This is a genomic window from Terriglobales bacterium (genome assembly GCA_035567895.1).
GTDB lineage: Bacteria > Acidobacteriota > Terriglobia > Terriglobales > Acidobacteriaceae > Gp1-AA112.
The window spans coordinates 115,031-155,409 of the sequence record DATMPC010000049.1 but is presented as its reverse complement, the minus strand read 5'-3'; the positions used below and the strand labels follow the sequence as shown (position 1 = coordinate 155,409).

Annotated in this window: 42 protein-coding genes (1 of these 42 cut by a window edge); 17 read left to right on the top strand and 25 right to left on the bottom strand. The window is 56.5% G+C overall.

What is annotated here, in order from left to right; translation table 11 throughout:
- The coding region (locus VNX88_10745) for a hypothetical protein (protein HWY69137.1) at positions 1–184 on the bottom strand (184 nt) is incomplete at its 3' end.
- Positions 185–253: 69 nt separating this feature from the next.
- Between VNX88_10745 and VNX88_10740 the strand changes: the two genes are divergently transcribed.
- Positions 254–739 carry an ATP-binding protein gene (locus VNX88_10740; protein HWY69136.1) on the top strand — a complete coding sequence of 162 codons (486 nt, stop codon included), beginning with the start codon at positions 254–256 and terminating at the stop codon, positions 737–739.
- A 189-nt stretch (positions 740–928) separates the two neighbouring features.
- Here VNX88_10740 and VNX88_10735 read toward each other — a convergent pair whose 3' ends face one another.
- Complete coding sequence (locus VNX88_10735; protein HWY69135.1) at positions 929–1,357, bottom strand: ester cyclase; 429 nt, start codon at positions 1,355–1,357, stop codon at positions 929–931.
- A 283-nt stretch (positions 1,358–1,640) separates the two neighbouring features.
- Here VNX88_10735 and VNX88_10730 point away from each other — a divergent pair, with 283 nt between their 5' ends.
- Entirely contained in the window at positions 1,641–2,630 is a 990-nt protein-coding gene (locus VNX88_10730) for a VWA domain-containing protein (GenBank protein ID HWY69134.1), read from the top strand.
- Between the two features lie 495 nt (positions 2,631–3,125).
- On the opposite strand, the gene VNX88_10725 is transcribed toward VNX88_10730, so the two are convergent.
- The 4 genes from VNX88_10725 to VNX88_10710 form a co-directional block, all read right to left on the bottom strand.
- Positions 3,126–4,181: a beta-propeller fold lactonase family protein gene (locus VNX88_10725; protein HWY69133.1), complete on the bottom strand. Its 1,056-nt coding sequence runs from the start codon at positions 4,179–4,181 to the stop codon at positions 3,126–3,128.
- Positions 4,182–4,441: 260 nt separating this feature from the next.
- Complete coding sequence (locus VNX88_10720; protein HWY69132.1) at positions 4,442–4,831, bottom strand: hypothetical protein; 390 nt, start codon at positions 4,829–4,831, stop codon at positions 4,442–4,444.
- 83 nt (positions 4,832–4,914) lie between these two features.
- Positions 4,915–5,169 (bottom strand): helix-turn-helix transcriptional regulator, encoded by a 255-nt coding sequence (locus tag VNX88_10715; GenBank protein HWY69131.1) that lies wholly within the window; start codon positions 5,167–5,169, stop codon positions 4,915–4,917.
- Between the two features lies 1 nt (position 5,170).
- Positions 5,171–5,698: a DUF2975 domain-containing protein gene (locus VNX88_10710; GenBank protein HWY69130.1), complete on the bottom strand. Its 528-nt coding sequence runs from the start codon at positions 5,696–5,698 to the stop codon at positions 5,171–5,173.
- Positions 5,699–6,295: 597 nt separating this feature from the next.
- Between VNX88_10710 and VNX88_10705 the strand changes: the two genes are divergently transcribed.
- Together VNX88_10705 and VNX88_10700 are read left to right on the top strand one after the other, a co-directional pair.
- Positions 6,296–7,162 (top strand): dihydrofolate reductase family protein, encoded by an 867-nt coding sequence (locus VNX88_10705; GenBank protein ID HWY69129.1) that lies wholly within the window; start codon positions 6,296–6,298, stop codon positions 7,160–7,162.
- Entirely contained in the window at positions 7,143–8,141 is a 999-nt protein-coding gene (locus VNX88_10700) for a transaldolase family protein (GenBank protein ID HWY69128.1), read from the top strand. The genes VNX88_10705 and VNX88_10700 overlap by 20 nt, the downstream gene beginning before the upstream one ends.
- Before the next feature lie 140 nt (positions 8,142–8,281).
- Here VNX88_10700 and VNX88_10695 read toward each other — a convergent pair whose 3' ends face one another.
- From VNX88_10695 to VNX88_10670, 6 genes are all read right to left on the bottom strand, one after another.
- Positions 8,282–8,674: a DUF427 domain-containing protein gene (locus tag VNX88_10695; GenBank protein ID HWY69127.1), complete on the bottom strand. Its 393-nt coding sequence runs from the start codon at positions 8,672–8,674 to the stop codon at positions 8,282–8,284.
- A gap of 20 nt (positions 8,675–8,694) precedes the next feature.
- The gene (locus VNX88_10690) at positions 8,695–9,462 is read right to left on the bottom strand and encodes an SDR family oxidoreductase (protein HWY69126.1); all 768 of its coding nucleotides are present in this window, start codon (positions 9,460–9,462) and stop codon (positions 8,695–8,697) included.
- 80 nt (positions 9,463–9,542) lie between these two features.
- Positions 9,543–9,983, bottom strand: a complete 441-nt coding sequence (locus VNX88_10685) for a heme-binding protein (GenBank protein HWY69125.1) — start codon at positions 9,981–9,983, stop codon at positions 9,543–9,545.
- A gap of 210 nt (positions 9,984–10,193) precedes the next feature.
- On the bottom strand, positions 10,194–11,111 hold the full coding sequence (locus tag VNX88_10680; GenBank protein HWY69124.1) for an NmrA family NAD(P)-binding protein: 918 nt from the start codon (positions 11,109–11,111) through the stop codon (positions 10,194–10,196).
- A gap of 236 nt (positions 11,112–11,347) precedes the next feature.
- Positions 11,348–12,076: an SDR family oxidoreductase gene (locus VNX88_10675; GenBank protein HWY69123.1), complete on the bottom strand. Its 729-nt coding sequence runs from the start codon at positions 12,074–12,076 to the stop codon at positions 11,348–11,350.
- A 42-nt stretch (positions 12,077–12,118) separates the two neighbouring features.
- Positions 12,119–12,859: a 3-oxoacyl-ACP reductase family protein gene (locus tag VNX88_10670; protein HWY69122.1), complete on the bottom strand. Its 741-nt coding sequence runs from the start codon at positions 12,857–12,859 to the stop codon at positions 12,119–12,121.
- Between the two features lie 268 nt (positions 12,860–13,127).
- On the opposite strand from VNX88_10670, the gene VNX88_10665 reads away from it, so the two are divergent.
- From VNX88_10665 to VNX88_10655, 3 genes are all read left to right on the top strand, one after another.
- Positions 13,128–14,042 carry a LysR family transcriptional regulator gene (locus VNX88_10665; protein HWY69121.1) on the top strand — a complete coding sequence of 305 codons (915 nt, stop codon included), beginning with the start codon at positions 13,128–13,130 and terminating at the stop codon, positions 14,040–14,042.
- A 603-nt stretch (positions 14,043–14,645) separates the two neighbouring features.
- Positions 14,646–15,272, top strand: coding sequence for a hypothetical protein (locus VNX88_10660; protein HWY69120.1), 627 nt, complete (start codon positions 14,646–14,648; stop codon positions 15,270–15,272).
- A gap of 186 nt (positions 15,273–15,458) precedes the next feature.
- Positions 15,459–16,649, top strand: a complete 1,191-nt coding sequence (locus VNX88_10655; protein ID HWY69119.1) for a hypothetical protein — start codon at positions 15,459–15,461, stop codon at positions 16,647–16,649.
- A 176-nt stretch (positions 16,650–16,825) separates the two neighbouring features.
- On the opposite strand, the gene VNX88_10650 is transcribed toward VNX88_10655, so the two are convergent.
- The 3 genes from VNX88_10650 to VNX88_10640 form a co-directional block, all read right to left on the bottom strand.
- Complete coding sequence (locus VNX88_10650) at positions 16,826–17,311, bottom strand: hypothetical protein (protein HWY69118.1); 486 nt, start codon at positions 17,309–17,311, stop codon at positions 16,826–16,828.
- A gap of 68 nt (positions 17,312–17,379) precedes the next feature.
- Positions 17,380–18,762, bottom strand: coding sequence for a Gfo/Idh/MocA family oxidoreductase (locus VNX88_10645; GenBank protein ID HWY69117.1), 1,383 nt, complete (start codon positions 18,760–18,762; stop codon positions 17,380–17,382).
- Positions 18,763–18,783: 21 nt separating this feature from the next.
- Positions 18,784–19,983, bottom strand: a complete 1,200-nt coding sequence (locus VNX88_10640) for a Gfo/Idh/MocA family oxidoreductase (protein ID HWY69116.1) — start codon at positions 19,981–19,983, stop codon at positions 18,784–18,786.
- A gap of 741 nt (positions 19,984–20,724) precedes the next feature.
- On the opposite strand from VNX88_10640, the gene VNX88_10635 reads away from it, so the two are divergent.
- The 7 genes from VNX88_10635 (at position 20,725) to VNX88_10605 (ending at position 27,462) form a co-directional block, all read left to right on the top strand.
- On the top strand, positions 20,725–21,648 hold the full coding sequence (locus VNX88_10635; GenBank protein ID HWY69115.1) for a hypothetical protein: 924 nt from the start codon (positions 20,725–20,727) through the stop codon (positions 21,646–21,648).
- 623 nt (positions 21,649–22,271) lie between these two features.
- Positions 22,272–22,781 carry a DoxX family membrane protein gene (locus VNX88_10630; GenBank protein ID HWY69114.1) on the top strand — a complete coding sequence of 170 codons (510 nt, stop codon included), beginning with the start codon at positions 22,272–22,274 and terminating at the stop codon, positions 22,779–22,781.
- Positions 22,782–22,796: 15 nt separating this feature from the next.
- Positions 22,797–23,504: a glycosyltransferase family 2 protein gene (locus VNX88_10625; protein HWY69113.1), complete on the top strand. Its 708-nt coding sequence runs from the start codon at positions 22,797–22,799 to the stop codon at positions 23,502–23,504.
- Between the two features lie 17 nt (positions 23,505–23,521).
- Positions 23,522–24,253: a TIGR04282 family arsenosugar biosynthesis glycosyltransferase gene (locus VNX88_10620; protein ID HWY69112.1), complete on the top strand. Its 732-nt coding sequence runs from the start codon at positions 23,522–23,524 to the stop codon at positions 24,251–24,253.
- Positions 24,250–25,542 (top strand): hypothetical protein, encoded by a 1,293-nt coding sequence (locus VNX88_10615; protein ID HWY69111.1) that lies wholly within the window; start codon positions 24,250–24,252, stop codon positions 25,540–25,542. Before VNX88_10620 ends, VNX88_10615 begins: the two co-directional genes overlap by 4 nt.
- 94 nt (positions 25,543–25,636) lie before the next feature.
- Positions 25,637–26,374 carry a hypothetical protein gene (locus VNX88_10610; protein ID HWY69110.1) on the top strand — a complete coding sequence of 246 codons (738 nt, stop codon included), beginning with the start codon at positions 25,637–25,639 and terminating at the stop codon, positions 26,372–26,374.
- 59 nt (positions 26,375–26,433) lie between these two features.
- Positions 26,434–27,462 carry a radical SAM protein gene (locus VNX88_10605; GenBank protein HWY69109.1) on the top strand — a complete coding sequence of 343 codons (1,029 nt, stop codon included), beginning with the start codon at positions 26,434–26,436 and terminating at the stop codon, positions 27,460–27,462.
- 59 nt (positions 27,463–27,521) lie between these two features.
- On the opposite strand, the gene VNX88_10600 is transcribed toward VNX88_10605, so the two are convergent.
- The 4 genes from VNX88_10600 to VNX88_10585 all read right to left on the bottom strand — a co-directional run bounded on the left by VNX88_10600 (position 27,522) and on the right by VNX88_10585 (position 31,036).
- Positions 27,522–27,884: a VOC family protein gene (locus VNX88_10600; protein ID HWY69108.1), complete on the bottom strand. Its 363-nt coding sequence runs from the start codon at positions 27,882–27,884 to the stop codon at positions 27,522–27,524.
- A gap of 182 nt (positions 27,885–28,066) precedes the next feature.
- The gene (locus VNX88_10595) at positions 28,067–28,921 is read right to left on the bottom strand and encodes a PhnD/SsuA/transferrin family substrate-binding protein (protein HWY69107.1); all 855 of its coding nucleotides are present in this window, start codon (positions 28,919–28,921) and stop codon (positions 28,067–28,069) included.
- A 65-nt stretch (positions 28,922–28,986) separates the two neighbouring features.
- The gene (locus tag VNX88_10590; GenBank protein HWY69106.1) at positions 28,987–30,138 is read right to left on the bottom strand and encodes an acyl-CoA dehydrogenase family protein; all 1,152 of its coding nucleotides are present in this window, start codon (positions 30,136–30,138) and stop codon (positions 28,987–28,989) included.
- A 433-nt stretch (positions 30,139–30,571) separates the two neighbouring features.
- Positions 30,572–31,036: a molybdopterin-dependent oxidoreductase gene (locus tag VNX88_10585; protein HWY69105.1), complete on the bottom strand. Its 465-nt coding sequence runs from the start codon at positions 31,034–31,036 to the stop codon at positions 30,572–30,574.
- Between the two features lie 47 nt (positions 31,037–31,083).
- Here VNX88_10585 and VNX88_10580 point away from each other — a divergent pair, with 47 nt between their 5' ends.
- Complete coding sequence (locus VNX88_10580) at positions 31,084–31,290, top strand: TOBE domain-containing protein (GenBank protein ID HWY69104.1); 207 nt, start codon at positions 31,084–31,086, stop codon at positions 31,288–31,290.
- Positions 31,291–31,552: 262 nt separating this feature from the next.
- Here the strand turns inward: VNX88_10580 and VNX88_10575 are convergent, their stop codons facing one another.
- From VNX88_10575 to VNX88_10550, 6 genes are all read right to left on the bottom strand, one after another.
- On the bottom strand, positions 31,553–31,966 hold the full coding sequence (locus VNX88_10575; GenBank protein HWY69103.1) for a hypothetical protein: 414 nt from the start codon (positions 31,964–31,966) through the stop codon (positions 31,553–31,555).
- 184 nt (positions 31,967–32,150) lie between these two features.
- On the bottom strand, positions 32,151–33,398 hold the full coding sequence (locus VNX88_10570) for a DUF4349 domain-containing protein (protein HWY69102.1): 1,248 nt from the start codon (positions 33,396–33,398) through the stop codon (positions 32,151–32,153).
- Entirely contained in the window at positions 33,395–33,997 is a 603-nt protein-coding gene (locus tag VNX88_10565) for a sigma-70 family RNA polymerase sigma factor (protein ID HWY69101.1), read from the bottom strand. The genes VNX88_10570 and VNX88_10565 overlap by 4 nt, the downstream gene beginning before the upstream one ends.
- A gap of 749 nt (positions 33,998–34,746) precedes the next feature.
- Positions 34,747–36,066 (bottom strand): sialidase family protein, encoded by a 1,320-nt coding sequence (locus VNX88_10560; protein HWY69100.1) that lies wholly within the window; start codon positions 36,064–36,066, stop codon positions 34,747–34,749.
- A gap of 25 nt (positions 36,067–36,091) precedes the next feature.
- Complete coding sequence (locus tag VNX88_10555) at positions 36,092–36,298, bottom strand: hypothetical protein (GenBank protein HWY69099.1); 207 nt, start codon at positions 36,296–36,298, stop codon at positions 36,092–36,094.
- Positions 36,299–36,356: 58 nt separating this feature from the next.
- On the bottom strand, positions 36,357–37,592 hold the full coding sequence (locus VNX88_10550) for a SpoIIE family protein phosphatase (GenBank protein ID HWY69098.1): 1,236 nt from the start codon (positions 37,590–37,592) through the stop codon (positions 36,357–36,359).
- Positions 37,593–37,755: 163 nt separating this feature from the next.
- Here VNX88_10550 and VNX88_10545 point away from each other — a divergent pair, with 163 nt between their 5' ends.
- Both VNX88_10545 and VNX88_10540 read left to right on the top strand, forming a co-directional pair.
- Positions 37,756–38,496: a type II CAAX endopeptidase family protein gene (locus VNX88_10545; GenBank protein ID HWY69097.1), complete on the top strand. Its 741-nt coding sequence runs from the start codon at positions 37,756–37,758 to the stop codon at positions 38,494–38,496.
- Positions 38,497–38,686: 190 nt separating this feature from the next.
- A protein-coding gene (locus tag VNX88_10540; GenBank protein ID HWY69096.1) for a TonB-dependent receptor crosses the window boundary here: on the top strand, positions 38,687–40,379 show its beginning. It continues 2,246 nt past the right edge of the window; only the first 1,693 of its 3,939 coding nucleotides appear in the window; it begins with the start codon at positions 38,687–38,689; the stop codon falls past the right edge of the window.

Below are 40,379 nucleotides of genomic sequence, written 5' to 3'. Positions count from 1 at the left end.
GATCTGCAGAGGGCAGCCCGCGCTCCGGAGTCGGCGAAGCCTCAACGGCGTGAATGTAATAGTGGTTCGCCCCGATATGCCTGGGATTTCGACGCAGAACGGATTCCAAAATGGCAATCACGTGTTCCGTATTGGGACCCGTTTTGCCCTCCTTCGACCAAAGCTTCCATGGATTCTGATTCATCAGGCTCTCGGCATACAGTGTCGCGGCATCCAGGTCGTCGGGAAAGCGTTAGATCGAACTCTTCAGATCATGAGGCAAGGGATCGAGGAGGGCCGGAACGCGATTCAGGGCCTCCGCTCGTCTGGCTCTCAAACCTCAGACCTGGTTGTTGCTTTGTCTCGCATTCAGGAAGAACTAGAGGAACGGCCCAATATCAACTTTCGCGTCATAGTGACCGGCTGCCAGAGGCAGTTGGCACGAGAGTTCCAGGATGAGATTTACCGAATTGGCAGAGAGTCCCTGGGCAATGCGTTTTGTCATTCCGGGGCGAAACGCGTCGAGTTAGAACTTGAATATTCCGACACTGAGCTGCGCATTCGGATTCGCGACAACGGAGGTGGAATCGATCCTCAGGTGCTCGAGAAAGGGCGCGACGGACACTGGGGTTTAGCAGGCATGCGGGAATGTGCAACGAGAATTGGCGGGCTGGTCAAAATCTTGAGTAGTGCAACGGCCGGTACGGAGGTCCAACTGTCCATCCCAAGTAATGTTGCGTTCCACGCTCCTGACTTCTGATTAAGGCCACCCACCGTGCCTGAGAGATTCTATCGAGGGCAACAATCACCTTGAGGGCGGAACACGGGAACAGGCGGGGCGTCCCGAAATGGAACCTAGGAGTTCTTAAGAAAGCGTCTCGTCCGTCCCTGGCTTCCAATCAAAAAAGACCGGCGTTGGTTTGCCGGTCCTTTCGAAAACGCTGCGAGCTTATGCCGCTTTGGCGGCTGCTTGGGCGACGCCGAGTTGCCGCATCATCCCGTGGACATCGTAGGATTCAAAGTCCTGAATCAACTTGCCATCCTTGATACGACTGATTACGACGCCTTGTACCGTTACCTGCTTTCCGGTGGGCGGAACTCCCATGAGTTCTCCGTTATGGGTACCGCGCGCGGTCCAGTGGGTCACGACCTTATGTCCTTCGGCGATCTGCTCATTGATGGTGAGTGTCATATCGGGAAAGGCGCTACGATACATACTGACCAGGCTCTTATAGCCGTCGCGTCCTTGAATTCCTCCAACCGTCGGTTCGTAATACGCGTAGTCGCTCGCGACCAGTTCGTCGAGCAGCGAAAAGTCTCCTTTGTTGACCAGCTCCTGGATCACCCGTTGTACCAGAGCCTTATTTTGCTCGGACATATGCTCCTCCTTGCTGAAGAGGCGCTCATTATGTTCCCGCCAGAATGGCAGGTCAAGCGACCGAAATTACTGATCAAGTCGGAGCTGCAAAAGTCGGCGCCGGATGGCTTGACCAGCCGAGATTGAAGTTCGTCACTGGCAGCTTTAGCAGTATTCGAGCCACGCCAGCCAATCCACAATGAAGCGGATTTCTGTGTAGTTTCGCCTTCCTCTGCAAGGTCCGAGTATGCCGTCGACTCAAGCGAGACAACAACACCGTTAGTTGATCGACGAGACGTATGAGGTGATCGCAAGAAAGGACGTGACGATCATGCGAACCCGGCGCATCGAATTGTTGCTCATCATTGTTGTAATGCTGTCGGCGCAGGCCTTCGCGCAGGCAGTTCCTCCCGCCGAATCCCTGTTCTCAGGGTCGCGAGTTCCCTCCAGCCATGATGTGCCGGAAGTCAGTAAGGAGACTTTCTCCGCCAGGGTGCGTGAGGTGAATCTTCTATTCTCGGCAACGGACTGGCGCGGGCGCTTTGTCTCCAATCTCACGCCTGCTGACGTCAAGGTGCTCGACAATGGACAGCAGCCGCAATCGCTGACCTACTTCCTGCGGCAATCGGACCTGCCTTTAAAAGTCGGATTGCTGATCGACGTAAGCGGATCAGTCGGAAATTTCTTCAGCGATCAACAACAAGCGGCTTCAATCTTCCTGCAGGAGACACTGCGACCGTCGGATTCTGCAGCCATCATTACTTTTGGTCTTGAATCCCACGTAGCCCAGGACTTCACGTCAAATCTGAAGTTCCTGACGAACGCAGTGCAACGTCTCTCAGTCGGCGAATCCTCGACAGCGATCTACGATGCTGTAGGCATCTCCTGCGGCAAACTCTCTGCCGGTACCGAATCGGGCTTTGCTCGCCGGGTCTTGATCCTGATCACAGATGGTGAAGAGAACTCCAGTCATTCCCATCTTGAAAACGCGATTGATGCAGCGCTACAGTCCGACGTTATTGTCTTTGCGCTGAACACGAATCGTTCCCAGCTACTGACCGACCCAATGCTGCAAAAGCTAAGTAAGAGCACCGGCGGTACAGTTCTGCACGCACATGGAGCGCGTGAACTGAAAGCAGCGTTCCGCAAAGTCAACGAGCAGCTGCGCAATCAGTATTTGTTGGGATACAAACCCCCGCATTGGAAGGCAGATGACCGGTTTCACAAGGTGCGCGTCACGGCTCGCTTCGGCATTCATATAGACTGCCGAAAAGGCTATTATGCAGTCGAATAAAGCTGGCCGAATCAGAACGCGCAACGGCGGGTGGCCCAGCCTGTTTCTTTTGTTTCACTCTGGAACTTCAATGAGTTGGGTTCCGGGTACCCCGCCTTTGTGCCTCTCCCCTAATGAACCCATGAAGCGGGGCCTTACTCTCCGTCCGCCGCGGCGGAGAGGGTGGGCAGTTGAGGATGCGCGCAACTCTGGGGTTGAATTTTCGATTTGTATAAACGCTGATCGAGCCCTCATCGGGCATTTGCTTTCTATGACGAGAAGCTGAACTGCCAACAGCTTTCCGCAAATGGGAAGGACGAGTAACGTCAGCAGCATCGCAGCCCACCCTCTCCGCCGCGGCGGACGGAGGAGTAGGGCACCCACTTTATGGGTTCGTCAGCAACAATCAAACTGAAGGGTGGCGCACCCGGCCAGGCGAATGAGCAGGAAGCAAATTTGGTTATTCGCTTCCAAGGAAAATAGCACTCAGCATTCGAAGGCGGACGAGAAGTCGCCTCAGTCGGTCACGGCAATCCAGACTGGAGACATGCCGAGCGTGATCGGCGAGCCGGAAGCTGCGGCTAACGATCCACTTCCCGATATGGAAAAATCTGCAAGATCGCCCGAATCGCGATCGGCTACATAGAGACGATCTCCGCTGTGGTTGACGATCAGGAATGTGGGTGCAGTGCCGGCACTGAAGGGTGAATCCGATATCGCCGTAAGGGCGCCTCCCGATCCGATGGAAAACGCGGAAATGTTATTTGAACCCTGATTGGCCACGAACAGGAACTTTCCCTGTGGATCCGCTGCAAGTGCAACGGGCGTGGCTCCAGTGGCGAATGTGCCGCTTATGGGCGTGAGGGCTGTTCCAGAAACACTGAACCCAACTACCGCGTTGCCAGCGGAATCGGCAACGTAAACGAACTTATCATTGCCGGCGACAGTCACAAATCCCGGCGAGGCGCCGGCGGGAATTGCGGCTTGTGTGGCACTCAGGCTGCCGTCCGACTTGATCGAGAATGACGCGATCCCTTGCGTGGGGCTTACAACGTACAGAACGTCGCCTTTATCCGACATCGCCATGGAAACAGGTCCGCTGATGGTTGCAAACGGCGAGCCCGAAATGGGAGTAAGAGTGCCGTTGAAAGCGTCGATGGAAAAGACTGAAATGTTGCTCGACCCCTGATTCAGCACGTACACGTGCTGGCTCGACGGATCGATGGCGATCGACACGGGACCAGACCCCGTCGCAACCGCGCCCGCTGCCGCAACCAACCCTCCCTTACTTTTGTCGAAGGTATAAGCGAGGATTCCGTTCCCTCCCGAGCTCAGCACGTAAGCGAACGCCCTGGAAGGAGTGACTGCGATGGCTGTGGGAACGCTTCCGGTAGAGAACGGCGAGCCAGAGATTTTGCTGAGCGTACCCCCCGAGGCTTCCTCGAAGCCAAAAATGCCTTCGGAATTTGTTCCTACCGTATAAACAAAATGATGATTGGCACTTCCGCATCCTGCCACACAGAACGGCAGCACCAGCGGCAGGAGGATGGCATGAAGCTTTACTCTAAGCACTCGTCTTAGACTCCCAAAACGTCGACTCCGAAAACGTCAATTCGCATTACGAGCATATCGACGCGGTATCTAAAGTCGCGTAAAGGAATGTAAGCGAGTGCGAAAGACAGGAACCACTTTGGTGAGTGTCATCACGCTGAGACACTCGGTTGGGGACCAAAAGGGGCCAGCCTGAACTGGGCGATTTTAAGAAAATTACGCAGTTCTGAACTGAGCGATTTTAAAGTTCAGGCCGTCCTTTTTCTTCACGCGTTGTTGGACTACCGCGACTGACCCCGTTGCAGCCTCCATAGTCCGCGCGCCGACAGGATGACGGAGAAGCTCCCGGTCGCGCCGAGCGCGATGAGCGTCCAGACCCAGAAAAAGATTCCGCTGGAATGGGCGACCCTGCCGCCGACAAGTCCCGCTCCGCTCATGTGCAGGGCGAGGACGCCCAACCCACCGATCGATCCGAGAAGCATGATGACGTACCCCGATCGCCGGTCGGCGAGCATCAGCGTTCCGCACAGCCAGACGACGAGGATGAGTATCCCGCCGAGGCCTGAGAGCCCTCCCGGCGCGAATCCGCGGAGGATGTCGTCCGTCCAGTGAAATGTAAAGAGGAGGATCGTGAGCAGAGACGTGATGGTTAACATAAGGTTGTGTTTCATTGGGAGGTCTCCTTGTAAGCAAATCACCCAGCGGCTACCGCCGCCGGTACTGCCTTGCTACTTGTCGCGTTCAGCCGGGACATTCAACGGCGTGCGCTTCGTTTGCTTGCCGCTGCCCGCTCGCGTTCTGCTTGCTCCGGCTCAAAGCGGAGAATGTCGCCAGGCTGGCACGAGAGTGCGGCGCAGATCGCATCGAGCGTCGAGAAGCGGATCGCGCGCGCCTTGCCGGTCTTGAGGATCGAGAGGTTGGCCAGCGTCATTCCGACCCGGTCCGCAAGCTCGGTCAGCGTCATCCGCCGATCGTGGAGTAGGTCGTCGAGCTTGACGGCGATCGCCACGTCACACCGTTCCTTGGAGGTCGTCGCGCATGAGCGTGCCTTCCGCGAACACTCGGGCCAGCACGAACGTTAGGACGACGGCGAGCCAGCCGCTGATCGAAAAGCCGGCATCGAGATGGAGAGGATGCGCCGGAGTCGAAACGGCCTTGGCGATCGCACCGATGGTGAGGCTGAGAAGCTGGAGCGCGAGCAGCGCCCCGGCGATCTCCTGCAAACGAGACGCGTTGGCGGCGACGAATGGGTCGCCCGCGCGAACCGTCTCGACGATCGCGACCAGCCGCTTCAGCACGACATAGTTCAGCGGGATCCCGACGAGGCCGAGCACGGCGACCGCGCGCATGCCCATGATCAGCCGGTCTGCGTCGAGCGAAGGAGAAAGTTTGAAAGTGGCCATGATCCAGTGGGCGTTGAGCATGACCACAAGCAGAGCGAGGATCGCGGCGCCGAACATCCAGTTCATGACGACGAGGATCCGCAGCACCGCGTACGCGATGGGCAATGCGGCGGATGACGAGGCTGGCCTTGACATGATTCACTCCTTCTTATATATCGACTATCAATAACCTATTTATCGAATATAGTAAAGTAGTATATTGAAATTCGATAAGAAACCAGATGTCCCGCGCCGGGTCCGAACGGCCGAGTGGAGCGCGGTGTTCGCAGGGTGAGCAACGGATTGCGAAAATATTTTGTTTTCAATCTGTAACCCGTTGAGCAGACTAAGGCGAAGAATCCGTAGAGCAACGGATGAAACTTGCTTTCTCCTGATCTCTTGCGCCATCATGCAGAGGTGCGTATCAATCCCACTTTGGGAAGTGAGCTGCCGGCTACTTGCTGCTGGCTAGTGGCGGCGCGTCGTGGAGTAATGGGAATCCCGTCGCCATGCCAGGGCGATCCCATCCAGATCCCATCTAATTTTGTGGGATATCCCACCGTGATCCCAGCGAGCGCATGGGATTATCCCATGGTGATCCCTTGCCGCAGGTGGGATCTCGATGGGATCTCGCCGGCTAAGTTCTTTAGATCATGGGATGGGGAAAAAAAACGCTTTCGGCGGACTAAGCTAGGAATTCTGGCACATGATTAAGCGGCGCGGCAATTCGACTCGCATCGGAGCCTGACAGCGATGCAGCATGTACGAACTCTCTTTGACTCCGCCACTCCAGGCGAACCACTGCTGCCTGCGGGCCTTCGAGAACTTTACGACGGTAATCTAAATTTTCCGGATACTCCTACCAATCGGCCGTACGTCATAGGCAACTTCGTCTCGACCATCGATGGCATCGTCAGCTATCGAATCCCCCGCCAGTCCGGCGGTGGAACGATTAGCGGTTCGGATGATGCTGACCGTTTCATTATGGGATTACTCCGATCCTCTGTAGATGCGGTCGTCGTTGGTTCGCGGACGGTCCATGAAGTCAGCGCCAAACATCTTTGGATCGCGGAATTCATTTATCCAGACGCGAAAGAGATGTACATCGATTGGCGAGTAAATGTGCTGCGCAAGTCGAGGCATCCACTTGCTGTTGTCGTTACTGGAACGGGAAAGCTCGAGTTGCACAGGGCGGTTTTCCGAACGCCGGACGTACCCGTATTGATCGTTACAACTGAGGAGGGTCAGCGCAAACTCGAAAGATCTGGTGCAACGAACTTGCAATCGGTTCAAGTGATGACGCTCGCAGCGGAACATGGCAGCGTCAGTCCCGCCGCCATTTTGCAGCTGCTGCATTCGAAGTTTGGAATACGAACTGTGCTTCACGAAGGAGGACCGAATCTCTTTGGCAAGTTCGTGAGCGCCGCGCTTGTCGACGAGCTCTTTCTAACGATCTCTCCGCAGATAGCCGGTCGTGTGCAACAAACGATTCGTCCCGGACTCGTAGAGGGTATTGAGTTTTTGCCTGAGGCTGCGCCATGGCTTAGTCTTCTCAGCGCAAAGCAGAAAGCTGATCACCTCTATCTCCGTTATCGTGCGCGTGAGAGCGCGCGAAGATGACATTGGTTCCGAAGAATTCTCTGGATACTGGGAAACCGGGAAGATCATCAAGAACATCAACACGAAGGAGGTATGCGTCATGGGTAATCCAAGCGGCACGAGTGAGCAAGCGACTCTGGCGAAGCGTCCACATTCCAAGATCCTGGTTGACGGCGGCGACCCACAGGATACGACACGAATCCGGCAGCTACTCGGTTTCGTGGACGGGCAAACCACAAATCCGTCGTTGATCGCAAAGAACCCGGAAGTCATGCAACTGGTTGAGTCCGGACACAAGCTCACCGAATCGGAAGAATTGGCGGAATACAGGAAAATCGTCCGGGCGATCTCTCCTCTGGTTGGCGATGCGGGCGTCTCTATCGAAGTGTTTGCTGACCTGAACACGACCGCGGATGAAATGCTAAAGCAAGGCCGGGAAATGAACTCGTGGATTCCGAATGCTTACATAAAGTACCCCTGCATCACTGAAGGATTGAAGGCGGCTCATCGTTCGGTAGCCGAAGGCATAAGAGTCAACATTACGCTTTGCTTTTCCCAACAGCAGGCGGCTGCGGTTTACGCGGCGACCAGAGGTTCGCGGTCACCAGTTTACGTGTCACCATTTGTCGGACGGCTAGACGATATCGGTCAAAATGGAGTTGACGTGGTCAGAAATATCAAACTCATGTTCGCTCAGAGCGACCGGCACGTGCTCGTATTAGCCGCCAGCATCCGCAGCCTTCAACATCTGCTTTATTCGTTTCACGTCGGCGCGGAGCTTGTAACGGTGCCTGCCAAGATTCTGGAAGAGTGGGCTAAAGAAGGAATGCCACTGCCGCCAGAGAACTTTGCGTACAAGCCCATCGGCGCGGAAATCCCCTACGAGGAGCTGGACCTGGAGCAGCCGTGGGAGCACTTTAAGATCGAGCATGAGCTAACCAGAAAAGGCATTCAGAAGTTTGTGTCGGATTACCGATCAACACTCCGCAAGGTGTCTTGAGCAAGGTATTCCGATACGAGTGAAATCGAAAAATCGGGAAAAATCGGGGACAGAGAACTAAGGGAGAACCAAGGGACAGACAGACACACCTTTTGGAGATTCGGACGCGCCTGGTTCGGGAAGGCCGTTTGTAACCCGTCTTAGGAGATCACTTCGATTGCATCGACCCGTGAGGGATAAAAAGCCAGGTGCTCTTTAATGCTGGCGACTGCATCATACGGTTTTTCGTACGTCCAAACAGCGTATTCCGATTTCGTTCCGCCAATGGGAATGCTGTAGTAAGTGCAATCGCCCTTGTACGGACAATAGCTGTAATGCTTGGTCCGAACGAGCAACGACATGTCCGCATCGTTGCGCGGCAAGTAGTAAACAGGTGGATATCCCTTCTCTTCCAGCCGAAGTGCTCGCGTCGATTCAGCAACTGTTCTTCCAGCGACCGTTACACGCACCTTGCCTTCAGCCGGAGAAATCGTGATGGGATGGTCAGGCCCCGGAATTCTGATCTCCTTACCTTTGCTCGCTTTGGTATGCATTGCGCTCCTCGCGTTATCTGTCACAGCTTAGAACCGCCATCGACTGGAATACTCGCGCCTGTAATCCAGCGCGCACCGTCAGACGCCAAAAAAGCGACAACGTCGGCGATATCTTCGGGTTTGCCGATTCGCTTCAATGCTTGCATTCCCAGCGTGGTCTCGCGACCCGCCTCTGTCTTTGTGAAATTCGACATGTCCGTGTCGATCACTCCGGGTGCCACAGCATTTACGCGTATGCCGCGCGGCCCGAGAATCGCGGCCCAGTTTTTGACTAGAGTCTCTAGGGCTCCTTTGGTGGACGTGTAAGCAAGGATCGAAGGATTCTCCAAACCAGGCTTCCCAACTACGGAATGGGCGCCAATAGAAGAGATCACAATGATGTTTGAGCCTTCCCCAAGAACTGGCAGGAGTTGCTGCACCAGGAAGAACGGGCTTCGGACGTTTGTGGCAAAGAGATTGTCGAAATCCTCCACCGTGTAATCCGCGATGCGCGCCGCCTTGCTGATTCCGGCGTTGAGCACAAGCACATCCAAGCGATCGCCAATGACTGAGCGCACTTGTTTGGCTAGCAGCGCAGCGCCGGTCGCAGTTCCCAGATCCGCTGACATTGCATTTGCGCGTCCGCCTTTCGTTTGGATCTCGGAGACGAGAGATTCCGCTTCCTGCGCGGAGCGGCCAAAGTGAACCAGGACGTGTGCCCCGGCCTTGGCGAGCGCCGCCGCCGTCGCGCGGCCAATTCCTCTTGATGCGCCCGTCACAAGCGCCGTTTTGTTTTGGAGTGTAGTCATTTATCCCTCTCTCGTGCCGGTCAATTAACGGATAAGACGAGTGCGGCACCTGGAGTTGTACCTCCGGTACAGAGAAGACATCAAGCGCGCGCCATCCGTCCATCGGATACGAGCGCCAAGGCTGCTTTCGCACAATCGACGTCATTCTGCACCGTGGGCGCCCCGCTCAGCCCGATGGCCCCGACAATTTCTCCGTCCACCTTTATGGGAAACCCTCCTCCCCACGCCGCCACACGCGCAAGCGTGGGGATGCCGGCCAAAAGCGAGGGGTCGCCTTGGATAAAGTTGAAAAAGTCCTGCGTGGACACGCCGAACAGACCTGTATACGCCTTATTCAGCGCCATCTCGATGCAAAGGATCGGGGCCCCATCCATCCGGCTGAATGCCTTGAGATTTCCCCCGTCGTCGAGAATTGCTACGTTCTCGCTAACGCCAATTTCTCTGGCTTTCGCCACCGCTGCATCCACCATTTTCTGTGCCAGTTCAGAAGAGATGGTGTGTTTCTTGATCACTTTAGTCATTGGATCGCTCCTCCAATTGATATGTATGCGTGTTGCACTTCGCGCAATCGAGGCGGCCTTGTCGGCCCGCTCGATTTGCGCCTTCCACACTTTCAACCCGAGGGCTGCAAGAGCTCCTTCGTTTTCCGTCGCTTCATCCTCCTGCCAACCACTGTCTCTCATTTTGTTTTTTTGGGAAATCTTTCAGAAGCCGGGCCACCTGGGCCGAGCCTAAGCGGTGGCAGCCACCCCGTGATAGGCAGGCGCAAAGACATCCTGCACAAATTTTTCAAACGAAGTCGGTGTGCTGTTCTCCGGCGAACGCGGCTCCTGCGCAGCGAGGACTCCTGTGTTGATGGCCTTGAACAGCTCGATGTATAAGGCGACGCTCTTCGGAGAAATACCCATTTGCGTCAGCGCTTGTTCCATCTGGCCATACGGTAACTGCACGTAACGGAGATCCGGTTTGCCAATGCCGCGCGCAATCACCGCGGTAATTTCCGTCATCGATAGGTCGCGCTCGCCAAGCAATTCGCGGGTTTGTTTGCCGGCAAAATCCAGGTTCAGGAGGCGTTGCGCAGCGTAGTCGCCAACGTCTTGCGTCGCGATCAGGGGCAACTCCAGGTCGGGCAGCAGCGCATGCCCGAACATTCCCATCCGATGAATCATCTCGATCGCCGCCAGATTATTCTCCATGAAGTATGCGGCGCGCAGGTGCAGAACGTTCAAGCCGTCGATAGCGTTCAGTTTTTGCTCCGCAGAATGCAGCCCCGCGACTGGCCCGGTGCCTTCCGGAACATGCGCGCCGTAACTGCTCAAGTTCACCGCGTAGCGCACGCCGGACTCCTTCACGGCTTTCGCGATCGCATCGCTCTCTCGCTCCTGGTCCTCCCGGGATTCCACCGGCGGCAACATCAAGTATGCCGCGCGCGCACCGCTGAGAGCTTTGGTGAGAGCAGCCGCATCGCTCATGTTGGCCGTGAACGCTTCCGCGCCTTGGCGCACAAAGCGCTGCAGTCGCCCCGCGTCGCGCCCCATGACGCGCACCTTCTCGCCCTTCAACAGCAGGGAATTGGCGATGATCGAGCCGGTGTTCCCGCTCGCCCCCAAAATCACATACCTGACATTCGAAACAACAGGTGAATTCATAGCGACCACCTCCCGAATACGAATGATGTTAACAATCACACTTAGTTGCAGGTTTTCGTGGCAAGGAAGTGAAACGCATGCCGGGCGAGGAACGGTGGCACCGGTCGCCATCGAAGCGGCCGGTTGGCATAAGGCCACAGTTGTCGGTCATCGAGACTCCTCCTCTGCTCCACAGCACTTTCTCGCAACAAGACCTTCGACCCTGTAACGGCAGGGTTCGTTAATGAAAAGAGCTCTCAGATCTGCGCTCTGCCACCGTCAACGAATAGTTCGATACCTGTTACGAAACTGGAGTCATCGGAAGCCAGGAACAGCGCAGCTTTAGCGATTTCATCTGCCTCGCCCATGCGCCCCATTGGGATGCTGGAAACGATCCTTGCGATAGCGTCCGCAGGTTGCCCAACAATAATTGGAGTATCAGTGGGACCAGGGCTGAGGACGTTTGAACGAATACGGCGATCCTTCAGCTCCACGGCCCATGCTCGGACGAAGTTGCGGATAGCGGCCTTGCTCGCGCCATAAACCCAAAATCCGGGAGTGCCCTTCACACTCGCGACGGAGCCGTTGAGGATGATTGAGCCGCCATCATTCAGTAGCGGCAATGCCTTTTGCACGGTGAAAAGCGTTCCTTTGACGTTAGTGTTGAATATTTTGTTGTAGAAGTCTTCCGTAACCGTGCCCAGGGGAAAAAACGCGCCAGTGCCGGCATTGGCGAAAACGATATCGATTCGTCCCTTTGCCTTGACCTTTTCGTAGAGACGATCAAGGTCTTTCAGTTTGGAAACGTCTCCCTCAATACCTGTAACGTTGGCGCCGATCGTCGCGACAGCCTCGTTCAATTCCTTCCGGCGACGGCCAGTGATGAAGACATAAGCACCCTCTTCGACGAACAGTTTTGCCGTAGCAAGCCCTATTCCCGTAGTGCCGCCGGTAATGACTGCCACCTTTCCCTGCAACTTTCCCATACTCGCTGCTATTCCTTGATCGTTATCACTTCAAATTTCTAATTAGGCGTTCATTCCACCATCCACCGTAAGATTCGCACCGGTAATGTACGAGGACTCCGGACCAGCGACAAACGCCACCATCGCAGCGATCTCATCCACGCTCCCATAACGGTTGAGTGATGTGGCAGCCTTCTGCGGTACCGCCCATTCGCCCGCTGCAGGATTCAAATCGGTATCGATCGGCCCCGGCTGCACGTTGTTCACCGTGATGCCCCGGCTCCCGACCTCCCTTGACAAACTCTGAGTAAATATCTTCACGGCTCCTTTGGTGGCCGAATAAGGCACAAGCCCGGGCACCAGGACACGCTCACCCACTGCCGATCCGATCATGATGATGCGGCCACCATCATTCATGTGCTTCAGCGCCGCCTGCGTTGCCACGAATACGCCGCGGACGTTGATGTCGATCACGCGATCCATCTCTTCCAGCGTGGTCTCCTCGAACGTTTTCGGAATGGCTGTGCCGGCATTGTTCACTAAGACATCAAGCCGGCCGAAAGTCGCGACGGCCTTTTCGACTGCGCCTTTCACTGCTTTGGCGTCGGCAGCATCCGCCTGGATCGCGATAGCCTTTCCGCCATCGCGTTCAATCGCTTTCACCACGGCGGAAGCTGCGTTCGCGTCCTTCGCGTAGGTGATGGCCACGCTTGCTCCATCCGCGGCCAGACGTTTCGCGATCGCTGCGCCAATACCGCGCGAACCGCCGGTAACGAGTGCTACTTTTTTGCTTAATGCAGACATATGATCTCCTTTAGTTTTTCTCCGCAGGATTTATTACTCCGACTCCGCTGACTGCTATCTCGCTCGGAGCTCCTGAGACGTCGTATCTGATGTGCGACTATTGCATGCAGATTTGGCACTCTCGGGAATACCAGCTATTCCTAATAGGAATGCAGTGTGCAAAAGAGGAAATCCTGCTGGAGGTCTGTATCTTTACAGCTGACAGTGAGGCGGAAGAATCGTTATTCCTTGTGCGGAATCTATTCCATAGGGGAACAGGGAGGCTGGTGTGGACAGATTCGATGCAATGCAGATGTTCGTCCGAGTCATTGACAAGGGAAGCTTCTCCGCAGTCGCGAAGGAACGTGGCATTGGTCAACCGGCTGTCAGCAAACAGGTCTCCGCGCTGGAGGACGAGCTCGGCACCGAACTTATTCACCGCACCTCTCGTTCGATTGCACTCACTGAGGCGGGTCGCGACTTTTACGAGTCTGCGTTGCATATTCTCGACGACTTTGAAAACGCAACTTCCCGAATCGGGCGAGGCCAGACAGCACCGAAAGGCCTGATTCGTGTCACCGTTCCTCCCACGTTTGCCCGACTCCACATGGTGTCCAAGCTGCCTGCTTTTTTTGCTGCCTATCCCGATATGGCAGTTGAGATGGCGGCATCGGAGAGCCCGACCACGATCATCGAAGACGGCTTCGATTTGGCGATCCACTCAGGTGACCTTCCAGACTCCACTCTGGTTGCGCGAAGATTCGCGCAGACGACGACCATTCTCGTCGCTACTCCTCAATACCTCGCACGCTACGGCGCACCGGAGTCGCCGGAAGATCTCCACCGCTTTCGATCGGTCGTCTTTGTCGAGCGTGGCTCGGTACAGCCGTGGAGCTTCGGCTCCGGACAAGACGCGAAGCGCGTCGTCCCCACAGGAGTCTTTCGCACCAGCGATATTGAACAGATGCGAATGGGTGTCCTTGAACATCTGGGGATTGCCCAGGCGCCGGCATGGCTCTTCTACGCAGAACTCAGAGAAGGTACCGTCATCCGCCTTTTGCCTGCGTTTGAGCGAACCGTGCCAATCCTCGCCGTACGGCCTGCCAGCCGCCGGCTGTCCACCAAAGTTCGCATTTTTATCGAGCACCTGGAGAAGACTTTCGCGCTTTGTTCCCAGTTCAACCCGCGACCCAGAGATCAGTAACCTTAAGTCGGCATCGCTGAAGTGATCTGCCAGAACTTGCTCAATCGCAACTTCCGGATTGCCGACAATTCAGAAGTGGTCCCGGAAACCCGATCACGGCATTATTTTTGTTCCCGAAAATCCGCCAATCGATAGTAGGCTTTGCACCAGGCGTCGGAGCGCGTTTCACTCTTGTGGATCAACCTGGTTTTTTTTGCGTCTCATGCGAGATCTTGCACATCGTACAGCTGGGTGAAGTTCACAGGTCAGCTCCTGCCGCGATGTGAACACCGCATTTACGTACGGGACTACGCGGGGGAGGAAACAGCGCAAAGAGGGTGCGTGCTACAAATCTGTCGTGATCGGGTCAGTTTCAAAGGCGTTCGCAGAGGGATCGCTTCAGCTTCGCCAGTAAGATCGCAAGTTGGAATCATTGGGTGTCTGCTCGCTCTCCTGTGTATTTGCGTGCTTGATCTGCCAGTCCATGCGGCGAGTGACAGCTCCAGGGCTTCTTCAACGTCAACCGCTGGTTTGCCTTCGAGTCAAACTGAACCCCAAGTCATAGTAGTCGGATTTCTCGGAGGCTTTGTCCGTCACGATGAGCCGCACCACCCCGAAGTTAAGTTGATCCAGGAACTACGTCAGGAGTACCCCAAGGAGGCTTATTTCGGCCTGTTTGAAAACCGCAAGGTCGACGTAGCCTACAACACCATCCTGAAGCTACTGGGCACAAAGGAGGGCGATGCACTATCGGATGACAAAAGGCGGCGAGTACCCATCGTATTGTTCGGGCACAGTTGGGGTGCTTCGGCGGTGGTAAGCCTGTCCCGGAAATTAGAACGGGCAGGCATCCCGGTGGCGCTAACGATACAGATAGATAGCGTTGCAAAGCCTTTTCAGAATGATTGGCTAATTCCGGCCAACGTCCTCGAGGGGGTGAATTTCTACCAGACACACGGCTTGGTTCACGGTCGCCGAAAAATCGCCGCCGCAGATCCGACGCACACGACGATCCTTGGTAATTTCCTTTGGGAGTACAAAGGGGAGCCCGCAGAATGTAACGGGTTCTCTTGGCGTGGGCGCCTTTTGAGTAAAGGCCACACTCAGATCGAGTGTGATCACAAGGTCTGGTTGCAAGTAAAGGCCTTGATGGGTCGACATTTGCCGAACCCAGTGCATATTCAGACTGACGCCAGCGAGCCAGCCCTTCTGCCCTCGCGCAACGACGGCGATGACTCCCGGCAAAGGTAGTGCCATCAGACAGGCGCGAGCTCTCTTACCGGGTCGGTTAGCGCTTCGATAGGCTCATTCCTGTACTTCCTGCCAGTTATGCGTCTTGCGCGGTTGGCCTAGCCTCACTCTGAGGCTGTCTTGAGACTAGGGAAACTGAGTGCAGTTCTCCTTTTGTGCCTGTGTTCGATTCCTCGCGCGCAGGCTGTGGCGACCCTGTTCTTGGGAGAGCCCTACGGTCGCAGTGGCGCTCTCGTGGGAGCCGGTCATACCGCCGTCTATCTCAGTGGCGTCTGCGCCACATCCCCGGTTATCCTGCATCGCTGTGGCCCAGGCGAAACCGGAATCGTTCTCAGCCGTTACCGCGGCATCGCCGGATACGACTGGATTGCAATTCCTCTTGTCCCTTACTTGTACGCCGTAGAGAAACAGGAAGAGATTCCGCTTTTTGCCGACAAGAAGCTAGTTGCGTTTCTACGCGACCGCTACCGGCGCAATCACCTGAAGTCGCTAGTTCCCGATCTTCCCGATGGCGAGACACCGGGTGGAGACTGGTACGAATTGATCGGGGCTTCGTATATCCGCACCATCTACACTTTTGAAATCGAGACTAGCCCGGAGCAGGATGCGAAGCTGATTCGCACCCTCAACGAACGCCCCAAGCGCCATCGCTGGAACCTGGTTACCGCGAACTGTGCCGACTTCGCGCGGCAGATCATTAATTCTTACTACCCACACTCCGTGCATCGCAGCATTATCGGCGACCTGGGCATCACCACGCCGAAACAGGTGGCAAGTTCGCTTTTCAAGTACAGCCGTCGTCATCCAGAGTTGCAGACATCGACCTTCGTGATTCCACAAGTCCCGGGGACAATTCCACTATCCAAGCGGATCCGCGGTGTCTTGGAGTGTGTTTACAGGGGATACTGGCATTTCCACCCGGGGAAGAACGCACTGATCCTCGATTCAAACCATCAGTTGGTCGCGCCGCTAACGATTGCAGACCGGCGCCTTGTTCAGGACCAACTAGAGGACCTGATCCAGGCTGCGCCTTCGGCGGCTGCCGACGCAGATAAGCGTCAATGGACGTTTTTACACGCTGCGGCCGAGCCTGTCTTCGATGCCTTTGGAGGACCCGCCCTGCAGGTGCGCGTGGGTGGGGAAGTTATCTCCGTCGGGATTGCGCGATCCAATATTCTGAACGTTTCCGCCGGTTACGAATTTGCCGCAGGTCTCGTGAAAGCACGTCTGCGCGAGGAATTGAAATCCGCCGCACGAAAAACGGCCCGCGCTGATGTCGAGAGCGATCTCCTGCTGCTGCACCAACTACAGGCGCCGCCGACGGGATTGGCAAGCACAACCGGTCTCGCTCCTCCGTCCTCGTACGCCACCCACTAATCCTGTGTTCCAAGACGGGACATCTGTCGGCTACCGCGAAAAAGAGACTTTGGCAAGATGTCTTTGCGACGGAAGTGTCCGGGGCCGAGAGGAAAGAAAATGACACCCAAGCAACCTACGGTCACAGAACGCTATTACGTCCACGTGACAGAGGTTTTCGTCTGCCCCAGGTTTTCCTAGTGGTCGAACTGCTCCTCCCAACGGTTGGCCCACTCGGGAGCATCGCCTTTCCCATTCCAGGACTCCACAATCTTCCCGCCATGAATGTTGTACAGGTTCGCTCCTGATGCCCATCCGTGCACTGGGCCAAAGAGCACTGCCAGTCGATGGTTGTCAACGAAGTGCCACTCATAGATCATCTGGCCTGGCGAAATAATGGTTTTCTTACCTCTTGTGTACACGGCGACGCTTATTGGGATCGGGTACGAGGTACAGCAGTTCTTCACGAGGACGGACCAGCCAACGGTCAGCTTATCTTCGCTGATGGAAATGTTTTCACATCCAACTTGTTGCGGTTCGGAAGGCAGTACTTTCACCGCACCGTCAGCAAAGACCAGATGTACTTTTCCGTCGTCGCCGATATAAGCCCGAGATATGGTCTGAGCGATGACCCCGTGGACTGTCACGATGAGGGCTAGACACGAGATTCGCGCGACGAGCATAAACTTAGGAGATTCTAGCCAGTCTCGAGAGCAAAAGGGGACAGCGCTTGGACCGCCCCCGTCCTGCGCTAGACGTGCATCTGATACGGCGCACGCTGCGCCCGAGTCAAGCGGCTGTTGGCATCGGGATCGCTGATGAAGTGCTCTTTCTCCGGGTCCCAATGCAGATGCCGGCCAGTCTTCATCGCAATGTGATGAATCAGGCAGGTGGAGCAGGCGCGGTGGCCCGCCTCTGCCGGAGCGATTGGCTGCTTGCGTGAGCGAATGCAGTCGAGCCAATTCCCGTGTTGGTCTTCGCTATAGTACAGGTGAACTTCATTTGGTCCGATCACGCTGTCGAGCACCTTGGGATTGCTGGCAACGAGCGGCTGCACCTGTGCGCGTTCGCCCGCTGCTGCTGTAGGAGAGGCTTGCTCATCGCGGCAGACAAAGATCCAGCCCTCAGAGCCATAGAACTTTATGCCGTTAGGAAACTCGCCGCTGATGTCCATGGTGACGCCGTTCTTATAGATCGCATGTGTCTTGAATGCGCCGTGAACATCCCAAAGTCCGTGGGTTGGAAACTCGGCGGTTCCCCACACTTCAATCGGACCTGTGTACTCCGTGCCCATTCCCCAATGCGCGGTGTCCACGTGATGCGCGCCCCAGCCGGTGATCATGCCTGCGCCGAACTGTTCGCATCGCAGCCAGCCAGGACGCCCGTATCCCTTCTGCGGCATCGCGCGATCGACGGTGTACGGCACAACCGGTGTGGACCCAAGCCACGGATCATATTGGAACCCCGCGGGAACAGGCATCGGAGTGGGGTCGCCACCAGCCGGATCCCCGGGCAGTCCAATTTCAACATGCTTCAGTGTGCCGATGCGCCCGTTACGGACGAGCTCGCATGCGCGGCGGAACTGTTTCCACGAGCGCTGCTGCGAACCGATCTGCAGAATACGACCAGACTTCTTCACCTCATCAGCCATCGCGCGGCCTTCCGCTATGGTGAGCGACGCAGGCTTCTGCAGATACACGTCCTTGCCGGCACGAACGGCATCGACGGCAAGAATCGCATGCTGATGATCCGGCGTTGAGATCACTACGGCATCGATGTCTTTGTCTGCGAGCACCTGCTTGTAGTCGCTGAAGGTGCGTGTCCCGTTATAGGACTTGCCTGCCTTCTTCGCGTAAACATCGTCGACAAGCTTCTTGCCATCCTGCAGGCGGCCCGCGTCGAGATCGCACACGGCAACGATGCGGGCATGGTCGTACTTCCAGATACCCGGCAGATCATGGCCGCGCGAAATTCTGCCAACGCCAATGGCTCCCACATTAATGCGGTTGGAGGGGGCGTTCTCTCCGAAGACTGAGGCCGGCACGATGGCTGGAAAACCTGCCGCAGCCGCGACAGCAATACTGCTTTTGAGAAAGCTACGTCGATCCAATTTGGTCTTTGCAACCTTGTCCATACTCTCCGCCTTTTGTGTGAACTAATCCTGGATTGTTACGTGCTTCGCCGACATCTGCGCGCGAATGGAAAGTTCTGCCGCAAGCAGGCATTGTTCCTGATCCTGCGCTGTATGCGTACGGTTCACAACGTCTGAGACAAACTGCGGTCCAAACGGCAGCTCCACCTGGCTGCAATCCATATAGCGAGCCTGCTTCTGGTCCACGATATAGAGGTTGTTCCCGTGGCCGCCCTCGACTGCCACATTGGTGTACTTGCGCAGTTCAATGTAGCCGTCAGTGCCAAGAATGAAGAGCCTTCCATCACCCCACGTCCCCAATCCAGCTGGCGTGAACCAGTCTAGACGCACGTAGCCGAAACCGCGATTACCGCGGAGCACCATGTCGCCGAAGTCCTGGAACTCGGGATGATCATGGTGACGCACGTTCGCAACTTGCGCCTCGGCCACATCGGCGGATGTTGAACCTGTGTAGTACAGGAACTGGTCCAACTGATGCGATCCGATGTCGCACAAAATGCCGCCGTACTGCTTCGGATGCCAGAACCACTCAGGCCGGCCGCCGCCGCCACCTGCATCGCCGCCTTTTTGCGTCACCTGGTGCGGCGCGATGTTGATCGTCTGGATCACCTTGCCGATGGCGCCCTCCTTCACCAGCTCGCCGGCCTTCACAGCCGCGCGCACCTCCAGACGTTCGCTGTACAAAATGGCATAGATACGCTTCGTCTCGGCGATGCTCTTGCGCACGAGTGCGAGGTCTTCCATCGTAGTTACGCCTGGCTTATCGCTGAGGAAGTCCTTGCCACGCTTCATCGCACGGACGCCCAGCGCCGCTCGCTCATTGGCGATCTTGGAGCTCAGCACAAGCTGGATCGAGCGGTCGTTGATGATCTCGTCTTCCGACGATGCCCACTTCACATCGGGATAGCGTTTGCGGAACACCGCCACCTTGTCGGGCTCAGTGCCATAAGCGAGCACCAGTTCTCCGCCGCCGCGTCGAATCGCTTCAGTCATGCCGTGGATGTGGTCGTGGCTCATCCCGCATACAGCAAAACGAATGCTGTGCTTCGGCGTAGGAGGAGGGCTAGACTGCGCCACTTGCATCACGGGCTCTCCCGCGGCTGCTTCATAACCAGCGAGGGTGTCAGGAAACATGGCAGAAAAACCTGCCGCTCCGAGTGCGTGCATGAAAGAGCGGCGGCCGATGCGTTCGTCAATAGACATTTACTCTCTCCGGAACCAAAGGTTTAGGATCGCCATGAGGCGCACAACTACAGTAATCAATACGCGGTGATGGATCATCTGATGCGCCGTTTCGTCGGTTAATTGTAAGGAATTTGGTCAGCCAGCTCCTCAACGTCTGAAAATGATGTGACTTACTTCGGGCAGCGAAGATCGATTCGGGACAGTTGTCATGTTGTACGTCTAAAGCAGCGCGTTCGAGCGTGGGATTTAAACCAGCACTGCCTTTCAGCGTGGAATCACCACTGACGAGCGTGGCTGACTCGACGCTCCCATCCGATCGGATTGAGAGTTGTACCTTAACGTCGCCGGTGATTAGTGCGGTACGGGCGATCGCTGGATAGACAGGCGTAGACAACTTAACTAATTCGACACGCGGGGTGGACGACTGCGGAGCAGCACTTGCCGTTTGCGGTTGAACGCTCTGAAGAGGACTCGTCAGCGGAGAGAATGCCAGCAGCACCAAGATCAGTTGCATGGGTCGAAATAAACAAGGCGCGATTATAGGAAAACATAGCTAAGGGCGATGAGCAGAAAAAAGAGGAAAAAAAGAGGGACAACCTAAAAACGGATCACCTGATCTGCCCCGTTCTGTGGACTAATCCGCTACTCCTTGCAGTCCTGTTGCGCGAAGAGGGGACGAATTTCTGGAAGATGGGCGGCGATGGACGTACACTTTGTTCCGCAGCTTTGCATAAGATTCATGCGCATCTTTGAGGACATGTGATCTCCCCAGCCAGCTTCTGGCCATCCGCACTAGGACTTGGGTTCCTGGTGGCCGGCATTTTGACCTATCGACGCGATCTGCTCGCCGAGTCTTCAGGCGCGCGGTTGAGAGTCGTCGCCCTGGGCCCGGTGTTTGTCGCTGCATCGCTGGCGGCATTTGCCGGCGAACATTTCACGGCGGCGAGAAGCCTCGCACAATTCGTTCCAAAATGGATGCCGGTGCGCCTGTTTATCGCCTACTTTGTGGGGGTGGCTCACCTGGCGGCCGCATTGAGCTTTGTTGCCAGACGATGTATCCGCTGGTCGGCGATTTTTCTCGCCATCATGTTTGCGCTCTTTGTTCTGCTGCTGTGGCTGCCGAGTGCGGTTGCGCATCCGGCAATCCGCATCACCTGGATTGTGACCGTCCGCGAGACCACCTTTTCGATGGGCGCCCTGGCTCTATTTGCTACTGCGGTGAGAGACCGCTTGCCACGGCTCTCGAGCGGGCTGGCCACCGTTGCCAGAGTCTGGACCGGAATGGTCCTCATCTTCTTTGGGATCGAGAACATCCTCTATCCTCAGTACTCACCCGGCGTGCCCGATACCCAACCCACTGCGTCGTGGGTCCCCATGCCGCACGTGATTGCATATCTCACCGGAATACTGCTGATCGCGTTCGGGATTGCGATGTTGGTCAGGAAATATGCCGGCTCGGGCGGCACGTTCGCCGGATTGCTGATGGTGCTGCTCACCCTCGTTCTATATGTGCCCCAGTTTTTTCTCGCGCGCAACGTTGCAGAGGAAGTTACAGCAATTAACTTTGTCTTCGACACACTCCTCTTTGCCGGGACGCTGTTCGTGGTAACAAGGGCGATCCTGGAAGTGCCGGAGGCACGATATGTGAAAGCCCAGCATGAGCTCGAAGAGGCGAAATGCTGAAGCTTTAGGGAGCGAAATTTAGGGGACAATAGGTTCCTTGTCAGAAAACCCGGGCGTGGGCGCCCGACGGTCCTGAACAAATCCGGGCGAGGCGCCCGGCGGTCCTCTCCTTTATTACTAATTCGCAGAAGTTCTGGCCGCCGGGGAGGTAGCCTCCAAAGGCGAACGCCGGAATCTTCGATTCATGCTCTTGGATTTCTTTCCAGGCGAGGCTAGGTCCGCTCTGACCCCAGTTCCATTATGGAACGAAAAATCCCTGCAAGATCCCTGATCTTTTTTGCGATATCGCAGGGAAAGAGCACTAAGCCAAGAAGAATGTAGAGGTTTCGCGGAAATCGAGCGAGATCCCTGTTAAATCCCTGCCTCGGAACGAAATTTGCGCATTTTGGGCAAAATTCCACGCTTCTCAACGTCATCGCGCAAGAATCGCTGTAATTGTCGCTGTTCTTTCGGAGCCTCCAGCCGTTTCGAAACGTGTACGCGCCGCGCGTGATTCGTATTTCGAGCCGGAATATGAAAACTTGCGCTTTCGCGTTCCTTGCGTCCATCTGGCACGGACAGGAACAAGGGTTTAAGATTGCCATCCCACTCAGTCGCGGGTCGAATTCCTTGAGAAGAGGTCTATGATGGCGGCAAACCTCAGTCCAGCGCAAAACCAGACAACCGGAGCGACCAGCTTGCGCGATGCCACAAGCGGGCTGGCAATAGTTCGTCTCACGCTAGGCGCAATGTTTATCTGGGTCTTCTTCGAAAATCTGGCCAAGGGTCTTTACACTTCGGGAGGCTACGCAGGTTTGATCAGTTATTACCTCAAGGCAAGTCACGCGCCGGCCGCATGGAAGGCAGTGATGGGCCTGGCGGCAAAGCACGCGGCGATTGCAGCTCCCATGCAGGGATTGACCGAGATCTCTCTCGGTATCCTGCTCGTCATCGGTCTGCTCACCCGACCGGCTGCGTTTGTCGCTTTTCTGTTTCTCGGCAGCCTTTGGATTTCCGAGTTGGGCACTGCCTGGATCTGGGAACTGCTGGTCCCGGTGCTCGCATCGCTCGGGCTCGCTGTCGGACGCGCTGGCCGGAGATGGGGCGTTGACGCCCTGCTGTCGCGACGGTGGCCATCTTCTCCGTGGTGGTAATTGGGCCGAGTTCACGTGCGAGTTTCCGTCATCATCCCCACCCATAATGAAGCGGAGGCGATTGAGCGCGTTTTAGCGGATCTCCCGTCCGATCTCACGACGGAGGTCATCGTTGTCGACAGCAACTCGAATGACGGGACGCCCGAGATCGCTGCAAGAATGGGAGCCCGCGTGGTTCAGGAACCCCGCCGCGGCTATGGGCGAGCGTGCCTCACGGGTCTGGCAACGGCAAATTCTCCTGACGTGGTTGTGTTCCTTGATGGCGACTACAGCGATCGGCCCTCTGAACTGCCGATTCTCTTAGCGCCAATCACTGAGGGGCGTGCGGACATCACGCTCGGTTCCCGCCTCCAGGAGCGGGGTTCTGTGGGGGCGTTGCCTTGGCATCAGGTGTTTGGTAATCGTCTCGCCGCCTGTCTGATCAGGCTTCTCTATGGACTAGACATCAGTGATCTTGGCCCATTTCGGGCTGGCCGCGCAGATGTTCTACGCGCGCTCGCCCTGGAGGAGACCACTTATGGCTGGGCGGTTGAGATGATCCTGAAGGGTGCCGTCGCGGGATTTCGCGTGGTTGAAGTCCCGGTGAGCTATCACCCGCGTATCGGAAAATCGAAGATCGGCGGTACGCTGAAAGGCACGGTCGGCGCCGCCTGGTTCATTCTCAGTTTGATAGCGCGATACTATTTGCGGCATCGAAGAGCCGGCACGCCACGGCCAGCTTAGTTCCGCGTCAGAATTTTATGAAACCCGAAAGCGAGACGGTGGTGGGTTCTTCATGTAGTGATCGTGTGCTGGTAATTATGGCGAAAGCACCAAGGCCAGGCGCGGTCAAGACTCGCCTGGCGTCCGCCCTTTCTCCCGCGGCTGTCACTGATTTCTATTGCTGTCTTATGGACGACACTCTCGCGTTGGCACGGTCATTGGGCGATCTGGAAGTTGCCATCATGTGCCCGGACACCGACGTAAATGAGCTGGCTCAATTGGCAGGCAGCGCAGCGAGCGTAGTTGCCCAAAAAGGTGAAGGTCTTGCCGCGGGCCTCATTTCGGTATTTGCGCACTTCGCGGAAGACCGTCGACGACGCACCATTGCCTTCAACAGTGACAGCCCCCACCTGCCGCGTTCTGTTCTCGAAGACGCGTTCGAAACGCTGGCCGCGTATGACGTAATCGTGGGACCAACGCATGACGGAGGCTACTATCTAGTAGGTGCAAAAGCTTCGCATCCTGCGCTTTTTGCAGGCGATGGAATGGGCACCAGCAGTGCGCTGGAAAGACTCCTCTCGCGCGCACGAGCTCTTGAGCTCTCCGTAGGTTTCGCAGATCCATTTTGGGACATTGATGTAGCTGATGATCTCACTCGCCTGGCAGCGGAGTTGCGTCTGGCTCCGGCGAGGGCGCCACGCACGGCGGGGTGGCTTAAAGAGTGGGAGCTTGCGGTCGCGCATTTGCGGACGGGCACGGGAGAACTGTGAAGGTCGCCTCCGAGTGGAGGGTGTACGTCCTCGGCGTCATGTTGTGCGTCGCGTTAACGATCTGCTCACGCAACTTCGGCGACAGGGGCGGGCCGTACTTCATGGCGTCTTTGACGCTTGCGGGCATTGCGTACCTGTTAGCGATTCGTGAGTTTTTCGCGTCGCCAAGATTTTCCCGACGCGTTGTCGTCATTGGGCTCGTGCTGGCTGCTGTTTGGCACATTGAGTTTCTTCGGGTGCCCCCGGGCGCTGATGATGATGTCCATCGATATGTTTGGGATGGCCGCCTGCAGAGGCTCGGCTACAACCCCTATATTGTCGTTCCCAGCGATCCTGCCGTTAAGGGACTGCATACCCCGGAAACCCGCAACTTGAACAACCCGGATCTCCCAAGCCCATATCCGGCGGGAGCGCAGCTTTTTTTTCGCGCAGTTACCTCCATTCAGGAGTCCACCTTTGCACTGAAAGTGGCATTTGTGCTTTGCGAGCTCGCGATTGTTTTGGTGTTGCTCGATCTACTGCGTGGTAAGCAGGGAGCGCACCTGGTCCTGGCGTTCGCCTGGAACCCGTTGTTGGCCATTGAAGTGGCGGGAAGCGGGCACATCGACATTGTTGGCGCGCTATTGCTGCTTGTTTCCGGCGCTGCGCTGGTGCGTCGATGGCGCGCGACTGCGGCCGTCGCATTTGGGCTAGCTGTTGCAGTGAAATTTCTTCCGGTCGTACTCTTGCCCCTTTACTGGAAGCGGGTTCGCATTCGCGACGCTGCGCTGGCGGCAGCCGTGGTCGCTCTCCTGTACGTTCCATTTCTTGATCACGGGCGGATTCCGATCGGCTCGCTTGGCGCATATGTGCAGGGTTTCCGCTTTAATGGTCCGGTGTTTGCGGCACTCGATCGCGTGGCGCCTCCGCAGTTGTTAGCTGCGCTGGCTGTTCTCGTGGGACTAGTGACTGCAATCTGGCTGAGAAGTGCAGCGACCGAGTGGTCTCCGGAGACATTTGCCTGGCCAATGGCAGCTTCCCTTTTGTGCGCACCCGTCGTATTCCCCTGGTATCTTCTGTGGCTGTTACCATTTGTGACGTCGGCCTCAACGTTGCTGATCATCCTCTGGACTGTGAGCATTTTCCCGACATATATAATGTGGCACTTCCGCACACTTGGGCGTCCATGGGGAGCGCTTCCTGGTTGGGTAATGCTGCTGGAATACGGATGCCTGGCAGCGGCCGGCGCAATTCTCGCTTTGCGCCGGATGACACGATCAGCCACATTACAATGCGGGCGAGCCAAGTAGAGTGAAGCCGACTGCACGAACTGTAATTGTTGTATCCAGGAACCCTTGTGCGTCATCCAAGCGACATTTGTTTCATTGATTGAGGAGGATCTCCATGAAAAAGCTGGGCCGTTCAACGATGATCCGTTTCCTATTTGTTGGCGTGGTATTCCTTGCTTCAAACTCCTGGGCGCAACAGCGCGCGCCAATTCTCGAGCAGATCGCCAAAACTTATGGCATCGATTCGTGGAATCAAGTCGATGCGATCCGCTACACCTGGAACGGGGAGATCCCCGGAGTGTTCAAACTTGCTCACACATGGGAGTGGGAGCCCAAGACCAACAAGGTTTCTTACGAGGGGAAGGATAAGGACGGTAAGCCGGTCAAGGCTACCTACGTGCGCACCGACCTTAGCAGCCAACCCGACTCCGTGAAAAACGAAGTTGATCCGGCTTTCATTAACGATAACTACTGGCTTATCTTCCCGTTCCATGCTTTCTGGGACACCAGCGCCACCGTGACCGATGAAGGTATGAAAAAACTGCCTGTCGGCGCGGGCTCAGCCAGGCTCGTGGTGGTGAAGTATCCCTCGGAAGCTGGTGGTTACACGCCCGGGGATACATGGGACCTCTACGTCGGCAAAGATAACCGCGTCGTACAAATGGTCTATCACCGTGGCGGGCCCAGGAAACCGAGCCTGGTGACTGCAACCTGGGCAGGCTACAAAAAGGCAGGTCCTGTGCTGATCTCAACGGAGCACCGCGGTACCGCCGATGGCAAGCCCCTGCACATCTTCATTTCTAACTTAGCAGTGAAAGTGGCGGGCTCGGACAAGTGGATCAACGCACAGTAACAGACGGTGTGCGGGTCAAACGAAGTGATGTGGCTTTTCTGTAAAGCGTCCGCGATCCGGTGAAGGCTGCGATCGATCTCGATGTTGGGCGAAAGACCTTTGCGTCTGGTCTGCTAATGGAGTTGATCGCTGCGCTGCATCGCAGCCGCCCGGGTGATTTAATCGCGGTTGTCGGTGACGAAGAGAGTATTGGACCTGAGCTGGAAACGTGGAGCCGGTTTACCGGAAACCCACTGCTGGAGACCACAGTCGAAAATGGGCGGACGCGGTGGGTGTTCCGTTATGGAACTGTTCCGGTGCCTGCCGAAGACAATCGGCCGGTGGGCTCACGCCTTTGGCTCTATACGAACTTCGACTGTAACCTGCATTGCGACTACTGCTGCGTGCGTTCCTCGCCCACAGCGCCGCGACGGGAACTAGGGCTGGCACGCATACAGCGGATCACTCGCGAAGCGGCGGAGCTCGGCGTCAAAGAAATCTTCGTAACCGGAGGCGAGCCGTTTCTCCTGGAAGATATCGGCGACATTCTGCTTTCTTGCTCTGCAGCCGCCCCGACCACAGTCCTGACCAACGGAATGCTCTTTGCCGGACGACGCATCGAAAGCTTGCGAGCGCTGCCCCGCGAGCGAATTGTCCTGCAAATCAGCTTGGACAGTGCGACGCCAGGCCGGCACGACCTCCATCGTGGGCCCGGAACATGGGCGCGAGCACGCGAAGGTATTCAGTACGCCCGTGCGCAGGGATTTCGAGTGCGATTGGCTGCAACCGTTTCGACCGATGCCGAGGCCGAGGAGTTTCGTCAGTTGCTCGACGAAGAGAAGATTGCGGCAGAAGACCGAGTCATACGCCGTATCGCGTTGCGTGGTGCTGCCAGCGACGGTGTCGCCGTCACTCGAGCCGATCTAGTACCGGAAGTTACGATTACCGCTGACGGCGTGTATTGGCATCCAGTGGGCGCGGAAGATGCCGATCTGCTGGTGACGCGCGACATCTTTCCTCTTTCCGAGTCCTTCGCAGCCGTCCGACGTGCCTTCGACCGTGAAGGCGAACACACGAACAAGCTGGCGAGGATTTTTAACTGTGCATGAACGTTGTCTACGCGGTTGGCTTCGGACCTTAAGGGTGCTCGTAGAGCGGCCGTAGTCCGTCAGTCGCAGTGAAAATAGAAGCGGTTTCCATCGATATCTTCCACGGTGAACTGGCGGATACCCCAAGGCTTCTTCTCGAGGGGTTCAACGATTCGTGCGCCCCGCGAGTGCAATTCCTCGTAAGTCGCGTCAATGTCCGCCGCAAATACCCAGTGAACAGCAGGTTCGAATGGGCGGCCTCTCCTGCGAAAGAAAATCGCGACGTTATCACGCGAGACGGCACCGATATCGCCTCCTGGATATAACCAACCAATCTCGAAGCCGAGCGCATCGCGATAATGCTGCTGAGCCCGCTCCACGTCCTCAACCGGGAGCTCCGGCGTGGGATGTGCGAGCGTCGTTCGCAACTGTTTCTGATTCACGACAGTCTCCTCCTCTTGTCGTCGGCCTGTCGGAGGATCGTGACCATCTGCTCTTGGTGAATCGCGTTTGCTTCATGACTCCCTCGTTCCCCGAGGGCGCCATTGTCTCAAGCTTCAGCTGGTCCGAAAACACCGAGCATGTCAATTTTTCGCAGCCTGTGAAACCAGATTGCCTCAGTCACTCACGCCGACTTAGCAAAGGCCTGCTGAAAGAATCCCTGCTGCGCCGCGGCTTGCCGCAAGGCAGCGTAACCATCGAGGTGAGGCGTTAGCCAACGCTGCAGCCCTTCGGCGTCGAGAATGGAGCGATGAACCGGGTTTTCGTAGCTCATGGCTGAGAGCGCTTCGACAAACCGGCGTTCCCGATCTGCGTCGAGGTCAGGCCTCGCCGTGAACATGCAATGGTTGTATGCCGGAGAGGACCATAGCTCACGAAGGCCGCCTTCGGGCACCAGGCGGTCGTTACGCACAGTGTTCCAGAATGGGCTGCCGATAGCGCCGGCGTCGGCTCGTCCGTCAAGGACGGCGCGCACCACTTCTACTTCGCTGGTCCCGGTATCGCCATGTTTACCTACGTCGCTGTCGAAGCGCAGCGCCCGGTAATCCCTTCCCTCGCGCATGCCTTGCTGTTCCAAAAAGTGAACGGGAAGAATCGCAGCGTGTCCGCTGTCTCGACTGCCAAGCGCGAGCGTCCGATTTTTCAGATCGGCGAGCGTAGAAATGGGTCCTCCCGTGACCGCGACGATCTTGGTCATCCAGCCGAGATCGGTGTCGCGCATGGCGATCGCGCGACAGGCGTGGCCGCTCCACTCATCAGCCTGCAGGTAGGCAAGGTTTGTGTTCCAGGCGATATCGATACGCGGCACAGCCTCGCCCGGTTGGGCAAGGAGCGCGAGGACCTGCGCCTCGTAGCTCTGAAATAGCACGACCTCAACGGGAAGATGCGCTTCCTCGTGAAAGTAGCGCCGCATCCCTTCCCAGATCGAAACCACTTTCGGATTGTATGCAACAGCGCCGACCCAGATTGTTTTGCTCATTAGGCCCTCCACGTTTTCTTCATCTGCGTTTCACAAAACACTCTCTTCGTCTCCGCAGGCGTGTCTCAGAAGAGCGGCATTCCCAAAAGGGATTTCCCGATGAACTCGCGCAGAACGTCGACCGTTGGCGCCATAACAGCGCCCGCGTGCGCGTCGCGGAAGAGGCGCTCGATGCCCAAATGCTTTGAGAACGCAGCCCCGCCGCAAACCCGCATTGCTGCTGAGGTAACGCTGATAGCGACCTCGCCTGCAGCGGCTTTGCTCTCGAGCACGCGCAGCATGGTCGTCTCGCGCGGCTTTTCAAGATGCTCGATCAAATCGTCGATGCGCGCCGACAGCCCGTCGGTGTCAATCTGCATCGTCGCGAGTTGCGCGCGCAGCGTAGGCAGACTCTCGCCGAGGCTCCGGCCGAGATGCTCGAATTTTGCGCTCTTGAGGTGCGACGTAGTCCCGGCGACTGCCGCTCGACACAATCCCAAAGCCACGGCTGCTGATCCCAAATTGAACAGCGGGAGCACCACGTTCATCATGGTCGGAAAGCCCGCGCCGTCATCCGTAAGCTGAAAATCGGATGGAACCTCGCAATCGTCCAGCGCAATCGGCGCCGAGGCGTTGGCGCGAAGTCCTAAACCATCCCAGGGGCCGGCAACTGAAAGGCCGCGTGTCCCCGCTCCAACAAAGTAAAGAGTCGAATCGGTAGGTCCAGCGCCTTCAGGAGCAAGCGCAGAAACGACATAGCTCTGCGCTTGCCCCGCGCTGGTCACCCACGATTTCTTCGCGCTTATGTGTACGCCGTCACCATTCCGCCGTGCCCGCGATATCGGCGCCCAGAAATGGCTGCGCGAGCCGGCTTCACTGAATGCCAGAGTGGATAAGTGGCGACCTGCAGAGATCGCTTGCAATATGGGCGTGACTGCCCGAGTCGCGCCTGGACGCGCTGCCGAGATCGCCGCCGCGCCGAGAATGTGCATGAGATACACCATGGCGACCGAAGCATCTGCCTCGGCGAGCGTGGCGATAACAGCCGCAAACGTGTGGGGACCTAATCCTAGACCGCCAACATTAGCGGGCAGCATCAGCCCAAGCAGTCCGGACTCACCCAGCGACGCGATAGCCTCGGTAGAGAATCGCCCCGCCTTATCGTTTTGCGCTGCGGATGGCGCCAACACGCGACTGGCAGAGTCGCGGGCTTTCAAAACGGCCGCGTCATGAGTCATGGTCGCTCCTGAGTCTTCGTGACCGAACCAGGATTGTCGCCGAGGACGAGTAAAGGGGTCAAACCCGTCTCTTGCGGTTGTCGCGCGCAAGCACATAGTGACAATTCATGCATCTACGATCGATCCTGTGTATACGATCAGCCGCGTACTCCGAACACGTACAGAAGGAGAGCATTATCGACAACGGCCTTGTTCGGAATTGCGACCAGTGGCGTCATTCTCTCAACGTGCTCGAGGCGTGTGATGCCAGACTACCAACTCGTCGTGATTTCGGATTGTTGCGCCGACCGCGATCAGGACTTCACGAAGCGCTGCTCAAGCGACTCTTTTCGCAACGCGCTGAAGCGGCAAGCGCCGATGAGTTTGCGCAAAAATGGCCGCATTGCGAAAATCTGCGCACCAGTCCATGAAACCAAACGGACGGTAGGCTTGCCTACGTCTGCGGACGCTGGATCTCCAGACTTGTGAGCATGCGCACCCATCGAGCCGGACGTTTGTCGGATGGGACCACGAGACGAACGGGACCGTCAGACGCACTCAGCGCTTCCCCATCCTGCTTGTCGCAGACAAAGACAGGTTTGTCGCCAATACTCTCGTCGAGTTCGGCGAGCGTAAACGCAGCGTGGTAGTTGTCTTTCGCGCTGGCAAGCAGCACGAGCGAAACTCCCGCTCCACGCAGGTTGTCGCCGTTCGGCGCCTGTACCGTCGCCAGAACGGTCTTCATAGGAACACAGGAAAAAGTGTGCGAGACGTTATCGTGTCCCTTCGCCAAAACGTTCGTGTGCGCCATCTCGCGTAACTGCACGGTCGCATGTTTTTGCTGGTAGGAGACCTCTACACTCTGTGCATAAGCAGACGCGCACAGCAATGCCGAGATAACGACAATATACGATTTCATCTGTAACATTGTATCCGCTGTCAAAATCGACGATCAGGACAACCCTCATGCCGCTTTCCGCACGGAACCAACTTCCTGGAGTCATCGAAGAAATCCAGCTCGGAGGCGTGATGGCGCATATCGCCGTTCGCGTTGGTGAGCATATTGTCGAGAGCGTGATTACTCGCCGCAGTGCGGAAGAGTTGAAGTTGAAGAAGGGCGACAGAGTGACCGTGGTGATCAAGTCCACGGAAGTCATGCTCCAGAAGGACTAACCCATAGTGGTTCAAACTACGGCGCCGCGTCGCTTGCGACCTACGCGGAGACCCTTGCTCTTATTCGCCTGGTCTCAGGTCCGCCTTTGACGTTTCCATCGAGCGAGAGCACAGCGACAAAGAATTTGACCTTGCAGCCATCGATACGCACCTGCTGCAAGGGCCGGCTAACAGTTTTCTTCCGGGGTGAACCTGGCCGAGAAGGCACTGGGGCAGGGGATCTTAAGCGGATTCTCGCCCCCAATGCCTAACTGAGGCCCGTTCAGTCCCCGGCGTTTAGCTGTATACGGCTCTTTTTTCTTGCGGTGTGTTTGTCTAAGACCATCAGCAATCCCTGCAAATCTGAGTCACTTACCAGTGCGTCCACTGCCGTGGGAAGCTCAACTTTTTCGGGAATCGCGCCGTGACAAAGCAGAATTACTGATAGCGATGGTTTGACCATCTTGATCGACTGCGCGACCGACCAGCCTTCGATTTCTGCAAGCTGGCATACATCTACGATTGCCGCAGTCGCCGGATTATTCAGGCACAGCGTGACCAAATGGTCGGGTGAATGAGCTTCGGAGGCAGCGTAACCGTTTGTCCGAAGAAATCCGACCAGAAATGGCGAATGAGTGTTGAGCAGGAGAAGGATGAGGTCCCCCGATTTTTCAGAAATGACTGTTGGCTTTGCCATTCGCCGTCAGGAATTCGGGCCGCATGCACACTGCACGCTTAGACGAAGTGGCGACCCGTGCGATGCCGAAGCAGAGACTCTGGTTGTGTGGAAAACTTGGGGATTTCGCCGGGGCCCCACTCTTGCCGGAGTGGATCCGTCGACAGTCGGGGAATAAGATGTCGAACTCTACTCTAGCTGCATTCTAGACGGCCGCACTCATCCTTCTGTATCGCCGCCAAATCAAAACAACTGGAAACGCGAGGATCGCCAGCCATATCAACAGCGCCGGAGCATACTCTGCGAAGAACAGAAGAATCCCTAGTAGCGTCTCCGTGACGTTTTGGTAGCCGGCTACGAAGGCGTTATGAATGCGCGTGGAGACCGAAGCTGCCGGCGGATTGAGCTGAGCTTTGTACTCTTCCCCAAGCTGCAGCTCGACAGTGGCGAAGTCTACGCGATGCTCGAGCGCCTTCTGCTCGCCCTCCATCTCCTCAATCTCGCCGCGGACGCGCGCGATCTCTTCCTCCACTTTCAGGACATCGGTGATCTTTCCCGTGCGCTGCTGCAGTATCTCGCGCAGACGCTGCTCCGTTTCGCGAGAGTTTTTCAAGCGAGCAACCAGGTCTGTATGTTGCTGGGTGACTTCTTCACCCGATTGTGATTCCCTTTCAACGCGGCCAAGCGTCTTGAGGTCGATAACAGCAGAAGAAAGGACCGACGCAGGAATCCGCAGAGAAGCCTGTAGACTGCGCGGAGTGTTCTCAGTGGTGCTGACGCTCAGCTGCGCCGAGTATCCGTGATACCGGACAAGTATGCCATCCAGCGACAAGCGCGAACCGGAGAAGTCGTTCGTCATGATCGACAGCGACACGGTTCGCGCAATCATGGGAGCAGGGACCTGCTGTTCGAGAACTTGTGGATGCCCGTTGCGAACCTGTGGTTGAGCGATCGGGGCCTCGAGGGACCCGTCTTTCACTTGGAGCTTATCTCGGTCGCCACCCCCTCCACCCCCACCCTCGCTATTCGGCAGCTGGGCGGTCACGTAAGGCATTACTTGTCGCCTTTCCAATGCATACTGAGTACGCATCAGGTTCGGCGTAAGCACCGCCGCCACAAACAAAAGGGCCGAGACTGCGCCGGCACTTAAGCCTGCCCACTGCTTCCAGCTCCAGAAACTTGCACGAATAAGAAGCTTTGGTTTTCTGATTTTGAGCTCGGAGCCAGCTTTGGCTGCAAGCTCCACAACGGATTCCTCCAGCTTCGCCGGAATGGCGGGGACTTTCCACGCGGAAAGCGACTGCGAGGCGCGGCGCAGTTGGTCAGCGATCTTGGCGCATTCAGCACAGTCCTCAATGTGCATAGAGACGGCTTGGGCGTTCGCCGCCGGGAGTTCGCCGTCGAGAAGCGCCATCAGCTCTTCGGGGCCCATATGCTGTACGGCAATGTTCATACACGCTCCTCCGACGGCGTCATCTCTGAGGCCGATTTGGGAACAGGCGCAGCCAGCAGATCGCGCAGAGCCATACGCGCACGAAACAGGCGCGATCGAACCGTGTTCACCGGCAAACGCAAAACCTCCGCAATTTCCGCGTAGCTTAGCTGCTCGAACTCACGCAACAACAGAACCTCCCGATCGAGGCGCTCCAGCTTTCCGACCGCCTCCCGCAGAAAAACCTCAGCATGAGTGGCAGGTTCCGAAACCGGCTCGCGCGATCCAGCCACTCCCAGGAACGTGGCGCGGAAGGCTGCCTTGCGGCGATAGGCGCGTAAGATCTTCAGAGCAATCGCATAAAGATAGGTTCGGAACAACGCGGAGGGTTCATAACGGGCCGAAGCGCGAAGTACAGCCAGGAAGGTTTCTTGCGTCAACTCCTCCGCCTGCGCCGAATCGGCAAGACGCCGCCGAAAGAATCCAAACAGCGGTTGCTGGTAACGCGAGAACAATTCGGCGAAAGCCTCTTTCGAGCCCCGGCAAAACGCGAGCATCAACAGCTCATCGCTGCCCGCAGTCGCCGGCCTCTCCGCGCTAGTGTCAGACGTACGATTCATCGCCAATCGCTGATCGCCTCGAGTCTAGAACGAACGCCAGCCTCGCATCTTGCACGATTTCCGGTTGCGTTCATCCACAACACTGGTAATGCCGCGAGAAGGCAAAAAGTTCCCTGCCATCTAACGATCGCTCCTTGGGTCCTGGTCTAATTCAGCTCTTGATTTCCTGCTACCGCGAAGTTCGGCCGAGCGCAAGTAAGAAATAAATTGCATCTCGCGAGGAACTCTTTTTTGCTTCGCAAGCGAATGGGTTCGTGGTATGGTTAGTCGGCGATGTTCGCTCTATATTCTCCAACTATCTACTTTCGCTGGTGCCACGATTGAAAATCAACAGAAATCGGTCAATTCTCGAGGAGAGAGTCTGATGAGACGGATGGAGACGACAAGATCGTTGTCGAGGCGAGCAACGGATTGCGAATTGCAGAGTTCACTGCTTATTCACTGTTATTCACTGTTCCGGGTGGCGGACCAGAATGGGAATTTCATCTAATCCGTGGCGCGGCAGGCGGTTGCGCGGATTCGTCCGTTGCTCGCCACCCTTTCGAGAAAAAATTCACTGTTAGATTCACTGATAAATTCGCTGTTCCGCGAACACCAGTGAATTAAGCTGGATCGCTTTCATTCAAACCTCCCGAAACAGAACTCGACATACACGCACTCAGTAATCTGCACTCGGTGCAACAACAGTGCCTATGGCACAAGTTGACGGCTATGTGTGGGCAGCAGGCGTTTCTTGGCGCGCAAACGTCTCACCGCGCGACTGCAAGATATTTCCGGTCATGGACAAACCGTGGGGACTCGGCCAGCCCGGTCTTACGGACGTGCCCTCCAGCCGCGTGACCCTTGCACTCAAGGACGAGCGCCGCCGGAGGGCTTTCTGCTTTAATCGGTAGAAAAACGCTAAGATGAGCCTGACAAGGCGAGGCCCTCCTTAGGCTGCTGATTCGCGCTTTTCGATGCTGGAAGATAAGCTTCCCGGTCTCGCGGGCGGCTAGATGATAGCCGGAACAACGACCTTCATGGCAACCGCTGGATTGAGATTCCCCGTCTTGTTCCCACGCAGCAACAGCGCCTCCGCCCGGGAGCGTTTTCACGCTGGGGAACGCAGCTGATTCCGCCAGAATTTCAGTCTTTCCGTTGACCCAAAGTTTAAGTTGGCTGTCCTCAATCCAGAGCGCGTAGACCTTGTCCATGTTTGCGGCCACAGCGATGTCCCGTCCCCGGCCGATTTTTGTTTCTGCCTTTCCCGGTTCAGCTAGAAAGAGGTCGGCTTCACGGCGCCAGGCAGTGATGGCTTTGCCCTTGCTGTGCGTTAGCCCGCCTCCGTCCATCGGGCACGCATCCATCTTCCAGGTACCGAGGCCGAGCTTCTCAGGCTGGCCAAAGGTCCTTCCATCGCGCGAGTGAGCAATGTACAAGTCACGAGATCCTCCGAGACAGTTTCTCCACATCACATCAAGCGTGCCGTCATTCGAATAAGCGGCGGATGGATGGCAACACTCACAGATGTGTCCGTCCGGAGACTTGTAGACCGGAACATTTGCAGACCACGTCGCTCCCGAGTCGCGCGAAAGAGATCCGTAAAGCTCGGTACCGCCATCGCGCAAGTCGAGCCACACGGCAAAGATATTGCCACCTCCATCTGCGGCAAGCGCGTGGAGCCCTTCTCTCGCTGAGGCTGCAACCTCGTTGATCCGGGCTCCCTTAGACCAGGATTTTCCTCCGTCTGTCGAACGCCAGGCGTAGAGATCGCCATCGGAGGCAAGACCGTGCGCATGGCTTCCAGTAGCCTCCGCATTTCCTGCAACCGCGGTGACGATAAGTGTGGATTCCGAGATCGCGATATGCGGTCCGCGGTGCCGGCTAAGTGGCAGAACGTTCATCTGACTAACTTTGACCGGCGCGGAAAAACTCTCTCCCTGATTGGTCGAAGTCTGGACATATATGGAGTTGGCAGAACCGAACGTAAGCGCCACCAGCTTGGACGAGCTGGCGATTTGTGGCTCGCGATAAGGCGCGTCGGCTGAGGGCGATACAAAAATGCAGGACCGCAAGTGCGGCCAGGACAATCACGATTACTTAACTCCTCTTGCTCTAAAACGTAATTCGCGCCGCTAATTGCACGCTGCGCGGATCGCCAACAGCTGTGGGCTGTCCGAACGAAGCATTCGGATTCGCCGGGTAAGCGCCCGTGCTCCAGGTAGCGATGGGGATCAGATTATTCCGGTGATTGAGCGCATTGAACGCCTGCGCGATGCCTTCCAGTTTCACGCGCTCGGTTAAAGCAAACTCTCGGCTCAATCGAGTATTCAGAGTGAAGATACAAGGGATGAACGATGTTAACACCGATAGTCCAAGTCTAATCTGCAATGCACTTCGCCACGATTAACGTTAGATCATCCTGTTGTTCGTGGGCGTTAAACTGCCGAACCTCGTCGACGATGGCAGTGAGCATACGCTCTGCCGGCAGCTCGCTGTGCCGCCGCAAGGCTTCAATCAGACGCTCCTCTCCGAACTCCTCGTCTGCTTCGTTTGATGACTCTGTGATTCCATCGGTGTATAGCAGAAGTGTGTCGCCGGAGCACAGCAGCCGCTCCTCAATCGAGCACTCCCATTCCGGGAAGAGTCCCAGCACTGTGCACGTCGAGTCTAGCCGCTCCAAAGTGTGATCCCCTCTGAGTAGGAGCGCAGAGTAGTGCCCGCAATTGGCGTACCGCAACCGGCGGAGACTGTCGTCATATTCGGCAAAGAAGAGCGTGGCATAGGCGCTGTCGGTGGTGTTCTTGTAAAAGAGCTCATTCACCGATCGCAGAAATCGTTCCGGCTGATCCAAGGCGATCGGACTCTGACTACGCAGGTTGGCCTGAAAGTTCGCCATCAACAGCGCGCCTGCTATGCCTTTTCCGGAGATGTCGCCGATGATGATCCCCACGCGCTCGTGGCCGAGGTGGATGAAATCGTAGTAGTCTCCTCCAACTTGACGCGCTTGCACGCATACTCCCGCATAGTCCAGCGTTTGCAGCGGCGGACGACTCTGCGGAAATAGCCTCGCCTGCACTTGCTTTGCGATTTCGAGTTCCTGGGCTGCGCGGCGTTCCGCCTCCAGCTTCTCTGCGGCCGCGCGGCGCTCGGCTTCGATCTCGCGAACGAAGTCGTCCTTGCCTACGAGTGCGAAGGAGTTGCCGTCGGGATCGTCGAAGCGGGTGAAAATGCCGCCCCAAAGAGTGGTCTGCGGCGGATGGTAAAAGTGGACGCCGCTCTCGGTCCATTCATGGAACTTGGCAATGACATCCTCGGTGACGAACACCACGTCTCGCGAGCGTCCGATAAGCTTGTGCTCCTTCGAGCCTGGCTTGGGAGCGTAAAGGGCAAGAATGGTCGCGCCGTCCGGCGGAGCAACTGCTACCCAGCGATCTCCTGATTCATAGCTTTGATCGACCACGAGGCGGAATTTAAGCTGATCCACATAGAAACGCAAACTTCGATCTTGATCGCGGACATATACATTCACGCAAAGAACGCGAAGATAAGGATCCTGCCGGTCCAGGCGAAGTGCGAACTGTTCTGACGGACGGGATGAAGAAGTGCTCGCCATCGTCGCGATTATAGGTTGGGGAATGTGGGACCGGCCCACACTTGCTCAAAATCCATTGATACGGGTTCATGGGAACTGCCCTTGGGCTGCGTTCGTAGTCATCTATAGTTCAGGGCAAGCAAGCAATCGTCGGGTTAACACTCCCTGCTTCGCGGAGTGCATCATGACAGGAGACTGGCCACAGCTTTCGGAGCGCGTTCTTCAGCCTGCACAACTGCCGGCCGAGCAGCCACCAGAAGGTGGTTTGGCCGCGGAGTTGCGAGGGTTCGGGCCGCTTGGAATTCTGGCGATTCTTGCCATTCTCCTCACCGGCAATATTTCATTCGGCAACGTGATGCTGCCAGTCGGCGCGTTGTTAATACTGCTGTGGATGCGGTTGTCGCGAACCCCTTGGCGCGAGATTGGATACGTGCGGCCCAGCAGCTGGATTGGTGCCGCTGTCGTGGGCATCGCTTTCGGCTTTTCGTTGAAGTTCCTGCTGAAGGCAATCGTCCTGCCGCTGTTCGGCGCCGATCCGATCAATCATGCATACCACTATCTGGCGGGCAACAGAGCCGCGCTTCCCGGCGCAGTATGGATGATGTTTGCCGCCGGCTTCGGAGAAGAAACCATCTACCGCGGATTCATGTTCGAGCGTCTGGAAAAGCTGCTCGGCACCAGGGCTATCGGAAAGACCGCGATTGTGATCCTCACGTCTCTATGGTTTGCGGTTGGACACCTTGCTAATCAAGGTGTCATCGGAGCCGGGCAGGCCATGATCGTCGGGCTCGTTCTCGGCACGATTTACGCGCGCACTCGCCGCATTTTCATGCTGATGTGCGCACACACCGCCTTCGACCTTACGGCCCTCGCGATGATCTATTGGAACCTCGAGTCCCGCGTAGCGCACCTTGTGTTTCGGTAAGCCTATCTATCCGAAGCGTTTTGCATCTCGAAACGGATATTTTTGGGATTGAATTCGCGCATCGTCTTCGTATAACGTCTCGGCCACAAAAAATTACTCCCCTGCAGTGTTTGGCGTTTTATTTCAAAAAACAGGCCCCTGCGTCAGTCTTCGTAAGAACGTTCCACCAGGAAGTGGAGGAGGAATCACAATGCCGGCGATCCAGGCAATCGCAACGCATAGCACCAAAAAACTATTTGGGCTGTTCATCTTTAGTATGCTCTGCTGCGCGGTAGCATTCGGGCAGATCAAGTCCGGAACCATTCTGGGAACCGTGACTGATCCCAGCGGAGCCGTTGTTCCGGGTGCCAACGTAGTGGTCGTCAGTCAGGAAACGAATGTGCCCACAACGACCGTCTCAGACTCCTCAGGAACCTTTACTGTTCCTTATCTTGCACCGGGCACATACACGGTGAACGTGGAGCCGGCCGGCACTGGCTTTGCGAAATACAGCGCCACGAACATCTCGGTGACCACCGGTCAGACGGTGAAGCTCGCTATTGCGTTGAAGATGGGATCGAACGTTGAAACGGTTCGCGTGAGCTCTGATGCTGTCGAGCTTCAAACCAGCAACGCGACGGTACAGGGCATCACCGATCGGATCACGATCGACGCAATTCCCAACTTGACTCATAACGCGTTCAACTATGCCGCGCTCCAGGCCGGCGTAGTACCACGCGGACCATTTGGCGATACCCAAAGCACGACGTCTTTCGGAATCGGGATCGACGGTCGGCGCCAGGCCTCAGCCGTAGGCATCGCAGGCGGGGCGGCATTTTCCAATGACATTCAGCTTGATGGCGTAAGCATCCAGGGCTCAGCGTGGAACGAAACGGCTGTTCTTCCCAACATGGACGCCCTGCAGGAAGTGCGCACTATCACCAATAACTACTCGGCGGAGTACGGACGCGCGCAAGGCGTTGTCGTCTTCACGACTAAGAGCGGCACGAATCAATTTCATGGCTCCGGCGGTTATCGCATGCGCAATGACGCCCTTAATGCCAACACGTTTCTCAATAACTTCCAAGGTCTGCCCAGAGCATCGTTCAAATCCAATAGCTTCAGCGGTGCGGTGGGGGGGCCGGTTTTCAAAGACAAGACATTTTTCTTCGTCAGCTATGAAGGGCTGCGGTTTCACCGCGCGCTGCAATACACCAGAACGGTGCCGACAGATCAGGAACGACTCGGTAATTTCTGCAACACGGCAGTAGCAAAGACGGGTACCGGGTCACCGCTGCTTCTCAAGATTTTCGATCCCTTTCTTAAGGTCGCACCACCGGCGGCGGGAAGCACAGCATTTACCCGTACTCAACTTCCATGCGATCTGAGGACCTCTCCCGCAGGCAGCGCACAGCTCGATCCGTTTGGCATGGCGATCATCAACGCCTATCCCAAAGCTAACCGCGCTCCTGACGATCCTATTCTGAACACAAATAATTTCTTCTTCCAGGCTAACCAGCCCTTCGTAAAGGACGTAGCGAATACACGTCTGGATCATCACCTTGGAAAGCACTACCTATACGGAACCTATGGTTTGCAGAAAGGAACCATTCAGACACCTCGTTCGTATGGTCCCGATAATCAGTACCACGTTCCGAATGAATTTGTCGGAAATCAGCAGGAGGACAATAACTGGTACACAGCGCTCGGGGACACCTTTGTCATCTCTCCCAAATTGGTTCTTGATGCGCGCGTGGGCATGAACAGAATCGAAGCCGATAATGCGTCCGATGAATTTCCTGGATATGACTACGGTCAATTCGGAATCTCACCTCTGGTGTCGAAGCTGAACGTGATTCCCGGTGTACCACCCAATTTCAATATCAGCGGCAAAATTAACCCAC

What these genes read in the sequence shown, in the direction of transcription:
- VNX88_10740 (HWY69136.1), top strand. Translation starts at nt 254, where the DNA reads ATGAGGCAAGGGATCGAGGAGGGCCGGAACGCGATTCAGGGCCTCCGC.
- VNX88_10735 (HWY69135.1), bottom strand. Translation starts at nt 1,357, where the DNA reads ATGTCCGAGCAAAATAAGGCTCTGGTACAACGGGTGATCCAGGAGCTG.
- VNX88_10720 (HWY69132.1), bottom strand. Translation starts at nt 4,831, where the DNA reads ATGAAACACAACCTTATGTTAACCATCACGTCTCTGCTCACGATCCTC.
- VNX88_10710 (HWY69130.1), bottom strand. Translation starts at nt 5,698, where the DNA reads ATGTCAAGGCCAGCCTCGTCATCCGCCGCATTGCCCATCGCGTACGCG.
- VNX88_10705 (HWY69129.1), top strand. Translation starts at nt 6,296, where the DNA reads ATGCAGCATGTACGAACTCTCTTTGACTCCGCCACTCCAGGCGAACCA.
- VNX88_10695 (HWY69127.1), bottom strand. Translation starts at nt 8,674, where the DNA reads ATGCATACCAAAGCGAGCAAAGGTAAGGAGATCAGAATTCCGGGGCCT.
- VNX88_10690 (HWY69126.1), bottom strand. Translation starts at nt 9,462, where the DNA reads ATGACTACACTCCAAAACAAAACGGCGCTTGTGACGGGCGCATCAAGA.
- VNX88_10685 (HWY69125.1), bottom strand. Translation starts at nt 9,983, where the DNA reads ATGACTAAAGTGATCAAGAAACACACCATCTCTTCTGAACTGGCACAG.
- VNX88_10680 (HWY69124.1), bottom strand. Translation starts at nt 11,111, where the DNA reads ATGAATTCACCTGTTGTTTCGAATGTCAGGTATGTGATTTTGGGGGCG.
- VNX88_10675 (HWY69123.1), bottom strand. Translation starts at nt 12,076, where the DNA reads ATGGGAAAGTTGCAGGGAAAGGTGGCAGTCATTACCGGCGGCACTACG.
- VNX88_10670 (HWY69122.1), bottom strand. Translation starts at nt 12,859, where the DNA reads ATGTCTGCATTAAGCAAAAAAGTAGCACTCGTTACCGGCGGTTCGCGC.
- VNX88_10650 (HWY69118.1), bottom strand. Translation starts at nt 17,311, where the DNA reads ATGCTCGTCGCGCGAATCTCGTGTCTAGCCCTCATCGTGACAGTCCAC.
- VNX88_10645 (HWY69117.1), bottom strand. Translation starts at nt 18,762, where the DNA reads ATGGACAAGGTTGCAAAGACCAAATTGGATCGACGTAGCTTTCTCAAA.
- VNX88_10640 (HWY69116.1), bottom strand. Translation starts at nt 19,983, where the DNA reads ATGTCTATTGACGAACGCATCGGCCGCCGCTCTTTCATGCACGCACTC.
- VNX88_10630 (HWY69114.1), top strand. Translation starts at nt 22,272, where the DNA reads ATGATGGCGGCAAACCTCAGTCCAGCGCAAAACCAGACAACCGGAGCG.
- VNX88_10620 (HWY69112.1), top strand. Translation starts at nt 23,522, where the DNA reads ATGAAACCCGAAAGCGAGACGGTGGTGGGTTCTTCATGTAGTGATCGT.
- VNX88_10610 (HWY69110.1), top strand. Translation starts at nt 25,637, where the DNA reads ATGAAAAAGCTGGGCCGTTCAACGATGATCCGTTTCCTATTTGTTGGC.
- VNX88_10595 (HWY69107.1), bottom strand. Translation starts at nt 28,921, where the DNA reads ATGAGCAAAACAATCTGGGTCGGCGCTGTTGCATACAATCCGAAAGTG.
- VNX88_10590 (HWY69106.1), bottom strand. Translation starts at nt 30,138, where the DNA reads ATGACTCATGACGCGGCCGTTTTGAAAGCCCGCGACTCTGCCAGTCGC.
- VNX88_10585 (HWY69105.1), bottom strand. Translation starts at nt 31,036, where the DNA reads ATGAAATCGTATATTGTCGTTATCTCGGCATTGCTGTGCGCGTCTGCT.
- VNX88_10580 (HWY69104.1), top strand. Translation starts at nt 31,084, where the DNA reads ATGCCGCTTTCCGCACGGAACCAACTTCCTGGAGTCATCGAAGAAATC.
- VNX88_10575 (HWY69103.1), bottom strand. Translation starts at nt 31,966, where the DNA reads ATGGCAAAGCCAACAGTCATTTCTGAAAAATCGGGGGACCTCATCCTT.
- VNX88_10570 (HWY69102.1), bottom strand. Translation starts at nt 33,398, where the DNA reads ATGAACATTGCCGTACAGCATATGGGCCCCGAAGAGCTGATGGCGCTT.
- VNX88_10565 (HWY69101.1), bottom strand. Translation starts at nt 33,997, where the DNA reads ATGAATCGTACGTCTGACACTAGCGCGGAGAGGCCGGCGACTGCGGGC.
- VNX88_10550 (HWY69098.1), bottom strand. Translation starts at nt 37,592, where the DNA reads ATGGCGAGCACTTCTTCATCCCGTCCGTCAGAACAGTTCGCACTTCGC.
- VNX88_10545 (HWY69097.1), top strand. Translation starts at nt 37,756, where the DNA reads ATGACAGGAGACTGGCCACAGCTTTCGGAGCGCGTTCTTCAGCCTGCA.